The following is a 56711-nucleotide window of genomic DNA, read 5'->3' as shown; positions in this document are numbered from 1 at the left end:
GCTCGTCCTCGGCGCTCACGAGGCACCGCATCTGGACGGTGCGCCCACCGGGACCCATGAGGCTCAGCATGGAGTGCAGATCGTTGCCGGTCGCGTTGCGGAAGTAGGTGCGCGCCCAGGTGTCCTCGCCCTGGGCCAGCACACAGGTCTGCGCCTCGATGCCGACCGGGGAAGTGAGTTCGGGGCCACAACGGGCGGCGGTGGCCAGGCCCAGGCCGAGCGGGAGGGGGGAACGGCCGGGGTCGGCGGGGGAGGCCTTGGCGTCCTCGTTCCTGCGCCCATCCCCGTCCCTGTCGCGCCGGGCGGGAGGATGGTCGGCGGTGCGCTCGGCGGCGTCTTCCCCGGGGCCCTCAACCGTGGCCTCGGCGTCGGCATCGACTTCGGCCTCGGCGGCGTTTTCGGCAGTCTTCCGGTCGGCCTCCGCGCCCACCGGCCGCTCACCGACGACCGCGCGCCCTTCGTCGCCCACGGGTCCCGCCGACGCCACGGCCAGCGGCAGCGCCACCGCGCACGCCGCGATGCCCCCGAGGGCGAGCAGACGAAGGTTCATACAGCGGAAGATAACGAGCCAAACCGGGTGCCCCCTCCGCGCGCGCCCGACACCCCTACAACTCGGGTGCGCTCACACCCGTACGAGTGAGGGCATCGACCACGGCGTCCACCACGGCCTCCACGTCGGGCACCCAGGGGGAGGCGGAGCCGGGCAGCGGCGCGCGCTCCCAGCGGATCTCGCCGTGGCCCGTCTCGGAGGGCGGCAGCGCGACATAGCCGCCCTCGCCGTGGAAGCGCAGGGAGCCGGGCACGAAGTCCTTGGCGTAGAGCAACTCGCCCAACTGCTCCATGGAGTACGGCCGTACCAGCAGCGCCCAGCGCGTCGGCGAGGCGATCACCGGGCCGAGGCGCATGCCCTCGCGGTCGAGGGCGCCGAGGGCCCGGGAGGCCGCGAGGGCCGGCAGGCTGACCGCGCACGGCGCGGCGCCTCCGGTGGCGAGGATGATCGGCGCCGCGGGCCGGTTGGTCCACCACCAGCGGACCATGCGCGCGTCGGTGGTGGCCGCGAGGAGGCCGGGGTCGAAGGGGTGGGCACCGGGCACCGTGCACTCGGGGTCGGGACATCCGCAGCGGGCCCGGCCCTGCGGGTCCGGCGCCACGCCCGGGAGTACGGGCCACTGCCATTCCGTCGCGAAGTTCAGGGCCGCGCTGATCAACTCAGGCCTCCCGTCACTTTGCTGGGACAGGAGCCTGCGTCGCTTTCCGAGGATCTCGCGCATGAGCGCTCGTTCCTTTCCGTTGCACCGCTGGCAACACCGAGGGCCACATCACACCATGTGTCGATCACTTCACTGGGCGTACCTGTTGGCGCATCACACCCCTGTCCACGACAGGGGGATCCCCTATGGGCCGAGCACTGGCTTCGTCCGCGTCCATACCGCGTTCATCAAAAGCATGGGCGTGGCGCGGGGTGGCGAAGTCTGGCGTTTTGCCGAACCGCGTATTTCTCTCCGCCTCCGCCGCGGGAGGATGGGGCACGGTCGTCGGTGGCTAAGACGCCCGGGTCGGTCACCGGGTTCCGGGTGGCTCCCGACGACCCCTGGTCCTTACCGAGTACGTACCCAACACGACCGCTGTGACGCTCCGTGGAGCAAGGCCAGTCGACCGCAATCACCCGTTACCCGAGTCAGTTTTAAGCCAACTTTACCTTTCCGCAAGAGGTTCACGGGTCCCCAATAGAAAGCATCTCGAACCCCATGGACACCAGGAATCCCGGCAGGACAATGCTGGACATCCCCTCACGAGTGCGTGTACATGTGGAGACACTGCTAGCGGCGCAGAATCACATGGGGGTTTGCGATGCTTTTGAGCAATACGCACCGGCCAGAAAGCCGGAAGCCATGACCGTCCCTCACGCGCCGAAAGTGGCCGGAATCGATTCAACGGTTCCCCCGCCCGCACACACTGGCGCGCCCGCGCACGCAGTCCCAACCGCCCCTCAGGTCACCCCCGGCCCCGGAGCCCTCATCCAGGACCGCCTCGCCGGCTGGGTCTCCGACCTCACGACGCTGCACGAACTCACCGAGCGCCTGGCCCGTACGGGCCGACTGACCGACGCCCTCCAGGAACTGCTGCGCGCCGGTGCGACCCTCGTGGGCGCCCAGCGCGGTCTCGTCGTACTGGAACCGGCCGACGGACTGGGACCGGACCGCACCATCGGCCTCGGCCTCGCCAGAGCCGATCTCGGCCACATCGAGACCGTGCCGCGCAGCGCCATGTCCTACGGCCGGATCCTCGACGGGCTCCCGGGCGCAGAGGCCGGAATCGCGCAGCCCGACCTGTTCGGCGAGGACGGCCTCGACCCCCGCCACCGCGAGGTCGCCGCCCGCCTCGGCTACGCCGCGAGCTACACGCTCCCCCTGTCCACCGAGTCCGCCGGCCGCCTGGGCGCCGCCGTGTGGCTGTACGACGAGCCCGCCGAGCCGGACGAGCGCCGCCGCCACCTCGTCGGCCTGTACGCCCGCTACGCCGGGGAACACCTCGCCCGGCTCGTGGAGGTCGAGCGCACGCGCGCGTCCATGGCGACGATGGCCGAGGAGTTGCTCCCCTCCCGGCTGCCCCGGGTCGCCGGGGTCCAGCTCGCCGCCCGGCACCGCACCGGCCCGCGCGGCGGCGGCGACTGGTACGACGCGCTGCCCCTGCCCGACGCCGCGCTCGGCCTGACGGTCGGGTCGGTCACCGGGGCCGGGCCCAGCGCGGTCGCCGCGATGGGACGGCTGCGGGCGTCCCTGCGCGCGTACGCCGTGATGGAGGGCGAGGACCCGGTCGCCGTCCTGTCGGACCTGGAGCTGCTGCTCCGACTCACCGAGCCCGCCCGCTCCGCCACCGCCCTGTTCGCCTACTGCGAGCCCGCCCTGCGCAAGATCACCCTCGCCGGTGCCGGGCACAGCCCCCCGCTGGTGATCGGCGAGCGCCGTACGGAGTTCGTGGAGACCACCGTGTCCGCGCCCCTGGGGATGCTCGCGTGCTGGGAGGCACCGAGCGTGGAGTTCGAGGCGGAGGCCGGAGAGACGGTTCTGCTCTACACGGACGGGCTGCTGCACCGTACCGGCGACACCGTCGACCGCGCCTTCGCCCGGCTGCACGCGGCGGCCTCCGGCACGCCGAAGGCGCTGCGCCGCGACCCGGACGCCGTCGCCGACCACGTCCTGCGGACGGTGCTGCCGGACGGGCTGGACGCGACGGACGGCGCGGAGGACGTCGTGGTGCTGGCGGCGCGCTTCGAGTAACCGCACGCGGGCGTACCAGGTCATTCCGCCCTCGCTCCCCTTCCGTACGACCGTACGATGGGGGAGGTCCAGTGCCGTATCGAGGAGGATGACCGTGGCGGACGAGCTCACCCCGGAGACCCCGGACGAGATCGAAGAGCCGATCAAGCAGCGCAAGAACGGCTTGTACCCGGGCGTGTCCGACGAGCTCGCCGAGAACATGAAGTCCGGCTGGGCCGACACCGAGCTGCGCGACCTGGAGCCGATCGCCCAGGCCGCCGAGACCGCCGCCCGCCGTGCCGCGCTCTCCGCGCGCTTCCCGGGTGAGCGCCTGGTGATCCCCGCGGGCAACCTGAAGGTCCGCTCCAACGACACGGACTACCCCTTCCGTGCGTCCGTGGAGTACGCGTACCTCACCGGCAACCAGACTGAGGACGGGGTCCTGGTGCTGGAGCCGACCGCGGACGGTCACTCGGCGACGATCTACCTCCTGCCGCGCTCCAACCGCGAGAACGGCGAGTTCTGGCTCTCCGGCCAGGGCGAGCTGTGGGTCGGCCGCCGGCACTCCCTCACCGAGGCCGAGAAGCTGTACGGCATCCCCGCCTCCGACGTGCGCGAGCTGGCGGACCAGCTGCGCGAGGCGACGGGGCCGGTGCGGGTCGTGCGCGGTCACGACGCCGGTATCGAGGCGGCCCTGACCGACAAGGTCACAGCCGAGCGGGACGAGGAGCTGCGGGTCTTCCTGTCCGAGGCGCGGCTGGTCAAGGACGAGTTCGAGATCGGTGAGCTGCAGAAGGCCGTCGACTCGACCGTGCGGGGCTTCGAGGACGTGGTGAAGGTCCTCGACAAGGCCGAGGCGACCTCCGAGCGGTACATCGAGGGCACGTTCTTCCTCCGCGCGCGCGTGGAGGGCAACGACATCGGCTACGGCTCCATCTGCGCCGCCGGACCGCACGCCTGCACGCTGCACTGGGTGCGCAACGACGGGCCGGTGCGCTCGGGCGACCTGCTGCTGCTCGACGCGGGCGTCGAGACCCACACGTACTACACCGCCGACGTCACGCGCACGCTGCCGATCAACGGCCGCTTCAGCGAGATCCAGCGGAAGATCTACGACGCCGTGTACGACGCCCAGGAGGCCGGGATCGCGGCGGTGCAGCCGGGCGGGAAGTTCCGGGACTTCCACGACGCCGCGCAGCGGGTGCTGGCGGAGCGGCTCGTGGAGTGGGGACTGGTCGAGGGGCCGGTGGAGCGGGTGCTGGAGCTGGGGCTGCAGCGCCGGTGGACGCTGCACGGCACCGGGCACATGCTCGGGATGGACGTGCACGACTGTGCCGCGGCGCGGGTGGAGTCGTATGTGGACGGGACGTTGGAGCCCGGGATGGTGCTGACGGTGGAGCCGGGGTTGTACTTCCAGGCCGATGATCTGACGGTGCCGGAGGAGTACCGAGGGGTCGGGGTGCGGATCGAGGACGACATTCTCGTGACGGCGGACGGCAACCGGAATCTGTCGGCCGGGCTGCCTCGTCGGTCCGATGAGGTGGAGGCTTGGATGGCCTCGTTGAAGAGCTGAGGGGTGTGACGGACGGCCGGGTACCTGGGGAGGGTGCCCGGCCGTTTTCGTGGGCGGGTCGTGTGTGGCTGGTCGCGCAGGCGGGTCGTGTGTGGCTGGTCGCGCAGGCGGGTCGTGTGTGGCTGGTCGCGCAGTTCCCCGCGCCCCTGACGGCGCCGCAGTCAGCCCGCCTTCATCAGCACCGGCAGTGTGTCCAGGAACAACGCACCCGCCAGCAATCCCGCACTGCCCCTCGGACTCCAACCTCGCTCGCGGAGATCGATGTCCAAGGCTGTCAGTGCCGCCATTCCCTCCGGGGTCGCCGTGCCGCCTGCCTCCAGGACTCCCTGGGCGCCTGCCTGGACGTGCCGGAGGCCCATGGGGCCTGCGGTGTGGAGGAGTTCGGTGTCCTGGAGGGTGGACATGACGGTGAGGAGGGCGTCCAGGCGGGCCTGGGCCTCCGTCGCGCCGGCCGAGCGGGCTGCCGTGAGGGCGCCCAGTGCTCGGCGTACATGGGGGAATCCGGCGCGGGCCTCGCCGCGGGCGCCGGCGGCGCCGTACTTCGCCGACACCGTCGATCCACGGGACGGGCGGCGCGGGGCGGCGCGGTCGGGGTGGGCGGCGATGCGCTTGGCGGTCGCGGCGACGTCGCGGCCCGGCGCGCGGGGGTCGAGCGCGGCCGCCGCGACCAGCAGTCCGAGCGCCCACAGGGCACCCCGGTGACCGCCGCCGGCGAGGCCCACCGAGTGCTCGGTGGACCGTCCGATCGCGCCGAGCTCCGCCCGGAGCCGGGACGTGGGCTCGCCGGTCCGGCGGGCGGCCGCGGCCATCGCCGCGAGGCCGGGCGTGAGCTCCTTGGCCGACCAGCGCATGCCGCGGTGGTCCCGGCGGGTCGCGCGGGCGGTGAGGTCGCGCGGGTCGGGGAGCCCGGGCTTGGATGCCAGGGCCAGCTGTCCGGTCAGGGCGGCCACGGCGGCCCGGGCCAGCGCCTCGTCCTCACGGCTCGTCATCGCCGTACCGCTCAGGAGGACGACGAGGCCGACGGGGCGTCGCTGGGCGGGGCGCCCGTGGGCGCTCCGCTCCGGGCGCCGCCCGGGCCGCCGCTCGGGGGCATGCCGCCCCCACCGCCGCCTGCGCCCGTGTTCTCGGCGTGGGGGTCGACGCCTGGGGTCTTTCGTTTGGATCAGGCCGGATCAGGCACCGGACCCCGCGAGCCCGGCCTGATCCAAACGAGAGGCCCTAGGGTGAGGAAGCCCTTGTAGCCCTTCGACGGATCCTTCTTGTGGACGGGTTCAAGGGTGAGCAGACCGCTGGAGGTGCCGCCGCCGTCGTAGACCAGGTCGTCGGCGAGCTTGGTGTAGGTGCCGTCCTTGCTCTCGGCGGGCGCGGAGCCGCCGGGGTTGGCCGTGGTGTAGCCGGAGAAGTAGCCCCAGGCGTCGCAGTGCCAGATCTCCACGGCCGCGCCGGAAACGGGGGGCAGCCGTCGGTGGCGTCGATGGAGGTGTCCCTGTGGTTTCCCATCATGGACATGAACGTAGGAAGACCAGCCGTCAGGGAGGTTGGCGGACGCTGTGGGCGGGCTGTGAGCTGGCTGCACCCGAGAACTCCTGAGACGGCCACTCCTGAGACGGCTACACCGCCACCAGCGGGGCACCCTTCTTCCACTTGAGGATCTTGTCGAAGCTCACGACCGTGCCGTTGCGTCCCGGCTTGTTGCCGATGTGGACGTGGTCGGCGAGTTCGCGGATGAGGTAGAGGCCTCTGCCGTTCTCGGCCTCGTCGTGGGTGGGGCGGGGCGGCCTGTCGTCACCGGCGAAGCCCGGGCCCGAGTCCGCGACTTCGATACGACACTTCTCGCCGTCGAGGTAGGCGGTGACGCGGTACGCCTCCGAACAACCGTCGTGCCCGGTGTTCCCGCCGTGCTCGACGGCGTTCGCGCAGGCCTCGCTGAGGGCGACGGAGAGGTCGTAGGAGATGTCGGGATCAACGCCCGCGGTCTCCATCGTGCCGAGCAACAGACGTCGGGCGAGCGGAACGCTCGCAGCTTCGCGCCGCAGATGGAGTGACCACCAGATGCTCATGCTCCAGCCTCCTGGCTGCGGCTCGACATACCGATACGTATTGCCACCACTCCGCGTGTGTAAGCGTGAATGTTCAGTGATGCCGCCCATATGGGGGATGTACCGAGGGGCCGAATCGGTGTATGTAGGCGCTCACCTGCGACTGCGGCCGCAGAAGGTGATCTTCCGGGTCGTAAGGAATCTTGCGGACCGTACGCCCTCTTCTGGACCTGGCGTACGGCGCACCGGGGGCTGGTGCGATGATGAGCCCGCCATGTCTGTCCCCCACCAGCGCGCGGCGCGCTGCGGAGTCGATCTCCGGCTGCTGCGGGCCGCGGTGTTCGCCGCGGTCTGTGTCGTGCTGGCCGCCGCCGGGCACACGCTCGCCTCCTGCGCCACGGTTCCGCTGTGGACGCTGGGCGCGGGGTTCCTGGGGGTCTTCGCGGTCGTGGTGCCGTTCGCCGGGCGGGAGCGCTCGCTGCTGGGCATCGCTGCGCTGCTCGCGGCCGGACAGACCGTGCTGCACACGCTGTTCGGGCTGGGGCAGCACGCCGCTGTCTCCGCCGTGGCATCGGCGTCCTCGATGTCGCCCATGTCCTCAACGCCGTCGACGTATTCCATGACCGATGCCGAGATGGTCGCGCGGGCCGCGCGGCTCGTGTGCGGGTCCGCCGCCGCGGCGATCACCCCGGCGCGGGCGCACAAGCTCCTCGTCGACGCGCGGATCTACGACAGCATGGCTACGAGCTCCATGCACCACCCCGCGGACGCCCTGGGCACCACCGGCTCGCCGGAGTCTCTGCTGCCGTCCCTGCCGATGCTGCTCGCCCATCTCCTCGCGGCCCTCGCCGTCGGATGGCTGATGCGGCGCGGCGACACGGCCCTGCTGCGGCTGCTCGACCTGTCCGCGCAGGGGGTCGCGGAAGGTGTCGCGCAAGGAGCGCTCGTACGGTCCCTGCGCGGGGCGCTCGCTCTGGTGCGCGCCCTGCTCGCGGGGCTCCCGGCCGCGCCGGGGGCGGGACCGCGCGTTCCCCGCACCGCCCTGCTCGCGCCGTCGGCCCCGCCGACCGACGCGATCCAGCACACCGTCATCAGGCGCGGCCCTCCCGTCGCCGCCCGGGCTCTCGCCCTCGCTGCCTGACACGACACGACCACCGCTTCGCTCGAACTTCCTCGCGGAGGGGCCGGCCGCCGTCGTGCGGCACGCGCGTGGGCGCGTCGGCTGCGACCGACTGCCCCGCATACCCCTCTTCACGATCAGAACTCACCGGATTCAACCGGACCACACTCGAAGCGGAGTGCTGCTTTCCATGAAGGTCTCTCGTATCGCCGCCGTCGGTGCCCTCACGGGTTCGGCCGTTCTCGTCCTGTCCGCCCCCGCGTTCGCGCACGTCAGCGTGCAGCCGGAGGGCGTGGCCGCGAAGGGCGGCTACGCGGTCGTCGACTTCAAGGTCCCCAACGAGCGGGACGACGCCTCGACCACCAAGCTCGAGGTCACCCTCCCGACGGACCACCCGCTGGCCTCGGTGATGCCACAGCCGGTCGATGGCTGGGAGGTCAAGGTCACCCGGTCCAAGCTGGCCAAGCCGATCGAGTCGCACGGCGAGAAGATCTCCGAGGCCGTCACCAAGGTCACCTGGACCGCGACCGGCAAGGGCGGCATCAAGCCCGGCTTCTTCCAGAAGTTCCCGCTCTCCGTCGGCGCGCTGCCCGAGGACGCCGACGAACTGGTCTTCAAGGCGATCCAGACGTACGACAACAAGGAGGTCGTGCGCTGGATCGAGGTGCCGAAGGACGGCGAGGAGGAGCCGGAGAACCCGGCCCCGGTGCTCACGCTGGCCGCCGCCTCCGAGCACGGCCACCACGGCTCGGGGGCCGCCGAGGACACCGACGAGGATTCCAAGGCCGCCCCGGCCGCCGCGGAGTCCGCCGACTCCGGCGACAGCAGCGACACCACCGCCCGCGTCCTGGGCATCGTGGGGATCGTCGTCGGCGTGCTGGGCACGGCGTACGGCGTGGTCGCCGGCCGTCGCCGTACTTCCACCTCGGCCTGACGCACCGGTTCGCCGACGCCGGCCGCCGGTTGGCCGGCTCGTCCGCGGCGCACAGGGGCCCCCGCGACACCGCACACGACCCCTGTGCGCGCCCGAGTTCACACATCTGGGACATCTCTCCATGCGCAAGAAGACCTTCGCCGCAGCGGCCCTGCTCGCCGCGGCCACCCTCACCCTCTCCGCCTGCACCAGCGACGACAGCGGCAAGAGCCCTGTCGCGGCGGTCTCCGAGAACGGCTCGCAAGGGGCCGTGACCGTGCTCGACCAGCCGTTCAAGAAGCCGGACCTGGTCCTCACCGACACCCAGGGCAAGAAGTACGACCTCCGCAAGGAGACCGCGGGCAAGCCGACGCTGGTCTACTTCGGCTACACCAACTGCCCCGACGTCTGCCCACTGACGATGAACAACATCGCCGTCGCCAAGAAGCAGCTGCCCAAGTCCGAGCAGGACGAGCTGCGTGTCGTGTTCGTCACCACCGACCCGGAACGGGACACCCCGGCCGCGCTCGGCAAGTGGCTCAAGGGCATCGACCCGCAGGTGGTCGGCCTGACCGGCGACTTCGCCACCATCCAGGCCGGAGCCCGCACGCTCGGCATCTCCATCGAGCCGCCGCACAAGGACAAGAACGGCAAGACGGTCTCGACGCACGGCACCCAGGTCATCGCCTTCTCACCGAAGAACGACGGCGGCTACCTCCTCTACAACGAGGAGGCCACGGTCGAGGAGTACACCAAGGACCTGCCCAAGATCATCAAGGGTGAGAACCCGTGAAAGCCGTGAGGTACCTCACGGTGTCGGCCGCGGCCCTGCTGCTCGCGGGCTGCGGCTCCGACTCCGGCTCGGGCGGCTCGAAGGCCGAGCTGTCCGTCAGCTCCGCCTACATGCCGCAGCCGGTCTCCGACTCGATGGCCGCGGGCTTCCTGACGATAGCCAACGACGGCGGTACGAAGGACGAGTTGACCTCCGTCACCAGTGACGTCGCCGGCAGAGTGACCGTCCACGAGACCGTGGGGTCGTCGATGCAGGAGGTCACCTCACTCGCCGTACCCGCACACGGGCGGCTCGTCTTCAAGAGCGGCGGCAACCACCTGATGTTCGAGAAGCTGAAGCACAAGCCGAAACAGGGCGAGAAGGTGACCGTCGAACTGCACTTCGCCGACTCCGGCCCGATGACGGTCGAGATGCCGGTGAAGTCGGCCACGTACCACCCCGAGACCGGACACTGAGGGAGGGACCACCATGCCGCAGACCATCACCTCCCGCGTCCGGACGCTGGTGCTGCTGTTCCTGGCCGTCACCGGCGCGCTCCTCGTCGGCGCCGGGCCGGCCTCCGCGCACGCCGCGCTCACCGGCAGCGACCCCGCGCAGGGGGTGGTGGTCGACAAGGCGCCCACCCAGGTGTCGCTGACCTTCTCCGAGAAGGTCGCGACGAACGACGCCTCGCTGCGCGTTCTCGACCCCAAGGGCAAGCGCGTCGACACCGGCAAGCCGTCCAACGTGAGCGGCACGACGTATGCCGTGCAGCTGCACTCGGGGCTGCCCGACGGCACGTACACGGTGACCTACCAGGTGGTGTCCGAGGACAGCCACCCGGTCTCCGGCGCCTACACGTTCTCCGTCGGCGCCCCCTCGCAGACCAGCGTCTCGATCTCCCAGCGGGAGGCGGGCGGCGGAGTCGTCGGCGGGCTGTACGGGTTCGGGCGCTACCTGTCCTACGCCGGTTTCATCGTGCTGGTCGGCGGTGCCGCCTTCGTGCTCGCCTGCTGGCAGCGCGGCAGCGGCGTACGTGCCCTGCAGCGGCTCGTCGTCGGCGGCTGGCTCACGCTCACCGCGGCCACGCTGATGCTGCTGCTCCTGCGCGGCTCCTACACCGGCTCCGGCAAGGTCGGTGACATCTTCGACCTCGATCTGCTCGGACAGGTGCTCCAGACCAAGACGGGCGCGGCGCTGGTCTCCCGGCTGCTGCTGCTCGCCGCGGCCGCGCTGTTCATCGCGGTGCTCTTCGGGGCGTACGACAAACGCGAGGACGAGGAGAAGCGGGACCTGACCTTCGGGCTCGCCGTCGGCGGTGTCGTCGTGGCCGCCGGGCTCGCCGCGAGCTGGGCGATGGCCGAGCACGCCTCCGTCGGGCTCCAGGCAGGCATCGCCATGCCGGTCGACGTGATCCACCTGATGGCCGTCGCCGCGTGGCTCGGCGGCCTGGCGGCGCTCCTCGTCGCGTTGTACCGGGCGCCCGCCGACACCCCGCTGGAAGCCACTGCCGTACGGCGCTTCTCCGGCGTCGCCTTCGGCAGCGTCCTCGCGCTGGTCGCGACCGGGACATACCAGTCGTGGCGACAGGTCGGCTCCTTGTCGGCGCTCACCGGGACGCGCTACGGACAGCTGCTGTGCGTGAAGATCGGACTCGTGGTGCTGCTCGTCGGCATCGCGTGGATCTCGCGGCGGTGGACGGGGCGGTTGTCACAGACGGCGGCCACTGCGGATGTTGAGACGGAGCTTGCGGAGAAGGAGCAGGTCACCGCATCCGCCGGGAAGCCCGGGCGCGAGCACGCCACGGCTACCGCCGAAGACACCGAGCCCGAGCACGCCACAGCGCCCGCCGAAGACACCGAGCGCGCCGCGCAGCTCGCCCGGCAGCAGGTCGCCGTCGACACCGCCCGGCAGAAGAAGCTCCGGGACGCCGACCCCAACCGCTTCGGCCTGCGCCGCTCCATGCTGGCCGAGGCGGGCGTCGCCGTCGTACTGCTCGCGGTCACCACCGCGCTGACGTCCACCGAGCCGGGGCGTACGGAGGAGCAGGCCGCCAAGGCCACCTCGTCCTCCTCCTCGTCGGCGGACGCGTCCGCCGCGGGTGCCCTCACCCTGGACATGCCGTTCGACACGGGCGGCCCGGATGGCAAGGGCGTCGTCAGCATCGACCTCGACCCCGCGCGGGTCGGCGGCAACGAGATGCACGTCTACGTCCAGCGGCCCAACGGCCGGGCCTTCGACGTCCCCGAGGTGGAGGTCGCCTTCACCCTCGAAGCCAAGAAGATCGGGCCGCTGTCCGTCGCTCCAGACCACGTCACGACCGGCCACTGGGCTGCGACCGAAGTGCAGATCCCCATGGCCGGGGAATGGAAGGTCGCCGTGACCGTGCGAACCTCCGACATCGACCAGACCACCGTCTCGAAGAACGCGCAGATCGGCTGAACCGCACCATGCCTGACCAGTCCAGTCCGGAGGCCCGTACTCCCGAGCCCTCTGTGGAGGGATCCCCCGCGGGAGGTCTCTCCCGACGGAAACTGCTGAGCACCGCCGGTGCCACCGGGCTCGTGCTCGGTGCCGCCGGCGGGGCCGTGGGCTACGCCGCCGCGCCCTCCGAGGCAACGACACCGCTCTCCTCGGTCGGTGCCGACCGCGCGATGTTTCACGGGAAACATCAGCCCGGCATCACCGAGGGCCTCCAGGCGCGGGGCCACCTCGTCGCCTTCGACCTCGCCGCGGGCGCGGGCCGCAAAGAGGCGGCCGCGCTGCTGCGTCGCTGGTCGGAGACGGCCCGGCGGCTGATGGCGGGCGAGGTGGCGGGCCACGACGACACCGACGTGGCCCGGGACGCCGGCCCGTCCTCCCTGACGGTCACCTTCGGCTTCGGCCACAGCTTCTTCTCCCGCACCGGTCTGGAGAAGCAGCGCCCGGTCTCCCTGGACCCGCTGCCCGACTTCTCCTCCGACCACCTCGACAAGGCCCGCAGCAACGGCGACCTGTGGGTGCAGATCGGCGCGAACGACGCCCTGGTCGCCTTCCACGCCCTGCGCGCGATCCAGAAGGACGCGGGCGGCGCGGCCCGCATCCGCTGGCAGATGAACGGCTTCAACCGGTCGCCGGGCGCCACCTCCCACCCCATGACGGCCCGCAACCTGATGGGTCAGATGGACGGCACGCGCAATCCGAAGCCGAGCGAGGCCGACTTCGACAAGCGGATCTTCGTACCGGCGTCCGGTTCGAACGACCCGTCCTGGATGGCGGGCGGCTCCTACGCTGTCGTACGCCGTATCCGCATGCTCCTCGACGACTGGGAAAAGCTCTCGGTGAAGGCGCAGGAGCAGGTCATCGGGCGCCGGAAGTCCGACGGGGCGCCGCTGTCGGGGGGCACCGAGACGACCGAGATGGACCTGGAGAAAACCGACGCCCGGGGCGATCTGGTCGTCCCGATCAACGCGCACGCGCGGATCACCCGGCCCGACCAGAACGGCGGCGCGGCGATGCTGCGGCGCCCCTTCTCGTACCACGACGGCTTCGACGCGGACGGCGTGCCCGACGCGGGCCTGCTGTTCGTCTGCTGGCAGGCCGATCCCCTGCGCGGCTTCGTCACGGTGCAGCGCAAACTGGACCGCGGGGACGCCCTGTCGAAGTTCATCCGACACGAGTCGAGCGGTCTGTTCGCGGTGCCGGGCGGGGCGGCGGAGCGAGAGTACGTGGGGCAACGGCTGTTGGAGGGGTGAGGGTGCCGCCGATCGCGAGCTCCCCTCTTGTGAAACGCGGGCCGGGTTTCCTCGGGGCCCATTAGGGTGAGGACATGCCAGCGAGCTATGCGTATCTCGGTCCCGAAGGCACCTTCACCGAAGTCGCCCTGCGCACTCTCCCGGAGGCCGCGACCCGGGAGCTGATCCCGTACGTGTCCGTGCAGTCCGCGCTCGACGCGGTGCGCGCGGGCGAGGCCGAGGCCGCGTTCGTACCGATCGAGAACTCCGTCGAGGGCGGCATCACGACGACGCTCGACGAGCTGGTCGCGGGCGCGCCGCTGATGATCTACCGCGAGGTGCTGCTGTCGATCACCTTCGCGCTGCTGGTCCGGCCGGGCACGAAGCTGTCGGACGTCAAGACGGTCACCGCGCACCCGGCCGCCCAGCCGCAGGTCCGCAACTGGCTCAAGGCGAACCTCCCGGACGTCCACTGGGAGTCCGCCGCCTCCAACGCGGACGGCGCCCGCCTGGTCCAGGAGGGCCGCTACGACGCCGCGTTCGCCGGCGAGTTCGCGGCCGCCCGGTACGGCCTCGAGGCCCTGGAGACCGGGATCCACGACGCCGAGAACGCGCAGACGCGGTTCGTACTGGTGGGCCGACCCGCCCGGCCCGCGGCGCCGACCGGCGCGGACAAGACGTCGGTCGTGCTGTGGCAGCGCGACGACCACCCGGGTGGACTGCGCGATCTCCTGGGCGAGTTCGCCACCCGCGGCATCAACCTCATGCTGCTCCAGTCCCGGCCGACGGGCGAGGGCATCGGCAACTACTGCTTCTGCGTCGACGCGGAGGGCCACATCTCCGACCGCCGGGTGGCCGAGGCCCTGATGGGGCTCAAGCGGATCTGTCTGGAGGTGCGCTACCTCGGTTCGTACCCGCGTGCGGACGTGGGTCTGGAGGGCGTACGCGCGCTGCGGACCGGGACGTCGGACGACGAGTTCATGGCCGCGTCGGACTGGGTGGCGCGCTGCCAGGACGGCCGGTTCTGACCGGTCCCACAGCGGTCCTACCTGCTGATTTTTGTTATCCACAGGAGTTATCCACAGGTGGGCTTCTCGACCTGGGGACAAGTCGACAACGAAGCACCACTCAGTCGACAAATCGCCCTATGGCCCACCACTCCGTCCACAGCCACCCACATCACTCCTCGTCCACCCGTTTCCTTGGATCAATCCTTTGGAGCGACCCATTTCCACCCGAAAGTGGGTGTGAATCGGGTTTGGGTCGGGAATTCTTCGCCCCTGATGTCCGCTTGGGGGTGATCACTTTCCGTATCCACAGATCTTTCGCACACCCTGTGGATAACTTTTCCGGGCTGTGGATTCCTGTGGACGAAGGACGCCCAAGTCCCGCTCCCTACAAGGAAATCGAGTCAACACCCCACCTCGGGGCTGCCCCGTTCCAGGGAGTGAGACACCTTTTATTGACAGGTGTGGACACGCAGGGCAATTAGCCCATAGCGGACCGTAAGCCGTGTTCCGCAATAGTGAGTCGTGAGGCGTCAGCCCGCACCGGTAGCCTTGACCGCGTGATTGACCTTCGCCTGCTCCGTGAGGACCCCGACCGTGTGCGCGCGTCCCAGCGCGCCCGTGGAGAGGACGTCGCGCTCGTCGACTCCCTCCTGTCTGCCGACGAGCGGCGCAGGTCGTCCGGCGTCCGCTTCGACGAGCTGCGTGCCGAGCAGAAGTCGCTCGGCAGGCTCATCCCCAAGGCCTCCGCGGACGAGAAGGCCGAGCTGCTGAAGCGTGCCGAGCAGCTCAAGGCCGACGTCAAGGCCGCCGACGCCGAGCGCGACGCGGCCGACACCGAGACCCAGCAGCTCCTCCTCCAGCTCGGCAACCTCGTCCACCCCGACGTGCCCGTCGGCGGCGAGGAGGACTTCGTCACGCTGGAGACGCACGGCACGATCCGCGACTTCGGCGCCGAGGGCTTCGAGCCCAAGGACCACCTGGAACTAGGCCAGATCCTCGGCGCCATCGACGTCGAGCGCGGCGCCAAGGTCTCCGGCTCGCGCTTCTACTTCCTCACCGGCGTGGGCGCCCTGCTGGAACTGGCGCTGGTGAACGCGGCGATCGGGCAGGCCACGGCAGCCGGCTTCACGCCGATGCTCACCCCGGCGCTGGTGCGCCCCCAGTCGATGGCCGGTACCGGCTTCCTCGGCCAGGCGGCCCAGGACGTCTACCACCTCGACAAGGACGACCTCTACCTGGTCGGCACCTCCGAGGTCCCGCTGGCGGCCTACCACATGGACGAGATCATCGACGGCGACCGCCTCCCCCTGCGGTACGCGGGCTTCTCGCCCTGCTTCCGCCGCGAGGCCGGCTCGCACGGCAAGGACACGCGGGGCATCTTCCGCGTGCACCAGTTCGACAAGGTCGAGATGTTCTCCTACGTCGCTCCCGAGGACTCGCAGGCCGAGCACCAGCGCCTGCTGGCGTGGGAGAAGGAGTGGCTGAACTCGCTGGAGCTGCCGTACCGCGTCATCGACGTGGCCACCGGCGACCTCGGCGCCTCGGCCTCCCGCAAGTTCGACTGCGAGGCGTGGATCCCGACCCAGGGCAAGTACCGCGAGCTGACGTCGACCTCGGACTGCACCGAGTTCCAGTCCCGCCGGCTGTCGATCCGCGTCCGGGACGGCAAGCAGGTCAAGCCGCTGGCGACGCTCAACGGCACGCTGTGCGCCGTCCCGCGCACGATCGTGGCGATCCTGGAGAACCACCAGCAGGCCGACGGCTCCGTGTACGTGCCCGAGGTGCTGCGTCCGTACCTCGGCGGCCGGGAGGTCCTGGAGCCGGTGGCCAAGTGAGCCAGGCCGCTACCGGTTTCCCGTACCAGCTCATCGCGACCGACCTCGACGGAACGCTCCTGCGCGCCGACGAGTCGGTCTCGCAGCGCACTCGTGACGCGCTCGCCGCGGCCACCGCGGCGGGCGCGGCCCACATCGTCGTCACCGGCCGCGCCGTCCCGTGGACCCGGCACATCCTCGACGACCTCGGCTATGACGGCCTCGCGGTCTGCGGCCAGGGTGCGCAGGTCTACCACGCCGGCGAGCACCGGCTGCTCACCTCGGTGACCCTGGACCGCCAACTGGCCGGGGTTGCCCTGGCCAAGATCGAGGCGGAGGTCGGCCCGCTGTACCTCGCGGCGAGCCGCGACGGCCTCGACGGCGAGGTACTGGTCGGCCCCGGTTACGCGGTCACGGGCAGGCTCCCGGCGACCCCGTTCACGGACGCGTCCGACCTGTGGACCGCTCCGCTGAACAAGATCTACATACAGCACCCGAAGCTGTCCGACGACGAGCTCGCCGAGGCGGCCCGCCGGGCCGCGGGCGGTTTCGTCGGGGTCGCCATGGCCGGCGAGGGTATCGTCGAACTCCTCCCGCTCGGCCTGTCCAAGGCCACGGGCCTGTCCCTGGCGGCTCGCCGCCTGGGCCTGAAGGCGTCCAGCACGATCGCCTTCGGCGACATGCCCAACGACATCCCGATGTTCGCCTGGGCCGCCCGGGGCGTGGCGATGGCCAACGCCCACGGGGAGCTGAAAGCCGTGGCGGACGAGGAAACCCTGTCGAACGAGGCGGACGGCATCGCGGTGGTCCTGGAACGGTTGCTGGGCTGAGCTGTTCGGCGGGGTTCTGCTTTGGCGGGGGCCCTGCTTTGGTAGGGGTCCTGCTTTGGGCAGGGCCCGTCTCCGGCCGAGTCTCGACTTTGGCCAGGGCGTGCCTTTGGCCAGGCCTCGTCTCGGGCGGCCTCCTCTTTGGCGGGGCCTCGTCTTCGGCGAGTCCCCTTCCTTGGCCAGGCCCTTTTTTGGTGGGGGTTCAGCCTTCGGGGGCCCGTCTTCGGCAGGGGTTCACCTTTTTGGCAGGGGCTTGTCTCTGGCGGGGCCTCCTGTTTGGGGCCCTGCTTCGGCGGGGCTCACCTTGCAGGGCTCACCTTGGTCGGGTCCCATCTTCGGCAGGCCTATTCGGCGGAGGATGCACGGATCGAACGTGCGCGGGGTCGCCCCCGACCGCGGCTTAGCAAGCCGGTGCCTTACCACTCGGCCAATCCTCCGGAGGGGCGGCCTCACACGAGGTCGCCCTCGCGTGCTCGAAGCGGCCGCCCCGGGCAGCTCCCCCGGGCGGCCGGAGAGGTGACCCTCCGGAGTCCGCCGCGAACTGCCTGCCACCACTCTGCCTCCGCACCGGGGTCGGCCGCCACCGATTAACGAACGAGTGTGCGAGCCGGGGCAGCCCACCGCTCTACCGGCGGCGCCACCTGCGGCGGCGTGCCTTGCTGAAGAACCATCCGGCGGGTGGCTCGTCCGAGCGCCAGGGTTGCGGCTCGGGCTCCTCGGCCCGCCAGCGCGCGGCGAGCATGCGGGCCCGGGCGGACGGCTCGGACGACTCGGCGGACCGTATGAAGTCCTCGTCCAGGACGAGGTCGTCCCATGTGTCCCCGACCTGTCCGCGACCGTCGTACTGAGGCGTCTCCTCGGCCATCCCGTTCCTCCCGTCCCGCATGCCTTTGCACAGTGTTCCCGAGCCGTCGTGAAGTCCCCGTGAGTAAAGGGGCTGTACTCCTCGCCGCGCTGTTAGTCCTCGCCGGGCGGTTACTCCTCGCCCGCCAGCGTCAGCGACCGCAGCTTCTGCCCGGCGTACCAGGTCGCCAGCACGGTCACCGTGACCAGCAGCACCGTCGCCGTCGTCAGACCGACGTCCGAGGTGACCAGGTCCCCACCGGCGACCTTGTGGGCGACCGCCAGCGACCACTGCTGGACGCTCAGCGTGCGCGCCCCGGGCACCAGGGAGCCGAACAGGGCCTCCCAGACCAGCGCGTAGACGAGCCCGAAGACGACCGCGTGCCGGGATACCGTGCCGAGCAGCAGGAAGAGGGCGGCGTAGGCGATGGAGGAGACCAGCGCGGCGACCGTGTAGGCGACGGCGACCTGCTGGCCGTTGCCGTTGAGGATGAACCCGGCGATCAGCGTCGGCAGCGCCGAGAAGACCATCGTCACCGCGATCGCAACGATCAGCTTGGTGAAGATGATCGTCGGCCGCTTCACCGGCTTGGACAGCAGGTACACCACGGAGCCGTCGTCGATCTCCGGTCCGATCGCACCGGTGCCCGCGATGACACCGATGATCGGCACCATGGTGGCGAGCGCGAAGCCGCCCAGCAGGTCCGAAGCCGTCTGGTCGTCGGCCCCGGTGAGGGCGCGCACGACGACGGAGATGGCGATCAGCAGCAGCGGCAGGGCGCCCAGGATGAGGGCCCTGCGGCGGCCGAGCAGGGCTCGATAGGTGAGCCGGGCGACTGTGGGGTCGTACATCTTTGGCCTCCTACGCCGCGACCAGGTACGAGAAGACGGACTCGAGGGACTCGTCGGACGGCGAGACCGTGAGCAGCCTGATGCCGTTGTCCCTGGCCACGCGTGGCAGCAGGGTGGTGAAGCGACCGAAGTCGACGGCCTGGATGCGCAGCGCGCCCTCCGCCAGGTCGACCTCGATGCCGGACGTGGACGGGTCGGCGATCAGCGCGGCCGCGAGGGCGCGGTCGTCACTGGAACGCACCAGGTAGCGGTGCGGGCGGTCGGTCATCAGACGCCGGATCCTGCGGAAGTCACCGCTGGCCGCGTGCCTGCCCGCGACGACGACCTCGATGTGCCAGGCGAGTTGCTCGACCTCTTCGAGGATGTGGGACGAGAACAGCACGGTGCGACCCTCGTCGCCCATGCGCCGCAGCAGGTCCATCAGCTGCATGCGCTGGCGCGGGTCCATGCCGTTGAAGGGCTCGTCGAGCAGGAGCAGGGACGGCTCGTGGACCAGCGCGGAGGCCATCTTCACGCGCTGACGCATGCCCTTGGAGTACGTGGCGATCTTCCGGTCCTGCGCGTACTCCATCTCGACGGTGGCGAGCGCCTTCTGGGCCGCCTTGGCGCCCAGACCGTGCAGCTCGGCGTTGGCGACGACGAACTCCCGGCCGGTGAGGAAGTCGTACATCGCCTCGCGCTCGGGGACGATGCCGATGTGCTGGTAGATCGCCTCGTTGCGCCAGACGGGCTGCCCGTCGAGGGTGACGGTGCCGGTGGAGGGGGCCAGGAAGCCGCCCATCATGTTGATGAGGGTGGACTTTCCGGCGCCGTTGGGGCCGAGCAGGCCGGTGACGCCGGGGCCGACGGTCATGGTGATGTCGTTGACGGCGACCACGTTGCCGAACCAGCGGGAGACATGGTCGATGGAGAGCGTGGTCACAGTCCCACCTTCCGGTAGCGGCGCATCAGGAGGCCGTAGCTGGCGGCGATGAGCCCCAGGACGGCGAGGAGGTAGACGACGCCCTCGCCGTTCGACGGGCCGATCCCGCCGGGGAACGCCGAGCTCGCGCCCAGGAAGGCGGACTGCACCCCGTCGATGAGCGTGATGGGGGAGAAGAGACCGATCCAGGGGACGGCGTCGGAGCTGTTCTGCACGTCGGCGATGGCCTGGAGCGTGGAGACCGCGCCGTAGGAGATGGTCAGAACGGCGATGACGGCCGCGATGCCGAAGCCGCGGCGCGGGGTCACCGAGGCGATGACCAGGCCGATGCCGGCGAAGAGCAGCGAGAGCAGTGACACCGAGACGAGCCCCTGTGCGAATCCCTTGGTCTGATCGGCGAAGTCCAGCTTCGCCAGCAACGCGCCCACGTAGAGCACGAGCAGCGGTGCGGCGGTGAGGACGAACAGCGCCGAGGCCAGCGCCGCGAACTTCGCCAGGACGTAGTCGGCGGTCTCGATCGGCCGGGAGAAGTACAGCGGCACGGTCTTGAAGCGCAGGTCGCGCGAGACGGACTGGGGCGCCTGCGAGGCAACGTACAGGCTGATGACGGCCTGCATGACGATGGCGTAGCGCGTGTAGTCGAGGGGGAGGTCCTTGGCCTTCGTGGCGACGGCGACGGCCACCATGATGGCGGCCGGCACGCACATCACCACGAACAGCAGCATCGGCAGCACCTTGGACTTGACCGAGCGGCCGAGGCCGTAGGCGCCGCGCAGGGACTGCGAGTACAGGGAGCGGCGGGCGTAGGCGCGGCCGAGGCGGGGGCCGTCGTAGCTGCGGTAGCCGATGTTGTGGATGCGGGTCTGGTCGCCCGAGGGGGCGGTGACCGGGTGCTCAACTGCCATGGCCGACGGCCTCCTTCCGCTGCGCGTCGCCGTCCTTGAAGACTTCCGAGATGTGGTGTCGGCGCTGTTCCATGCGGACCAGGCCGAGGCCGAGGTCGGCGACGACGTCACGCACCAGGTCGTACGTCTCCTCGCCCTGCGCGGTGAGCAGCAGGATGTGGCCGGCGCCCGGTAGGCCGCCCGCGCCGTCGTGGATGTCCACCCCGCGCGCATGGAGTGCGTCGCGCACCGCGCGGGTGCCGTCGGGGTGTTCGTCGGTGTCGGTGACCTCGATCGCGAGGGTGGTCGTGGTCTGGGTGAAGTCGGTGGTGGAGCTGGAGCGCAGAAGCTTGCCGCCGTCGATGACGACGACGTGGTCACACGTGCGCTCGAGTTCGCCCAGCAGGTGCGAGGTGACCAGGACGGAGATGCCGAAGTCCGTGTGGATGCGGCGGATCAGGCCGAGCATCTCGTCGCGGCCGACCGGGTCGAGACCGTTGGTCGGCTCGTCGAGGAAGACCAGGTGCGGGTCGTGCACCAGCGCTTGGGCGAGCTTCACGCGCTGCTTCATGCCGGTCGAGTAGCCGCCGATGGGGCGGTAGCGCTCCTCGTACAGGCCGACGTGGCGCAGGGTGTCCGCGGTGCGCTCACGCGCCGCAGTGGGCGGTAGGCCCGACATGCGGGCCATGTGCACGACGAACTCGGTGGCCGAGACGTCGGGCGGCAGACAGTCGTGTTCCGGCATGTAGCCGACCCGCTCACGGATGTCGGCGCCCTTCGTCGCGACGTCGAGCCCGAGCACTTCGGCGCGGCCCTCGGAGGCAGGGGACAGACCCAACAGGATCTTGATCAGTGTTGACTTGCCGGCTCCGTTGGCTCCGACGAGTCCGGTCACCCCGGGCCCGACGTCGACGGAGAGCCGGTCAAGCGCGGTCACCCGGGGGAACCGCTTGCTCAGGCTTTCGGTCGCGATCACAGTCACGTCATAGAAGGTAGTGACGCGGGCCACTCAAGTCGTCAGCCCCGAGAGCCGTCTTCAGGTCAGCCTGGAGTCGTACGGGCCCGTAGGGGATCCCCTGCCTGAGAGCTACGCCGCCTCTCCACCCTTCTCCACCTGGGCCCGCGCTATTGACGCTGTCTCTAACAACTGCCAGATTCGGCGGGGTCACATTACGGGCACGTAGCGCGTTCGGGACGGGAACGGCTCGTCGGAGCGAGACGGCGCTGGGCGGAGGAGAAGTGACGGTGCTGGAGGGTGCGCGGGAGCGCTGGGTGCGGACCGGTGGCGTCGAGCTGTGCGTGGCGGAGCTGGGGGACCCCTCGCGGCCGACGGTCGTCCTGGTGCACGGCTATCCGGACAGCAAGGAGGTGTGGTCCGAGGTCGCGGCACGGCTGGCCGACCGCTTCCACGTCGTCCTGTACGACGTCCGGGGTCATGGCCGCTCCACGGCACCGCGGCCGCTGCGCGGCGGGTTCACCCTGGAGAAGCTGACGGACGATTTCCTGGCCGTCGCGGACGCCGTCAGCCCGGACCGGCCGGTGCATCTGGTGGGGCACGACTGGGGCTCGGTGCAGGCCTGGGAGTTCGTGACCGTCGAGCGCACCAAGGGCCGGATCGCGTCCTTCACGTCGATGTCCGGTCCGTCTCTCGACCACTTCGGCCACTGGATCGCCCAGCGCGTCAGGCGGCCCACCCCGCGCCGGATCGCGCAGCTCCTCGGGCAGGGCGCGAAGTCCTGGTACGTGTACCTGCTGCACACGCCCGCGTTCCCCGAGGCCGCCTGGCGCGGTCCGCTCGGCAAGCGCTGGCCGCGGATCCTTGAGCGCCTGGAGAACATGCCCGCGGGCGCCTACCCGACGTCCTCCCTGCCCTCGGACGCGGCGCACGGCGCATGGCTGTACCGGGACAACGTGCGGTCCCGGCTGCGCAGGCCCCGCACGGACGCCCACGCGCACGCGCCCGTGCAGCTCATCACGCCCCTCGGGGACGCGTTCCTGTCGGAGCGGCTGTACGACGAACTGGAGCAATGGGTTCCGCAGCTCACCCGGCGCACTCTCCCCGCGGGGCACTGGATCCCGCGCACGCGCCCGGACCGGCTGGCGGCCTGGATCACGGAGTTCGTCACGTCGGTCGAGGACGGCAGACCGGAGCGGGTGGCCACGGACGGCCGGTACGCCGAGCGCTTCGGCGGGCAGCTCGTGCTGGTCACCGGGGCTGCCAGCGGTATCGGGCGGGCCACGGCGCTGGCGTTCGCCGAGGCGGGCGCGCGCGTGATCGCGGTCGATCGGGACGCGGAGGGCGCCGCCCGCACCGCCGAGACGTCCCGCCTGATGGGCGCCCCGGAGGCATGGGCGGAGGCGGTGGACGTCTCCGACGAGCAGGCCATGGAGAAGCTCGCCGCGCGGGTCGCCGCCGAGTACGGCGTGCTGGACGTGCTGGTGAACAACGCCGGTATCGGGTTGTCAGGCTCCTTCCTCGACACGACGTCCGACGACTGGCGTCGGGTGCTTGACGTCAACCTGTGGGGTGTCATCCACGGCTGCCGTCTCTTCGGGCGGCAGATGGTCGAGCGCGGCCAGGGCGGCCACATCGTCAACACGGCGTCGGCGGCCGCGTTCCAGCCGTCCAGGGTCCTGCCCGCCTACAGCACCTCCAAGGCGGCGGTACTGATGCTGAGCGAATGCCTGCGCGCGGAGCTGGCGGGACAGGGCATCGGCGTGACCGCGATCTGCCCCGGCATCGTCAACACCAACATCACCTCGACGGCACGTTTCACCGGCGTCGACGCGGAGGAGGAGCGCCGCCGACAGAAGCGCGCGGCCCGTCTCTACGGCCTGCGCAACTATCCGCCGGAGAAGGTGGCCGACGCGATCCTGCGCGCGGTCGTCCGCAACGAGGCGGTGGTGCCGGTGACTCCGGAGGCACGGGGAGCGCGGTTCATGGCCCGGTGGGTGCCGGGGGTGCTGCGGACGCTGGCGCGGGCCGAGCCGCCCTGGTGAGCCGCTCTACGACCAACTCCCCGACGGTCAAGCAAAATTGACGAAACCCCCTGGGCCGCACGTCAGTTGTCCACAGAACAGCCAATCCGCCTGTGGATAACCGCAGTTACTTGTGGATCAAACCTCGGCGGCAAAACAAAATGCGTGATCCGCGTCTCTCGCGTCATGCTGAGGGGATGGACGAAAGACGTACCGTGAAGGTGTCGAAGTACCTCTCCAAACACCTGCGGCACCAACCCGAGCGCATCGGCCTGGCCCCCGACGACGCCGGATGGGTCGAGATCGGCACGCTCATCTCGGCGGCCGCGGCCCACGGGTTCCCCTTCACCCGGGACGAGCTGGACCATGTGGTCGCCGCCAACGACAAGAAGCGCTTCGCGGTCGAGGGCACACGGATCCGCGCCAGCCAGGGCCACAGCATCGAGGTCGACCTCGGACTGCCCCCGGCGACCCCACCGCCGTACCTCTATCACGGCACTGTCGCCCGCAACCTGGACGGCATCCGCGCCGAGGGCCTGCGGCCCATGAACCGGCACGACGTCCACCTCTCCGCCGACCGTGAGACCGCGACCCGCGTCGGCGCCCGCCGCGGCCGCCCGGTCGTCCTCTCGGTGGACGCGGCGGCCATGCATCGCGACGGCCATGTCTTCCACGTCAGCGCGAACGGGGTGTGGCTCACCCAGGCCGTACCACCGCTGTACCTGCGGTTTCCCGGGCCGCACTGACCTCAGTTCCGGCATGATCAACCGTGTGGACCTTGTTTCACGTGAAACATGACCTGTTTCACGGAAAGCTCCACCGGTTCACGCGAAGCACGATCGGCCGCATACGCTCGGAGTATGAGTCTGCGTCTGAGCACCGTGATCCTTCCGTACCGCCGTTGGAACGAGGACGGCCGTTCGGCATGGACGCGTGCCGAGCAGCTCGGCTTCCACACCGCGTACACCTACGACCACCTGTCCTGGCGCACCTTCCGCGACGGCCCCTGGTTCGGGGCTGTCCCGACGCTGACCGCCGCCGCGTGCGTCACCGAGCGGCTGCGTCTGGGCACGCTGGTGACCTCGCCGAATTTCCGACACCCGGTGACCCTCGCCAAGGAGCTGATCTCCCTGGACGACATCTCGGGCGGCCGGGTCACCCTGGGCATCGGCGCGGGCGGCACCGGCTTCGACGCCACCGCGCTCGGCCAGGAGCCGTGGAGCCCCCGTGAGCGCGCCGACCGGTTCGGAGAGTTCGTCCCCCTGCTCGACCGGCTGCTGACCGAGGACTCGGTGTCGTACGAGGGCGACTATTACTCGGCGCACGAGGCACGCAACATCCCCGGCTGCGTCCAGCGGCCCCGGCTGCCCTTCGCGATCGCCGCGACCGGGCCGCGCGGGCTGCGGCTCGCCGCACGGTACGGGCAGGCATGGGTGACCACCGGCGACCCCAAGCTGTACGCGAACGGCACCCCGGAACAGTCGGTTCAGGCCATTCGCGGGCAGGCGGAGAAGCTGGCCGACGCCTGCGCCGCGATCGGACGGGACGTGAACGGCCTCGACAAGGTCCTCCTCACCGGTTTCACCCCGGACCGGGCCCGCCCCCTCGAGTCCCTGGACGCCTTCGTCGACTTCGCCGGCCGCCACCAGGAGCTGGGATTCACGGAGCTCGTGATCCACTGGCCCATCCCCGACTCGGACTTCGCCGCGGACCAGAAGGTCTTCGAGCGGATCGCCATGGAGGCCCCGGCGCAGCTGCGCTGACCTCGACAACCAGTCCTCCGGGTCTCATCCGTGAGGGCTCTCGCACGGCCGTGCGGATGATCTGAGCGAGAATGGCCGGGTGACCTCAGCGACTCGACAGCCCGAGACCCCGACCGCCGCCCCCGTTCCGCCGCGGCTGATCGCCACCGATCTCGACGGCACCCTGCTGCGCGACGACAAGTCGGTCTCCCCCCGCACCGTCGCCGCGCTCGCCGCCGCCGAGGAGGCGGGCATCGCGGTGTTCTTCGTCACCGGCCGCCCGGCCCGCTGGATGGATGTCGTCAGCGACCACGTCCACGGTCACGGTCTGGCGATCTGCGGCAACGGCGCCGCCGTGGTCGACCTGCACGGCGGCCCCGGCACCCACCGGTTCGTGAAGGTGCGGGAGCTCGCGAGGGAGAACGCGCTGGACGCCGTACGGCTATTGCGGGAGGCCGCGCCGGGCACGGTGTACGCGGTGGAGCAGACGTACGGCTTCTACCAGGAGCCGGACTATCCCAAGCTGCACATGGAGATACCCGACGAGCTGGCGCCCGCCGAGGATCTGCTGGCCCCCGACGGTCCCGGCTCGGCCGAGCCCGTGCTCAAGATCCTCGCCTACCACCCCACCCTCGACCCCGACGCGTTCCTCACCCTGGCCCGCCTCGCCATCGGCGAGCGCGCGACCGTCACCCGGTCCAGCCCCAGCGCCCTGTTGGAGATCAGCGGTCCCGGCGTCTCCAAGGCCAGCACGCTGGCCCTGTGCTGTGCCGAGCGCGGCATCTCCCACGAGGAGGTCGTCGCCTTCGGTGACATGCCCAACGACGTCGAGATGCTCACCTGGGCAGGGCAGGGGTACGCCATGGGCAACGCCCACCCCGACGTGATCGCCGCCGCCTCGGGGCGGACGGTCGCCAACAACGAGGACGGCGTGGCGGTCGTGATCGAGCGGATGCTGGCGGAGCGGCTGTAGCAAAGACCGGAGGTGGTGCCGATGACGCGGGATTCCAAGGCGGGTTGCGAACGTCCCGTCGTCCGCACGAAGGGCAGGCGGGACGTTCGCAACCCGCCCTAGCCCAGGGACACTCCGCGTTCCGCCAGCCACGGCACCGGATCCAGCGAGGACCCCAGTTGCGGTGTGACCCGCACCTCGAAGTGCAGGTGCGGGCCGGTCGAGTTGCCGGTCGTGCCTGACTGCCCGATCCACTGCCCGGTGGCCACGCGGTCGCCCTGGTCAACGGTGACGGCCGCGAGATGCGCGTACTGCGTGTAGTAGCCGCCGTCGTGTTCGAGCACGATCTCGATGCCGAACGCGCCCCCGCACGACACCCTCACCACACGCCCCGCCCCGACCGCCCGCACCGGAGTCCCGATGGGGACCGCGAAGTCCTGCCCGGTGTGCCGATGCGCCCAGCGCGCACCGCCGCTGCCGAAGCCGGCCGAGAGTTCATACCCCTCGACCGGCGCCACCCACGCGCTCGTGAACTGCGTCTGCGGCTGGTCGAGACGGACGGCACCGCGACACGATCCGGCGGCGACCGAGGCGTCCGCCTGCCCCTGCAACTGCCACCGCGCCTCTTCGAGCCTCTCCTCGATGCCCTTCTTGATGCCGTCGAGTTCGGTCCTGCGCCGCTCCAGCGCCTGCAACGCCGTCGCGGCCCTCGCCTCGTCGGCGGTGAGCCGGGCCTCGGCGCGACGGCTCTTGCCGATCGCGTTGGCGACGGCCACGTTCTGCCGCGAGAACACCTGCTGACCGCGCATCAGCTCGTCCGGGCTCCCCGCGAGGACGATCTGCGCGGCGAGGGGGAGCCCACCGCTGTCACGGTACTGAGCGCGTGCGATGCGTCCCAGTTCCTCGTGGTGCACGGCGATTTCCCGACGCTCCCGGTCGAGGAGTTGCTCCAGCCGCCTGACCTCCGCCGCCTGCACGTCCGCCGCGCGCCGCCCCTCCTCGTACGCCTGCGTCGCCACGGCCGCGTCCGCGTACAGCCGCGCCACCTGAACGCTGAAGCCGGCGTCGGGGCCGTCCCCCAAGTCGTCGTCGGAGGTCGTGGGCCGCGCCGCGAGCACCGCCACCGCACACACCAGTACCGCAACCAGCCGCGGATGGCGGCGAAATGAATGCATGTCAGCGATCGTGACCCAGCTCCGCCGACTCCCGCCCGTTCAAGTCGTACGCCTGGGGGAATCACCCGCCCGGATGGCTCAGTACCACGGCTCACTCAGACGCACAGCTCACCGTCGCTACCGCGCCCCCACCAACAGCTCCGACTCCGCCTCCCGTTCGAGCATCCGCCGCAGCGGCCCGTCCTCGGCGGCCAGTTCGGCGTGGGAGCCGCGCTGCACGACCCGTCCCCCGTCCAGCACGATCACCTCGTCCACGGCCTCCAGACCGGCCAGCCGATGGGTGATGAGCAGGGTCGTACGGCCCTCGGTCGCGGCCAGCAGATCGGTGGTGAGTGCGTCGGCGGTCGGCAGGTCCAGGTGCTCGGCGGGCTCGTCCAGCACGAGGACGGGGAAGTCGGCGAGCAACGCCCTGGCCAGCGCCAGGCGTTGGCGCTGCCCGCCCGACAACCGCGCCCCGTGCTCGCCGATCAGCGTGTCGAGCCCGTCGGGCAGGCTGTCGGCCCACTCCAGCAGCCGGGCCCGCGCGAGCGCGCCGCGCAGATCGTCCTCGGTGGCGTCCTTCTTCGCCAGAAGCAGGTTCTCACGCACCGAACTGTCGAAGAGGTGCGCGTCCTGCGCACACAGCCCCACGAGCCGCCGTACGTCGTCCCCGTCCAGCGCGTACGCGTCGACGCCGCCCAGCGTGTACGCACCGGCCTCCGCGTCCAGGAACCGCAGCAGCACCTGTGCGAGCGTCGTCTTGCCGGACCCGGACGGCCCGACCACAGCGGTCCGCCGCCCGGCCTCGAGGGTCAGGTCGAGCCCGGCGAGGGCGTCCCGGCCCTGCCCGGAGTGCCGGGCGGCCAGGTCCTTGACGACGAGCGGGAACGGCGAGGTGGGCGCCTGCCGGGGCCGCTCAGGTTCACGCACGGGCTCGGGGGAGTCAAGGACCTCGTAGACGCGCTCCGCGCTCCTGCGCACCCGCTGCCGGTGCTGCACGGCGAGCGGCAGCCCGAGGACGGCCTCGAACGCTGCCAGCGGCGTAAGGACGACGACAGCCATCGCCACTCCGCCCAGCCGCCCGCCGGCCACCGCCTGCGCGCCCACGAGCGCCGCGGCCGCGACAGTCAGGCCGGAGACGAGCGCGGTCAGTCCGTCGCCGAGCGCGGTGGCCGTGGCGCCCCGCGAGGCGATCCGGGTGAGCGCGGCATCCGCCTGACGCACCTGCTCCGTACGACCGGGCAGGGCACCGGCGACGGTCAGCTCCGCGGTGCCGGTGAGCAGATCGGCGGCGCGGGTCGCGAGCACCCCGCGGGCGGGGGCGAGCCGGTGTTCGGCGCGCCGCGCAACAGCGCCGGTGACCAGCGGGACGCCGACACCGGCCGCCAGGAGCCCCGCCGCGAGTACGGCGCCCGCCTCGGGCAGCAGCCACGCCGTGAAGGCCACGGACCCGGCGGAGACCACAACAGCGGCCCCGGCGGGCAGCAGCCAGCGCAGCCAGTAGTCCTGCAGCGCGTCCACATCGGCGACGAGCCGCGAGAGCAGGTCGCCGCGCCGGGCTCTGCTCAGTCCCGCGGGCGCCAGCCGCTCCAGCCGCCGGTACACGGCGACCCGGGTATCGGCCAGCATCCGCAGAACGGCGTCGTGCGACACCAGCCGCTCCGCGTACCGGAAGACGGCCCTGCCGATGCCGAACGCCCGCGTCGCCGTCACGGCCACCATCAGATAGAGCACGGGCGGCTGCTGCGAGGCCCGCGAGATGAGCCACCCGGACGTGGCCATGAGCCCGACGGCACTGCCCAGCGCCAGGCTCGCCAGCAGCAGCGCGAGAGCGAGCCGCCCACGCCGGGCCCCGGACATGGCACGAACCCGGGCGAGGATGCTTCCCGCGGTGGCGCGCTCCCGGGTGTGGCTGTCCTCAGCGGCCGTAGAGACGCCGCCTGTGGTCGCCGGAATCCCCGTGTCGGCCGTGTCGGCCGCCGCGACGGCGGACGCGACGGCCACCGACTCGCGCCCCACGGGACCGGCCTCGACCGTAGGCACCTCGGAATTCCCGCCCTCGACATCAGCGTGCCTGGCGTCCCCACCCCCGGCATCGACACGGGCGCCCGTCTCGGCCTCCGCAAGCCGCACCACCCGGTCCGCCACGCCCAGCAGCGCCGGCCGGTGCACCACCAGCAGCACCGTCCGCCCCGCCGCCAGCCGCCGCACCGCGGCCACGACCTCGGCCTCGGTCTCCCCGTCCAGCGCGGCCGTCGGCTCGTCCAGCAGCAGCACAGGCCGGTCCGCGAGGAACGCGCGCGCCAGCGCGAGCCGCTGCCGCTGCCCGGCGGACAGCCCGGCCCCGTCCTCCCCGAGCACGGTTTCCGCGCCGCCGGGCAGGGCCTCCACGAACTCCAGCGCACCGGCGTCCGCCAGCGCCCTGCGGACGGCGGCATCGTCCGCGTCGGGACGTGTCAGCCGTACGTTCTCGGCGATCGTCCCGGCGTACAGGTGCGGCCGCTGCGGTACCCACGCGATCCGCGACCGCCACTGCTCCAGGTCGGCCTCGGCGAGATCGACTCCCCCAGCCCGCACCCGCCCCTCAGTCGGCCGCACGAAGCCCAGCAGCACGTTCAGCAGCGTGGACTTGCCCACCCCGCTCGGCCCGACGAGCGCCACCGTCTCCCCGGGGCCGACGTCGAAGGACACGTCCGACACGGCGTCCACGGACCGCCCCGGATACCGGACCGTCACGCCCTCGAAGGCCAGCCCGCCCTCCGGTACAGCGCTCGTGCCCGAGTCCGGCAGGGGAGTCTCCAGCACGGCGAAGATCTCCTCGGCCGCCGCGAGCCCCTCCGCCGCCGCGTGGTACTGCGCGCCGACCTGGCGCAGCGGCAGATACGCCTCGGGGGCGAGCACGAGGATGACCAGCCCGATGTACAGGTCCATCTCTCCGTGGACGAGCCGCATACCGATCGTCACGGCGACCAGGGCCACCGAGAGCGTGGAGAGCAGCTCCAGTGCGAAGGAGGAGAGGAAGGCGATCCGCAGCGTCCGCAGGGTCGCCTGCCGGTACTCGCCGGTGATGCGCCGGATCGAGTCGGCCTGCGCCTTGGCCCGCCCGAAGACCTTCAGGGTCGGCAGTCCCGCGACCACGTCCAGGAAGTGCCCGGAGAGCCGGGAGAGCAGCCGCCACTGACGGTCCATCCGGGACTGAGTGGCCCAGCCGATCAGCATCATGAAGACCGGGATCAGCGGCAGCGTGCCGACAATGATCGCGGCGGAGACCCAGTCCTCGGTCACGATCCGCGCCAGCACCGCCACCGGCACGACCACTGCGAGCCCCAACTGGGGCAGATACCGCGAGAAGTAGTCGTCGAGGGCGTCGACTCCCCGAGTGGCGAGAGCCACCAGGGATCCGGTCCGCTGGCCGCTCAGCCACCCCGGGCCGAGTGCGGCGGCCCGCTCCAGCAGCCGCCCTCGCAGCTCCGATTTCACCGCTGCGCTGGCGCGATGGGCGGCGAGTTCGGTGAGCCAGGAGACCAGCGCACGACCGACCGCCACGGCCACCAACAGCAGCAGGGGAGTGCGGAGTTCGGCGACCGACATACCGTGCTGGAACGCGCCGACCACCGTCTCGGCGATGAGCATCGCCTGTGCGACGACCAGCCCCGCGCCCAGGGCGCCCAGGCCGACGACCGCCACCAGGAAGCGACGGGTGGCCCGGGCGTACCGGAGGAGACGTGGATCGATTGGTTTCACGTGAAACACACCTCAGTGAGTGGCTTCGGCGAGGTGCTGGGTGCCGATCCGCTTGCGGAACACCCAGTAGGTCCAGCCCTGGTACAGCATCACGATCGGTGTGGCGATCGCCGCACACCAGGTCATGATCTTCAGGGTGTACGGGCTCGACGAGGCGTTGGTGACCGTGAGGTTCCAGTCCGCGTTGAGCGAGGACGGCATGACGTTCGGGAAGAGGGTCAGGAACAGCATCGCCACGGCGGCCACGATGGTGACGCCGGACAGGGCGAACGACCAGCCCTCACGCCCCGCCTGGTTCGCCACGAGCGCCGCGACCAGGGCCGCAACCGCCACGACCAGCGCGACCAGGCTCTTGCCGTCACCGCTCTCGACCTGCGTCCACAGCAGGAAGACCAGCGCGAGCGCGGCGGTGACCAAGCCGACCTTGAGGGCCAGCTTCCGAGCACGCTCCCGGATGTCACCGACGGTCTTGAGCGCGGTGAACACCGCTCCGTGGAAGGTGAACAGCGTGAGCGTCACCAGTCCGCCGAGGAGCGCGTACGGGTTGAGGAGGTCCCCGACGTTGCCGACGTACTCGAAGTTCTGGTCGATCTTCACGCCCCGCACGATGTTGCCGAAGGCAACGCCCCACATGAATGCGGGGATCAGCGAGGTCCAGAAGATCGCGGTCTCCCAGTTGCGCTGCCAGTTCTCCTCGGGCCGCTTCACCCGGTACTCGAAGGCGACACCCCGCACGATCAGGCAGACCAGGATCAGCAGCAGGGGCAGGTAGAAGCCGGAGAAGAGCGTGGCGTACCACTCGGGGAACGCGGCGAAGGTCGCCCCGCCGGCCGTCAGCAGCCACACCTCGTTGCCGTCCCACACGGGGCCGATGGTGTTGATCAGCACCCGCTTCTCGGGCCGGTCACGGGCCAGCAGCTTGGTGAGGACGCCGACCCCGAAGTCGAACCCCTCCAGGAAGAAGTAGCCGATCCACAGGACGGCGATGAGGACGAACCAGACGTCGTGCAGTTCCATGACTGTGCAGCTCCCTCGGCCTAGTAGGAGAAGGCCATCGGCTTGTCGGCGTCACGGGAGTCGCCGCCGATCTTCGTGGGCGGGTTGAGGTCGGCCTCGGTGAGCTCGGGCGGCCCGCCCTTGACGTACTTCACCAGCAGCTTGACCTCGACGACGGCGAGGATGGCGTACAGCGCGGTGAAGACGATCATCGAGGTGAGGACCTCACCCTGGGAGACACCGGGGGAGACCGCGTCACGGGTCTGGAACACGCCGTAGACGACCCACGGCTGGCGGCCCATCTCGGTGAAGATCCAACCCCAGGAGTTGGCGATCAGCGGGAAGCCCAGGGTGAGGATCGCGATGCGCCAGTACCACTTGGTGAGCGTCGGGCTGAGGGCCTTCCCGGGCAGCAGCGCCAGGTGCGGCACCTCGTCGTCGCCCACCCTCAGGTGCTGCGGCAGCAGGAACTTCTTGCGGGTCAGCCACAGCCCGGCCAGGCCGATCGCGAAGGACGTCATGCCGAAGCCGATCATCCAGCGGAAGCCCCAGTAGGCGACCGGGATGTTGGGCCGGTAGTCGCCGGGCCCGAACTTCTCCTGCTCTGCCTTGTTGACGTCGTTGATGCCGGGGACGTACGAGCTGAAGTCGTCCTTGGCCAGGAAGGACAGCAGGCCCGGTATCTCGATGGCGACCTTGTTGTGCCCCTTGTCGACGTCGCCGACGGCGAAGACCGAGAAGGGCGCCGGCGCCTCGCCGTCCCACAGGGCCTCGGCCGCGGCCATCTTCATCGGCTGCTGCTCGAACATGACCTTGCCGAGGGCGTCTCCGCTGATCGCGGTGAGCATGCCGCCGATGACCACGGTGACCAGCCCGAGCCGCAGCGAGGTCTTCATCTCCCGCACGTGCTTCTTGCGGGAGAGGTGGAAGGCCGCGATGCCGACCATGAAGGCGCCACCCGTCAGGAAGGCCGCGGAGAGGGTGTGGAACGCCTGGCTGAGCGCGGTGTTCTGGGTGAGGACGGCCCAGAAGTCGGTGAGCTCGGCCCTGCCCTTCTCCTTGTTGATCCGGTAGCCGACCGGGTGCTGCATCCACGAGTTGGCCGCGAGGATGAAGTAGGCCGACAGGATCGTGCCGAGGGAGACCATCCATATGCAGGCCAGGTGGATCCTCTGGGGGAGCTTGTCCCAGCCGAAGATCCACAGCCCGATGAAGGTGGACTCGAAGAAGAAGGCGATGAGAGCCTCGAAGGCGAGCGGGGCACCGAAGATGTCACCTACGAAGCGGGAGTAGTCCGACCAGTTCATACCGAACTGGAACTCCTGCACGATGCCGGTGACGACACCCATCGCGATGTTGATCAGGAAGAGCTTGCCCCAGAACTTCGTCGCCCTGAGGTACTTCTCCTTCTGTGTCCGCACCCAGGCGGTCTGGAGTCCCGCGGTCAGCGCTGCCAGGGAGATCGTCAGGGGGACGAACAGGAAGTGGTAGACGGTCGTGATGCCGAACTGCCAGCGCGCCAGGGTCTCCGGCGCCAAAGCCAGGTCCACGTCGCCGCTCCTTACTTCACACGCTTGTGAATGCGTTCACATTCACAAGCCATTATGCAGCATCGGTCTTCGGCACCCACAAGGGGGGTCCCCTGTTTCACGTGAAACAGGGGACCCGGGACCGGTTCGCTGAGCAGAGCCCGACAGCTCGGTAAGTGAGGCAGCCTTCAAAGGCGCTACAGATCCTTACGGAACCCTTCCGCCGCCTTCAGGAAGATGTCGTTCCCCTCGGTCTCCCCGACCGTCACCCGCACACCCTCACCAGGGAACGGCCTGATCACGACACCCGCCTGCTCGCACGCCGCCGCAAAATCGGCGGTGCGCTCCCCCAGCCGCAGCCACACGAAGTTGGCCTGGGTCTCGGGGACCGCCCAGCCCTGGGCGCGCAGCGTCTCGACCACGCGTGTGCGCTCGCACACCAGGGAGCCGACCCGCCCGAGCAGCTCGTCCTCCGCGCGCAGCGAGGCGATCGCCGCGTCCTGTGCGAGTTGACTCACACCGAACGGCACCGCCGTCTTGCGCAGCGCCGCCGCGACCGGCTCATGGGCGATCGCGAAGCCCACCCGCAGCCCGGCCAGGCCGTACGCCTTGGAGAACGTCCGCAGGACGCAGACGTTGGGCCGCTCCCGGTACAGCTCGACGCCGTCGGGCACCTCAGGGTCGCGGATGAACTCCCGGTACGCCTCGTCGAGGACGACCAGAACATCTCCGGGCACCCGATCCAGGAACCGCTCCAGCTCGGCCCGCTTCACGACCGTGCCCGTGGGGTTGTTGGGGTTGCAGACGAAGATCAGCCGGGTCCGGTCGGTGATCGCGGCGGCCATCGCATCCAGGTCGTGCACGTCACCCGGTGTCAGCGGCACGCGTACCGACGTCGCGCCGCTGATCTGCGTGATGATCGGGTACGCCTCGAAGGACCGCCAGGCGTAGATCACCTCGTCACCGGGGCCGGAGGTGGCCTGGATCAGTTGCTGGGCCACACCGACCGAGCCGGTGCCGGTGGACAGGTGGGAGAGCGGGACGGCGAAGCGTTCGGACAGCTCGTTCATCAGGCCCGTGCACGCCATGTCGGGGTAGCGGTTGAAGTTGGAGGCCGCCGCCGTCACGGTCTCCATCACGCCGGGCAACGGCGGATAGGGGTTCTCGTTGGAGGACAGCTTGTACGCGACCTGGCCGCCGGCCGCGGCGGGCTTGCCCGGCTTGTAGGTGGGGATCCCGTCCAGCTCGGCGCGCAACTTGGGGCTCGTCTCGCTCACCGCAGTCCTCCTCATGACCACCGGCTTCCAATACTGCTCACCCTATGAGGATTGGGCACCGCTGCGTACTGGTGAACGACAATCGCCATCGCTCCCTCGGCATCCGGGGCATCACCGTACGAAGGCGTACCAATCAGGGGGCGCGTCATACATATATCTACGCGCCGGTGGCTCACTCCGTGGCGCGCATCCCTCGTCAAGGTGAGTTGAGACCTCTTCGAAACATCGGAGAGTTGGCAGGCTCATGCGTGCCACCACGTCACGTATTGCGCTTGAAACGTTCAACTGCCTTCATTTCCAAGGCAGTTGATGGTTAACAGCCATGCAGAAACGTGCCTGTCAACGCGTGCATATGCGTCCGCCCTACCCCACCGCATGAGCCCTACTATCGGCTCGCCATGACAGCAGCAGGGAAGCACCAGGTGAGCCGCGCGGAAACCTCACGCCGAGGCAGCCGGCCGGGCCGGGCGGGCATCAGGGACGTGGCCGCCGCCGCCGGAGTCTCCATCACGACCGTCTCCGACGCCCTCAACGGCAAGGGCCGGCTCCCGGACGCCACCCGACGCCATGTCCGCGAGGTCGCCGACCGGCTGGGCTATCGCCCGTCGGCCGCGGCCAGAACCCTCCGAACCGGCAAGTCGGGCCTCATCGGCCTGACGGTGACGACGTACGGGGATGAACCTTTCACCTTCACCGAGTTCGCGTACTTCGCCGAGATGGCCCGCGCCGCGACCTCGGCCGCGCTCGCCCGGGGCTACGCGCTGGTCATCCTGCCGGCGACCTCCCGCCACGACGTGTGGTCGAACGTCGCCCTGGACGGCACGGTCGTCATCGACCCCTCCGACCAGGATCCGGTCGTCAGCGAACTGGTCCGCCAGGGCTTACCGGTCGTCTCCGACGGCCGCCCGGCCGGCGCGCTCCCGGTCACAGCGTGGGTCGACAACGACCACGAGGCCGCCGTCCTGGGCATCCTCGACCACCTGGCCGCCGCCGGCGCCCGCCGCATCGGTCTGCTCACGGGGACGAGTACGGACACGTACACCCACCTGTCGACGACCGCCTACCTGCGCTGGTGCGAGCGCGTGGGCCAGGATCCGGTGTACGAGGCCTACCCGGCGCACGATCCGTGCGCGGGCGCCGTCGCCGCCGACCGACTGCTCGCCCGGCCCGACCGCCCCGACGCCGTCTACGGACTGTTCGACCCCAACGGCACCGACCTGCTCGCCGCCGCCCGCCGCTACGGGCTGCGCGTCCCGGACGACCTGCTGCTGATCTGCTGCAGCGAGTCCACCGTGTACGCCAACACCGAGCCGCCCATCACCACGCTCTCCCTCAAGCCGCGCCGCATCGGCACGGCGGTGGTCCAGCTCCTCATCGACGCCATCGAGGGGGCCGAGTCGGACCAACCCGTCGAGCAGGTGATACCGACCGAGCTGATCGTGCGTACCTCTTCCCAGCGTCGTCCGCCGCGGACGACGGTCAGCCCACCCCGGGCACCCGAGGAGGAGTAGCGCGAGGGTGTGGGCCACAACGTGGGCATGCTGTGCCCGGGGGTGGACGAAGCCCACCCCAATCGGGGCGAAAGCCGCGATGAACGGGAGCCCCGCTCCGATTCACCACCCCTGGGTCATCACACGGCGCGATCCGCATTCCTATGATGGGCCCACGACACCGCGGGCCGCTGCGACCAGGCAGTCCGATGCGGTGCAGATGCGGCGCGATGGTGGAGGGGTCTGATGACTCAGGGGGCCGGTCAGGGACCCGAGGTGGAGCGCACGGCGACGTTGCGCGACTTCCGGGTGCCCGCTTACGTCCACGAGACCGGTCCGTACGACCACAGCGCGCAACCGGGGGACGCCGTGCGCCCGGTCGAGGAGCCGTTGGAGCACCCGGAGGGTTACACCCCGACACAGCGCGATCTGCCGGTCATCAACCGGGGTGACACGCTCCAGGTGACGGTTGACCCGGCGGCGGCCGCGGCCCCGCAGGCCGCCGCCACCGGCCAGGGCCCGCTCTACGTCGTCGGTGACGTGCACGGCTACCTCGACGAACTCATGGCCGCCCTCCAGGAGAAGGGCCTGGTCGACGCCGCAGGGCAGTGGAGCGCGGGCACCGCCCGGCTGTGGTTCCTCGGCGACTTCACCGACCGCGGCCCCGACGGCATCGGCGTCATCGACCTGGTGATGCGGCTGTCCGCCGAGGCCGCCGCGGCAGGCGGCTACTGCAAGGCCCTCATGGGCAACCACGAGCTGCTGCTGCTCGGCGCCAAGCGGTTCGGCGACACCCCCGTCAACTCCGGCGCGGGCACCGCCACCTTCCAAGCGGCCTGGCTGCTCAACGGCGGCCAGAAGTCCGACATGGACCGTCTCCAGGACCACCACCTGCAGTGGATGGCCCGTCTCGACGCCGTCGAGGAGGTCGACGGCCATCTGCTCGTGCACTCCGACACGACCGCCTACCTCGACTACGGCGACTCGATCGAGGCGGTCAACGACACCATCCGCGAGACGCTCACCCGCAACGACGCGGACGAGGTGTGGGACCTGTTCCGCAAGTTCACCAAGCGGTTCTCCTTCCGCGACGAGGGCGGTGCCGACGCCGTACGCTCCCTGCTCGACATGTACGGCGGCACCCGCATCGTTCACGGCCACAGCCCCATCCCGTACCTGCTCGGCGAGGTCGGCGCCGAGGAGGGCGAGGACCCGGCCGGTCCGGTGGTCGAGGGACCGCACGTCTACGCCGACGGGCTGGCCATCGCGATGGACGGCGGGGTGACCATGGCCGGAAAGCTGCTGGTCCAGCAACTTCCCCTGGATAACTGAACATTCACCGGGCAGGCGTCCCCCGACGTTGGCACGACGGGCGACGGCGCAGGCCAGGGGCCAATTTCGGCAAACCCCCTGTCAACGTGTGCCGTCACCGCTCTACCATCGCCTTATCCGTAGCAGGCTCCCCTCCGTTTCTGCCCGACGGCTCGTTGGCATGCGAGCCCCAAGCCCTACGGAGCATCGGGGGATGCACATGAACAGCGTTCCGCAGCACCTGCACAGCGAGGACCGCCAAGAGTACGAGCGGATCCTCGATGAGGCGCTGCGCTCCGCCCCACACCGCCCGGAACTGGCCGCTGTGGGACAGCGGCTCAATCCCGAACAGCTGCGCACCATGGCGCTCAACGCCACCGCGTTCATCACGGCGGCCGCGGCGACCGAGTACCAGCACTATGTGAAGGTCCGCGAGGAACTGCGCCATCCGGCGCCGTCCACCCCGTCGTCGGCCCGCGACTCCGGCTCCTCGGAGCCGGACGCGAGCACGCCGGGGCTCGCCGCCACCATGGGTGAGGTCGCCGAGACCGCCGGCGCGGGCGCCGTCGCCATCGTCGCGGTCCTGGCCCCCGTCCTCGCCGGAACCGCTGCGGCGATCTTCCTGCTGGTGGGCTACATCCTGAAGATGCTCGACCCCGAGCCGGCGTTCGCCCAGACCCTGCTGACCGCCGGATGGGTGTTCGGCGCCATGACCGCGGCCGCGATCCTCGTCGCCACCGTCGGGCTGCTGCTCACCGCGCTGCGCAACCGCCCCTCGCCGACGGCCGGTCCGTACGGCGAACTGGAAGAGGAGGTGACGCGGGCCAGGGAAGCCTGGCACGACGCCCTCCTGGAGCGCGGCATCCTGCCGTTCCTGCGAGACGCCCTCGCCGCCGCTCCCGACACCACGGCCGCACTGCACCCCACGGCCCCGCCGGCCCCGACCGGCCGCATCCCGCACCTCGGATACGGCCGCCCCGGCTTCACCAGCCCCGCCGACGACGGAGACCGCGGCCCGCGCCCGAGTTTCTCCAGCCCGGACTACACCAGCCCGGACTTCGGGGGCCCGGAGCACCAGCCGGAGTAACCCCGGCTTGCGCCCCCGCCCAGGGGGGCGCAAGCCACACCGGGGTCACGCCGGGTCGGTGGACGCGGGTCAGTCGGCCATCGGCAGGTACACGCGGTTGCCCGCGGCCGCGAACTCCTTCGACTTCTGGGCCATGCCCTCCTCGACCTCCGTTCGGGTACCGCCGTGTTCGCGGCGGATGTCCTGGGAGATCTTCATCGAGCAGAACTTCGGCCCGCACATCGAGCAGAAGTGAGCCGTCTTGGCGGGCTCGGCCGGCAGTGTCTCGTCGTGGAACTCCCGTGCCGTGTCCGGGTCGAGGGCCAGGTTGAACTGGTCCTCCCACCGGAACTCGAAGCGGGCGTCGGACAGCGCGTCGTCCCACTCCTGCGCACCGGGGTGCCCCTTGGCGAGGTCGGCCGCGTGAGCGGCGATCTTGTAGGTGATGACGCCGGTCTTGACGTCGTCACGGTTGGGAAGGCCCAAGTGCTCCTTGGGCGTGACATAGCAGAGCATGGCCGTGCCCCACCAGGCGATCATCGCGGCACCTATGCCGGAGGTGATGTGGTCGTACGCGGGCGCGACGTCCGTCGTCAGCGGGCCGAGCGTATAGAACGGAGCTTCATCGCAGATCTCCTGCTGAAGGTCGATGTTCTCCTTGATCTTGTGCATCGGGACGTGGCCCGGGCCTTCGATCATGGTCTGTACGTGGAAACGCTTGGCGATCGTGTTGAGTTCCCCGAGCGTGCGCAACTCCGCGAACTGCGCCTCGTCGTTGGCGTCCGCGATCGACCCCGGCCGCAGACCGTCGCCCAGCGAGTAGGTGACGTCGTAGGCGGCGAGGATCTCGCAGAGTTCCTCGAAGTGCTCGTACAGGAACGACTCCTTGTGGTGCGCCAGGCACCAGGCCGCCATGATCGAGCCGCCGCGCGAGACGATGCCCGTCTTGCGGTTGGCGGTGAGCGGGACGTACGGCAGACGGACACCCGCGTGGACTGTCATGTAGTCCACGCCCTGCTCGGCCTGTTCGATGACCGTGTCCTTGTAGATCTCCCAGGTGAGCTCCTCGGCCTTGCCGTCGACCTTCTCGAGGGCCTGGTAGAGCGGGACCGTGCCGATCGGGACGGGGGAGTTGCGCAGTACCCACTCGCGGGTGGTGTGGATGTTGCGGCCGGTGGACAGGTCCATAACCGTGTCGGCGCCCCAGCGGGTCGCCCAGGTCATCTTCTCGACCTCCTCCTCGATGGAGGAGGTCACCGCGGAGTTACCGATGTTCGCGTTGACCTTCACCAGGAACCGCTTGCCGATGATCATCGGCTCGATCTCCGGGTGGTTCACATTGGCCGGCAGCACCGCGCGACCCGCCGCGATCTCCTCGCGCACCACCTCGGGCGAAACGTTCTCCCTGATGGCCACGTACTCCATCTCGGGCGTGACCTCGCCCCGGCGCGCGTACGCGAGTTGGGTGACCGCCTTGCCGTCACGGCTGCGGCGCGGCTGGCGGGGCCGTCCCGGGAAGACCGCGTCGAGGTTGCGGAGTCCGCCACGGGGCGAGGTGTGCTTGATCCCGTCGTCCTCGGGACGGATGGGACGGCCCGCGTACTCCTCGGTGTCGCCGCGGGCGGTGATCCAGTTCTCCCGCAGCGGAGAAAGCCCCCTGCGGACGTCGGTGTCGGCCAGCGGATCGGTGTACGGGCCTGAGGTGTCGTAGAGCGTGACCGTCTGCCCGTTGGTGAGGTGCACCTGACGGACCGGCACCCGCAGGTCGGGGCGTGAGCCCTCGACGTACGCCTTGTGCCAGCCGATGGACTTCCCGGCCTCCTCGCTGGTGGAGGTCTGCGTGGAGGCAGGCGTGCGCGCGTCCTTGTTGGTCATGAGACCTACTCCCTACGCCGGCATTACCCGGTAACAGGTTCGGCGGTCGACGCAGCGGCTTCCGTCGGTCGGCGTTTCATGGGAAACATCACGCTGTTCCACGTGAAACATCGCAAAGACGGAGGTCAGCGCCCTCTCAGCCCGGTGCTCCGAGCTCCCGCGTGTGCAAAGGTGCCTCCACGCTAGCGTCCTTTGTGGCGCGGTGAACAGTGGGCCTCGTTCGTTCTTGCGATGATCGGGCGGTGACCACAGGACAGCAGTACCCGTTTCCGCCCCACGAGCCGCCCCGCCGACCTGGCGGCGGAAACGGCAACGACCGTGGGGACGCGCCTGGTTACGGCGGCGGGCACGATCAGCGAGCCGCGTTCGGTGACGGGCACGCCCGGGGGTCCGGCCCCGGCATCGGTCAGGACTACGACTTCGCCGGGGGCCACGAGCATGGTCCGAGAGACGGCGGTCGGCGGCATGACCCTCGAGGCGGGCAGGGGTTCGGTCCCGGCGGCGGCCAAGAGTTTGGTTCTGGTGGCGGTGACGCGCATGAGCATGGTCCCGGCTTCGAAGGCGGCCGCCGCGGGCAGGGTACCGGTGGTGGGGACGGCCACGACTCCGGTGGCGGGCACGGGGGCGGGCACGGGGCCGGGCACGGGGGCGGGCACGGGGGCGGGCACGGGGGCGGCAGCAACGGTCATGGCCACTCACACAGTCACAACCACGGTCCCGCCGCACCTGTCTCCAAGCATCTGCGCAAGGTCATCGCGGCGATCCTGATCCCGTTCGCTGCGGCGGTCGTGGTCGGGCTGGCCGTACTGTGGCCCGGCGGCGCCCCCTCGCACGAGCGCACCGGCGTCGGTTTCGACCGGCAGACCCAGCAGGCCACGGTCACCAAGGTCGAGAGCGTGAGCTGCAAGTCGGTGAACGCCTCGGGGGACACGCCGACCGGCGACACGTCGACCGCCGAGGGGTCCTCCGCGCAGCAGGAGGCGAACGGCACCTGCAAGAAGGCCACGATCCGCGTCGACACCGGCGATGACAAGGGCCGTACGTTCACGGAGATCGTCCAGCCGGACCAGTCACGGCAGTTGCACGAGGGCCAGGAGGTAGTGGTCGCCTACGAGCCCTCGGCACCGAAGGACCTGCAGTACTCGGTCACCGACGTCAACCGCCGCCTCCCGATGACGGTGCTCGCCGGTATCTTCGCCCTCGCCGTCGTCGTCGTGGGACGGCTGCGCGGTGTCATGGCGCTGGTCGCGCTGGCCATCAGCTTCATGGTGCTGAACTTCTTCATCCTGCCCGCGATCCTGCAAGGTTCGAACCCGCTGGTCGTCGCCGTGGTGGGGTCGAGCGCCATCATGCTGGTCGCCCTCTACCTGTGCCACGGACTGTCGGCCCGAACGTCCGTGGCGGTCCTGGGCACTCTGATCTCGCTGCTGCTTATCGGCATCCTCGGTTCGGTGTTCATCGACTGGGCCGCGCTCACCGGGAACACCGACGACAACACCGGTCTGATCCACGGTCTGTACCCCGAGATCGACATGAGTGGTCTGCTGCTGGCCGGCGTGATCATCGGCTCGCTCGGTGTCCTGGACGACGTGACGGTCACCCAGACCTCGGCGGTCTGGGAGCTGCACGAAGCCAACCCGACCATGGGCTGGCGAGGGCTGTACCGCGCTGGTATACGCATTGGCCGCGACCACATCGCATCGGTCGTCAACACGCTCGTCCTCGCCTACGCGGGCGCCGCGCTGCCCCTGTTGCTGCTCTTCTCCATCGCGCAGAGCAGCGTCGGTACGGTCGCCAACAGCGAGCTGGTCGCTGAGGAGATCGTGCGCACGCTGGTGGGCTCGATCGGATTGGTCGCGTCAGTGCCGGTCACCACGGCCCTGGCGGCCCTGGTCGTCTCGGCCGACCGCCAGGGCGAGGCGGCACCGGCGTCGGCGGTACCGCCCACCGCGGACACGGGGCCGATTCCGGTACCCGGCACGCGCGGACGGCGGCGCAAGCGCTGAGGCGGGCGGGCGCCGGGCGCACCCGGCGCTCCAACACGCCTCCTCCGAAAGCACCGCAACGGGCGTCCCCCGAAAGAAGCCGCCACGCGCCACTCGCGAAAGAAGAAGCGTTCCTGCACATCCCCCGCCCCTAGCTGAAGCGTTCCGCCTCCGCCGCTGCCGCAAGCCTTCAGCCTGCGCTCTGCTCCTCCGCCAGGATGCGGTCCAGGGCCTCGTCGAGGTGGGCGTCGAAGTCGCCGAGCGCCCCCTCCTGGCCCAGCGGCACCAACTTGTCGGTGCGGTCCAGGAACGCCACGAGCGGCGCCGTGGACGAGCGGAACAGCGCATGGTCACAGCCGACCTGAAGCCGGATCAGGACCTCGCCCAGCGAGTCCTGTTCCACGGGCGAGACCCGCACATCACCTTCGCCGCACGGCCGCCCCACCCCGTCGATCAGCAGCTCGCGCCCGAAGGCCCAGGTCACCGGGGCATCACCGGGCAGGTGAAAGGTAAGCCGTACGGCATAGGGATCGCAGGCCTCGTATCGCAGTTCCACCGGGATACGGAAAGAGAGCTCCTCGGAGACGAGAAAGCTCATCATGACCTCTGCCTGTACGGACTCGCGCATCGCCTGTCCCGTCATCTGCCGTCACCTGGCCGGGAATGAACCCCTGACACTTGGTGGCATCTTGCTGAACGTACACGGGAGATCACAAGGAGTGAGTTTTCAGATACTGATAGAGAGTGCGAGCGACCCCAGGAGCTGTCCCATCTCGTCCTGGAGACGGTGCACCACGGGGAGCAGCCGGTCGGCCTGGTGGGAGGGCAGGGAGATGGCCACCGTGGCCGCAGTGTTGCCCAGCGTGATCGGGATCGCGGCACACACCGTCCCCAGGGCGTACTCCTGTCGCTCGACCACGGGTTCCATCCGTCGTGTGCGCTCCAAGCGGCGCAACAGGGCGTGGCCGTCACGCACCGTGTACGGAGTGAGGGAGGTCACCGGGTAGCGGTCGAGGTGGTCACGGCGGGCGTCCTCGTCGAGTTGGGAGAGGAGGCACTGCCCGACGGCGTGCGCATGACCGGTTTCGCGGAAGTCGGCCCACTCCTCCACCGCCGGATTGGCCGTGGTGTCGGAGACGCACATGACCTCGATCTCGCCCTGGCGGTACACCGCGTAGTACACGGGCACACCGAGCGAATCACGCCAGCGCGCGAGCGCGTCGGTGACCGTGCTGCGACGTTTCTGCGCCGCCCCGCTGCTGCTCAACCGCTCGGCCGCCTCGCCGAGGAAGAACAGCCCCTTCTCACGACGCAGATAGCCCTCGTGCACAAGGGTGCGCAGCAGGTGGTAGGCCGTCGGGAGCGCGAGACCGGTCTCGCGCGCCAGTTGTTTGGCGGGAGCTCCGTGCTGGTGCCCCGCGACGGACTCCAGGAGCCGCATCGCCCGCTGGACGGATCCGATCAGGGTGGCCGCGGAGTGGGTCGGCTCGCCGGGTGCCGTGGCGGTCCGGCGCTGCACCGGGGGCGCGGAGGAGCGCGGTTGCCCGTGAGGTGGGTGGAGTTGTGAGGGTGCGGTGTCTACCGTGGCCAAGGGTCACTCCCGAAGCGCGAGGGGGCAGCAGCCCGTACGAAGAGCACGGGTGGTGCGTGTACGCCGCCCGCGGGGTCGTCCCCGCGTCGAGTTCCGGACTCTAACCCTCCGCCACCGCGTGCAGACGGGCTGTCCGGAAAACTTCCCTCGCCCGAGGGAACCAATGATTCCCGTTACCGGTCACCGGTTTCCCGTACGCCTCACCAGTCGCTGCGTGACGACGAGCTCGACGTGAACTTCCGCACCACGTAGATCAGTCCGCCGACCAGGGCCACGAAGACCAGCACCTTGAAGAGCAGGCCGATCACGAAGCCGACGACGCTGGCTATCAGCCCGCCGAACACGACCAGGGCGATGACCGGCACCGCGATCCACTTCACCCACCACGGCAGTCCCGCGAAGATCTCTCGCATCGCCCTCGTCCTCATCTCTGTGGCGCCCGGCACGTTCGGTGCCGGATGTTCCGATGTCCTGCGACCGATGCTAGGTCCGCGAGGGGTGTCGGCGGGGGCCCGGCACCCCTTGTCCTCCCCTGACCGACCCCCTAGGGAACCCCGAGACGCGGGGTCAGGCCTCAGGCGGAGAGAACACCACCATGACCCGCAGGTCCTCGCTGATGTGATGGAACTTGTGGGCGACGCCTGCCGGTACGTACACCACGCTGCCGCGTGCCACCTGCGTGGTCTCCAGACCCACGGTGATCGCGGCCCGGCCGCTCACGACGAAGTACACCTCGTCCTGGTTGTGCGGGGTCTGGGGATCGTGCTCGCCGGCGTTGAGCGCATAGAGCCCGACCGACATGTTGCGTTCCCGCAGGAACTGAAGGTAGGCGCCGTCATTGGCGGCTCTCTCCGCCTCCAGTTCATCCAACCGGAATGCTTTCATCACACTCGCCCACACTCGTAGCCGATCTCTTCTGCCACGATCAGACACATGAAGAATTTCGTAGTCAAGACGATCGCCAACGCAGGTGCCCTGGCGGTCGCGGTGTGGCTGCTGGACAAGATCACCCTGACCGGTGACAGCACGGGCAAGAAGGTCGGCACCCTGATAGTCGTCGCCCTGCTCTTCGGCCTGGTGAACTTCCTCGTCAAGCCGATCGTGAAGGTGCTGACCTTCCCGTTGTTCATCCTGACGCTCGGACTGATCACCCTGGTGGTCAACGCGCTGATGCTGATGCTCACCTCGTGGCTGGCCGACAAGCTGGACCTGAGCTTCCACGTCGAGGGCTTCTGGACGGCGGTCGTGGGCGGTCTGATCATCTCCATCGTCTCCTGGGCGCTGCACGTCGTCCTGCCCGACGAGGACTGACCGCACGATGTCCTACCGCGTCTGCTTCGTCTGCACCGGCAACATCTGCCGCTCGCCGATTGCCGAGTCCGTCTTCCGCGCGCGCGTGGCGGAGGCCGGTCTCGACGGTCTGGTCGAGGTCGACAGCGCCGGCACGGGCGGCTGGCACGAGGGCGACGGAGCCGACCCGCGCACCGTTACGGTCCTCGAGGACAACGGCTACGGCAGCGAGCACACCGCCCGGCAGTTCCGGTCGGCCTGGTTCGCCCGCCTCGACCTCGTGATCGCCCTCGACTCCGGCCATCTCAAGGCACTGCGGCGCCTGGCCCCCACCGAGGAGGACGCGCGCAAGGTGCGGCTGCTGCGCTCGTACGACCTCGGCGTGGGTGACGACCTCGACGTTCCCGACCCCTACTACGGGGGCATGGACGGCTTCGAGGAGTGCCTTGAGATGGTGGAAGTGGCGAGCACCGGGCTGCTCGCCGCGGTACGCGAGCACGTGGAGGGACGGGCTGCATGAACGATTCGGCTGCGGACGGGCGGGGCGACGCCGTGGGCACCGGCTCGGCCGGTACCGGATCCGGCTCGGTCGGCGTCGGCTCGGCGGGCACGGGTGAGGGCACACGTGCGGTGCGTGCCGGGCTGCCCGAAGCGGTCAAGTACGAGCCGACCCTGCCCGGCCCGGTGTTCGCCGCCCACTTCCACCTGCCGGGCGAGCCGACCGGCGGGTACGCCTACGGTCGTGACGAGAACCCGACCTGGACCCATCTGGAGCGGGCCGTCGGCGAACTGGAGGCGCCGGGGCAGGACGGCGTCGAGACGCTCGTGTTCGCCTCCGGCATGGCCGCCATCTCGTCGGTGCTCTTCTCTCAGCTGCGCGCCGGGGAAGCGGTCGTCCTGCCCAGCGACGGCTACCAGGTGTTTCCCCTGGTCCGCGCTCAGCTGGAGGCGTACGGCATCGAGGTGCGTACCGCGCCGACCGGCGGCGACGCCCAGCTCGACGTCCTCGACGGCGCCCGGCTGCTGTGGATCGAGTCGCCGTCCAACCCCGGGCTCGACGTGTGCGACATCCGGCGACTCGTCGGGGCCGCGCACGCGCGTGGCGCTCTGGTGGCGGTCGACAACACCCTGGCGACGCCGCTCGGGCAGCGCCCGCTGGAGCTCGGCGCCGACTTCTCGGTGGCCAGCGGCACCAAGCAGCTCACCGGGCACGGCGACGTCCTCCTGGGCTACGTCACCGGCCGCGGCGGCGAGACCATGGCCGCCGTACGGCGCTGGCGAAAGATCGTCGGGGCGATTCCGGGGCCGATGGAGGCATGGCTGGCGCACCGGTCCATCGCCACGCTCCAGCTGCGGGTCGACCGGCAGAACGCCACCGCCCTCGCGCTCGCCGAAGCACTGCGAGAGCGGCCCGAGGTGACCGAACTGCGCTACCCGGGGCTGTCCGACGACCCCTCGCACAAGATCGCCTCACAGCAGATGCGGCGCTACGGCTGTGTCGTCTCCTTCACGCTGCCCACGCGCGTGCGTGCCGAGCGTTTTCTGGAGGCGCTGCGGCTCGTGGACGACGCGACGAGCTTCGGCGGGGTGCGCTCCACTGCTGAGCGGCGCCGTCGCTGGGGCGGGGACGCGGTGCCGGAGGGGTTCATCCGCTTCTCGGTCGGGGCCGAGGATCCCGAGGATCTCGTGGCGGATGTACTGCGCGCGCTGGAGGAGTCGGCCCGGTGACCGGAATACGGCCACCCGGTCGGTGTCCCGTTACGTACAACGGACGGTCCGAGCCTCCCCCCTCGTGGCTCGGACCGTCCTCGGTTCTGCGCGCGAAGAACCGCGCGAACTAGGCTAGTTGACTCTGTGTCAGTGTCCAATCACAGTAGCGACAGAGACCTATCGACTTATTTATAGTTGGGCGCGGCCGGGGGCCGGAGATGGGCCGCTAGAGGGGAGGCGTACATGGACCTCGCCTTGCTGCGCACCTTCGTCACGGTGCACCGGGCCGGCTCCTTCACCCGTGCTGCCGCCCTGCTGGGCCTGTCCCAGCCGGCCGTCACCTCGCAGATCCGCACCCTGGAGCGGCAACTGGGCCGTCCCCTGTTCCTCAGGCAGGCCCGCGGAGTGACACCGACGACGATCGGGGACGAGCTCGCCCACAAGGCCGCGCCCCATCTCGACGCCCTGGTGGAAATCGCCGAGACCGGCCTCGACGACGAGTCCTCCCTACGCACCCTGCATCTGGCGGGCCCTCCCGAGTTCACCGCCGAACGGGCGTTGCCTGCCCTGACGGAGCTCGCCGGCGAGGACGGACAGGGATTCGCCCTGCGCGCCTCGTTCGGAACCGCCGAGGAGGCCCTGGAGGGGCTGGCCGCCGGTCACCACGACCTGGCCATCAGCACCGCCCGGCCGCGCGGTGCGCTGCTCACGGCGACCGCGCTGTGCGACGAGGAGCATGTGCTGGTGGCCGCCCCGCTCTGGAACGAACGGATCCGTGCCGAAAAGCCGCGCCGCGAGAACGTGCCTACGTTGGAGAATCTCCCCGTCGTCGAGGTTCACGAGTCCCTGCCCTTCGTCTCCCGCTACTGGGCCTCTGTCTTCGACTGCCACCCGGCCGCCTCGGGCACTGTTGTGGTTCCCGACCTGCGGGCCGTGCTCGCCTGCGCGAGCGCGGGCGCCGGTCTCGCGGTGCTGCCCCGCTATCTGTGTGCGGACGCTCTCGAACGCGGGGACGTGGTCGCGCTGCACGATCCGGCGGTGCCGCCGCTGCGGACGTACTTCCTGGTGGTGCGCACCGGGACGTTGGCGATGCCGCACATCGCGCGGGCCCATGAATGGCTGCTGCGGGCTGCAGGCGACTGGTGCTGAGCGCCGTCCTCGGCTTGTGGGGTGCCTCGCGCTTCGGGAGTCACGCGGTGAGCTCTCATGGTGACGTTTCGCGATGTTTCACGTGGAACCAGCCGGGCCACATTTCTCCCATGACCGTCCGACCCGTGGTCAAGCGCACCGCCCGTGCCGTCCTCCTGGACGGCGATGACCTGATCTTGATCAAGCGCACCAAGCCTGGTGTGGATCCCTACTGGCTCACGCCCGGCGGTGGGGTCGAGCCGGGGGACACGACCGTCGTCGACGCCCTGCACCGCGAGGTGTACGAGGAGCTCGGCGCCAAGATCACCGATGTCGTGCCCTGCTTCGTCGATACTGTCGAGCACATCGGCGAGGACGGCGGCGCGACCGGCGTGAAGGTACAGCACTTCTTCGTCTGCCGTCTTGAGTCCATGGACCCGGCACTGCGGCACGGCCCGGAGGTGGACGAGCCGATCGGAGAGTACGAGATCGTCAGGGTGCCGTTCACCCGGGTGGGCATCGCCACCGTCCACCTCGTGCCCCTGTCGCTGCGGCACTACCTGGACGGCAACATCGAGGGCGTACGGGCCATGCACGCTCCCGACCTGGGCTGACGCACTGCTCAGTCAAGGGTGACGACGAGTTCCTCCACCGAATCGTGCCGTATGCGCTCCGGCGGTATCCCGCTGTCCCGCAGCGCGTCCACCCCGCTGCGGATCATGCCGGGCGGACCGGAGACATAGGCGTCGTACTCGGTCCAGGGGCCGTGGGTGCGTATGGCGTCGGGGAGCTGGAGCAGGCCGTGCCGGTCGACCACCGGGCGGACCTCGAGCCAGGGGTGGGACTGCTTGAGCCTGAGCATCGTGTCGATGTCGTAGAGGTCGTGGTCGCTGCGGGCACCGTAGAAGACCTCGACCGATCGCCGCTCGCCGTGCTCGGCGACGTCTTCGACGAGGGCCTTGATGGGGGCTATCCCGGTGCCGCCGCCCAGACAGAGGAGGCCGTTGTCGGTGGTGTGGTCCACGGTCATCGAACCGGCCGGGGGGCCGAGACGGATGACGTCGCCGGGCCGGGCCCGGTGAACGAGGGCGTTGGAGACCCAGCCGGCCGGGATCGCCTTCACGTGGAACGTGAGCAGTCCGTCGGAGCGGGGCGCCGAGGCGAAGGAGTAGTGCCGCCAGACCCGCGGCCACCAGGGCGTCTCCAGGCTCGCGTACTGACCCGCGAGGAAGGGGTAGGGCTGGTCGGGGCGGACCGTGACCACCGCGACGTCGGAGGTCCTGAGGTCGTGCGAGACGACCTCCGCCTGCCACCAGGCCGGTGCGCGCAGTTCGTCGGCGGCCGCAGCGTCGATCATGACCTGCGAGATCGTCGTGTACGTCCGGACCCAGGCGGCCTCGGTCTCGGCGTCCCACACGGACCCCGCGTACTTGCTGAGGGCGCCGATGAGGCACTCGCCGACGGCCGGGTAGTGCGCGGGGCGGGTGCCGTACTTGCGGTGGCCCCGGCCGAGGTTCTGCAGATAGTCGACGAGGACGGGGGTGTTGTCGATGTACTCGGCGGCGGTGAGCAGGGCCTTGAGCAGCCGGTCCCGCTGGGCGTCCATCGCAGCCGGGAAGAGTGGGCGCAGATCGGGGTGGCGTACGAAGAGCAGCGCATAGAAGTACGACGTGACCTTGTCGGCCACAGAGGCGACCTCGGCCATGGTGCGGCGGACGAGGATGGCGTCCGGGGAGGCCTGCTGGGCGGGAGCGGGCCGCTGCGTGGGCACGCGGTGATCGCCTGGGGAGGCCTGAGTGTCGGTCGGCGCGAGGGTCGCGGTTCGGGCTGACGTTGTAGTTGGCTCCGGTTCCGTCCCGCCTGTGCCCGGGGCGGGCGGTATGCCGCCGGCGCGCGTGACGGGCGGTGCGGGGACGTCGCTCGGGGCCGGGGCCTCCGTGTCGTCCGCATAGGCGGACGGTTCGGTGTCTGCCGTCGTCACCGGCTCCGCGGAGGCGTCGGTCGGCGGGTCGTCGCCCGCTGTGGCCCTGCCCATCGGGCGCATCGCGGCCAGACGGCCGCCCTCGGCGGTTTCGGGCCCGGAGCCGGGGGTCGGCTGCTTGTGCGGCGTGAACCAACCGCCTCCGCCGCCGGACGTGCCGTTGTCGGCCGACCTGGTGGTCGGAGCGTCCATGGTGTGCCTCGCCTCGAACATCTTTCGGTCGGTCTGCGCACTTCCACGTTCGGAAGCGCCTGCCTTCCCCCCGTAGACGGCTTGCTTTCCCGTTCGGTGTCGCGGCCGATACGGCCACATTGAACCCGTATTCCCGCTCCGTACGGACAAGTAAGGCGAGAGTGTGACAAGGGCCGCAGTGCTCACCGCAGCATCCCACCGCGTGGGGGGCGCTCCGGCCGCATACCCGAAAACGCGGGTCTTCGATCACTCCGTCCCGTTAGACTGCATTGCCTTGCTCCCGGCTCGCAGTGGGCGCATCGCGCTCCGGACACGAACCGGACTCGACCCTACCGGTCAGGGCTCCGCACACAAGTCCCCCCTGCCCTCGCCACGTTTTGATCGAGAGGCGAACCACCAAGCCCCTCAATTACCCGTCGTGACGCACCAATTCATAGGCATCCCACAGATCTTTGCCCATGTAGGAGTATGTCGCGAGCCCGGTCAGGCGACTGTCCGCATTCACCGCGACGGAAACCGGCACCGCACCGAAGAGATCCAGGTCCGACAGCGAGTCGCCGTAGGCGACACAGTCGGCCCGCGTCACCCCGAACTCCCGGCACAGCTCATCGGCGATGCGCACCTTGGCCACGGCGCTGAGCACACCGGCCGGGTCCATGGGCTCGGTGAACGGCACGGCAGGAAAGCGTGAACCGTGGGCCGCATGAGCTCCCCAGGCCGTGAGGCGTTCCACGAAGAAGGAAGGAGAGAGCGACACGACCGCGCAGTAGTCCCCCGCCCGTCTGATCTCCGCCCAGACCTCCTGGATACGGGCCAGCCAAGGAGCCGCTTCGAATGCCGCCACCACGTGCGCCTCGGTGAGCTTTGCCCACAGGGAATACACCTGCGCCGCATACTGCGGCGGATCGATCAGCCCGGCCGAGATCGCTTGGTCCAATGCCACCGTTTCCGCTTCCAGACCCAGTTGCCGCGAGATCTCCACGGGCGCTGACGTGCCGTGCAGCAGGGTGCCATCCATGTCGAAGAGATGAAGTCTCGTCATGAACACTGAGGCTAAAGGCACTTACTGTCAGCACCTCGATGAGGTCTGGCGTTCGCCCATGTTTCACGTGAAACACCGAGCCCCTCTCCTCAGCCTGTGCGGTTGACCACGACATGGCCAAAAGCGCGTACATCGGCCCGCAAACAGGTGGACGCCGAGGCCGGCCATCAGACAGCCTGACCCGCGTGCCGACTCCTTCCCTCCCCGCTCTCCCCATTCGCCGTCTGACGCTCCGCGATCTCACCGCCTGCGCCGACTTGTCCGAGAACCGGGGGTGGCCTCGCGAAGAGCACAAGTGGGGCTTCCTCCTCACAGCCGGGAAGGGTTACGGCGTCGACGACCCCGATGGCGGCCTCGTCAGCGCCTGCGTCGTCACCGAGTACGGCCCACCGGACCGTCCCGATCTGGGCGCCATCGGCATGGTGCTGGTCGCCGAACGGCATGCCCGCCAAGGCATCGGACGCCGGTTGATGCGCCAGGTGGTCTCGGTGCTGGGCACCACACCTCTGACGTTGCACGCGACGCCGTACGGCCGCCCCCTCTACGAGGAGCTCGGCTTCAAGGTGACCGGCCGGGCGGAGATGCTGCTCGGGCACTTCACATCCGGCGGGATGGACTCGCAGGTGGCCACGCGTGCCGCCACGGCCGAGGATCTCAGCGCGATCCTCCGGCTCGACGGGGAAGTGTTCGGCGCGGATCGCACGCACATCATCACGCGGCTGCCCGCCTTCACCGACCAGCTGCGCGTGGCCGAGGAGAACGGCCGTCTCATCGGGTACGCGGGCGCCTGGCCCAACATGGACACGCAGGTCGTGGGCCCCCTGATCGCCCGGGACACGGAGACCGCAAAGGCCCTCATCGCCTCCCTCGCCGCCCACACCGATCGCCCGCTGCGCACCGACATCGACGTACGGCACGAGGAACTGCTGGCATGGGCGAAGGAGCACGGGCTGGCGTCGGTCGCCTTCAATGCGGTCATGACCTACGGGATCACGGAGCTGCCCGGCGACTGGACCCGACGGTTCGCTCCACTGACGGTGGCGGCGGGCTGAGGCCCAGTACGGAGAACACCGGGCCCCTTTCGAGGACCGATGTTTCCGACCGGTGTTTCCTTGCTGCGGAGAGGCGCCGAGCGGGTGGGCTCAGTGGTGGACGGCCGCCCGCTGCTCGGCGGGGGCCGCTCCCGCGACCACGGCGCTGTGTGTGCGTTCACGGCGCTCCAGGGCCGCCGAGAGGACGGCGAGGACCAAGGCGGCCGCCGCGAGGACCGTGCCGACCCAGTTCGGTGCCGTGTAGCCGAGGCCGGCCGCGATGACGAGGCCGCCCAGCCAGGCAGCGAGGGCGTTGCCCAGGTTGAAGGCACCGATGTTCACGGCGGAGGCCAGCGTGGGGGCGCCGTGCGCCTGATCGAGGACGCGCTTCTGCAGCGGCGGGACGGTGGCGAAGCCCAGAGCGCCGATCAGGGCGATCGTGACGGCCGCGAGGACCTTGTTGTGGGCGGTGAGGGTGAAGAGCGCCAGCACGATTGCCAGGGCGCTCAGCGAGACGTACAGCATGGGCATCAGGGCGCGGTCGGCGAACCTGCCGCCGAGAAGGTTGCCGCCGACCATGCCGAGTCCGAACAGAACCAACAGCCAGGTGACGGAGCCGTCTGCGAAGCCGGCGACATGGGTCATCATCGGCGTGATGTAGGTGATGGCCGCGAAGACACCGCCGAAGCCGAGCACGGTCATCGCCATGGCGAGCAGGACCTGGACGTTCTTGAGGGCGGCCAGTTCGTGGCGCAGGCGCACGCCCTCCGGCTTGGCTATGTCGGGGACCAGCCTGGCGACACCGGCCAGGCCGATGACGCCGAGGGCGGCGACGATGCCGAAGGTCACGCGCCAGCCCACATGCTGTCCGACGAGGGTGCCCAGCGGTACGCCGACCACATTGGCGACGGTCAGGCCGGTGAACATCATCGAGATGGCACCGGCCTTCCTGTCCGGTGCGACCAGTTCGGCCGCGACGACGGAGCCGATGCCGAAGAAGGCGCCGTGGGCGAGTGAGGCGACCACGCGGCCGATCAGCATGACGGCGAAGGCGGGAGCGACGGCGGACAGCAAGTTGCCGACGATGAACAGGCCCATCAGCAGCATCAGCATCCGCTTGCGGGAGACCTTGGTGCCGAGCACGGTCATCAGCGGCGCGCCGAACATGACGCCGAGCGCGTAGCCCGTCACGAAGAAGCCGGCCGTGGGGATGGAGACCCCGAAGTCGCCCGCGACCTCGGGCAGCAAGCCCATGATCACGAACTCGGTCGTTCCGATCCCGAAGGCCCCGATCGCCAGGGCCAGAAGCGCGAGAGGCATGAGGGTGTACCTTCCAAAGCAATTGCAGGTGCGCCATGTGTGCGCCCACAATAATTGCAGACGCTGACTACTTGCAAAGGCTGACTGTCGCGGCGCTGCTCTATCCTTGGTTCAGCTGCTCCGGGACGGAGGAAACGCCAATGACAGCGACGGACCCCGCGCTCACCGCCCTCGCCCAGGGCTGGTGCGCCCTCTCTCTCCTGCACGGGAGGATCGAGGCGCACATCGAGCGCGCCCTGCAGGCCGGGCACGACCTGAGCGTGCGCGAGTACTCCTTGCTCGACGTACTCAGCCGGCAGCACGACGGCGACGGGGGCCATCTGCAGATGAAGCAGGTCGCCGACGCGGTCGTCCTCAGCCAGAGCGCCACCACCCGGCTGGTCACCCGGCTCGAGGACCGCGGCCTGCTCGAGCGTTACCTCTGCCCCACCGACCGGCGCGGCATCTACACGAACGTCACCGAGGCCGGTCTCAAGCTGCTGGCCGAGGCCAGGCCCACGAACGATGCCGCCCTGCGCGAAGCGCTCGACGCGGCGGCCAAGGTCCCGGATCTGGTCCCACTCGTCCGGGTCGTGGAGTCGCTGAACGTGCCCGCATAGGCTGCGGCCATGGGAGATCTTGACATACGCGCCGCCACGCCCGACGACATCCCGGCGATCGTCGCCATGCTCGCGGACGACCCGCTGGGCGCACAGCGGGAGTCACCCGACGACCTCACTCCGTACCTGACCGCGCTCGAGCGACTCCATGCCGACCCGAACCAGCACCTGGTCGTGGCGGTCCGCGAGAGCCGCGTCGTGGGCACACTTCAGCTCACGGTCATCCCCGGGCTGTCCCGCCGCGGCGCTACCAGGTCGATCATCGAAGGTGTACGCATTCACGCAGACGAGCGCGGCAGCGGTCTGGGCACGCAGCTCATCGAGTGGGCGGTCGACGAATCCCGGCGGCAGAACTGCCAGTTGATCCAGCTGACCTCCGACAACACGCGCACCGACGCCCACCGTTTCTACGAGCGGCTCGGTTTCACGGCCTCGCACGTGGGCTTCAAGCTCCAACTCTGAGGGGTGCCGACCTCGCTACAGCGGTCACACCAAGAAGCGCCCTGTTTCACGTGAAACAGGGCGCTTCTTGGTTCTTGGCTAGCCGATCCCCCGCCAGCCCTCGGGGTCGACTCCACCCGGCACAGGAGCCCCCTCCTCGTACGGCTGACGCGTGAAGACGAAGGACCCGAGGTCGAGATGGCTCAGGGAGCCGTCGGGGCGCCGTACGGGCCGCAGAAGCTCTCCGGCGTAGTAGCCCTCCAACCCCGTCCAGGTACCGTCACCGTTCGACCGGAACCGCGAACGCCGACCGTTGCCCGACAGCGGCTCCAAAGAGGCCAATCCGTCGGCTGTCAGCCGCAGTCCGAAGCCGGACGTCCCCCAGTACCACTGCCCCGCCAACTCCAGCACGGCCGGTTCGACTTCACGCAGCGGCCGCCAGGGCGCCGGGATCCGCGGCTCAGCCTCGGCGACGATGCGAACGAGGTCGGCGCCCACGGCGGACAGCAGCGGACCGGACGTGCAGTTGGCGAGCACGACCGCCGCCAGGTCGTCCGCCACGCTGATCGTGAGGTTCGCCAGGAAGCCCGGCAATGATCCCGTGTGACCGACAAGAGTCCGCCCCTCCTGGTGGCGGATCTCCAGCCCCAGGCAGTACGCGTAACCGGCTGCCACATCCGCGACCCCGGGCGGCGCGGCCGGCGTGCGCATCTCGGCCAGCGACTCGGCACTCAGCACGCGGTCGTTCCCCTTGACCAGGAACGCCGCGAAGCGTGCCAAGTCAGCAGTAGTCGACCAGAGTTGACCGGCCGGCGCCATCCGCCCCAGGTCCTGTACCGGCTCCGGCAGCAGTGCGTCGGCCCAGGGGTGCACCGCCCAACCACCGGCGTGGGGCGCCCGAGGTCGCGCACTGGTTCGATCCAGCCCCAGAGGTTCGAGCACTTCTCGCCTAAGGACGTCTTCCCAGGGAGCACCCCTCAACTGCTCGACCAGAGCACCGAGAATCGTGTAGCCGGGGTTCGAGTAGTGGAACCGTCGGCCGACCGGGTGCCGGAAGGGCTGCTCGCCTAGTACGTCGGCCAGTTCGGGTCGCAGCGACCCGGGGGTGCGCTCCCACCACGGCTCGGGTGACTCGGCCGCCAGGCCGGCCGTGTGCGCGAGCAGCTCGGCAATGGTGGCTTCCCCCGCGCCGGTGCCCGGCAGATGCTTCTCGATCGGGTCACCGAGGTCGAGCACGCCCTCGTCGCGCAGCCGCAGCACCAGGACGGCGGTGAAGGTCTTGGTGATCGAGCCGATGCGGTACTGCACGTTCTCGTCCGGGCCGTGCCCGTCCACCGAGGTCCGCGCGCCGTGCCACACGGCCCGCCCGTCCCGTACGACCGCCGCGACCAGCGACGGTGCTCGCCCTTCGGCCTGGGCCACGGCGATCTGGTGCAGCAGAGCCCGCCGCGTGCCGGGGAGCAGCTCTTCCTGAGGTGTCGTCATGGGCCCAGTCCACCCGGCCTCGCGGCCCGCGTCGAGCCGATTTCGCCTGATCTCAAAACCCAGCCGCACTGCTCCGATAGCATGTTCGATCCCAAGACGATCACCCTCATCGCCCGCCCTTCACCACAAAACAATGCCATCTAGCACGACGAGCAACCTATTTAACCAGTACCTATCAAATCGGCCGAATTAATTGATATCCATAGCATCGCGGGTGTTTTCGCGAATAAAATACACAATTGCATCCTCCGCATGGCGT

General features: G+C 70.0%; 53 protein-coding genes and 1 tRNA gene (2 of these 54 cut by a window edge). 28 read left to right on the top strand and 26 right to left on the bottom strand.

Going from position 1 to position 56711, the window contains the following annotated elements; genetic code table 11:
* Nucleotides 1–550, bottom strand: the 5' portion of a protein-coding gene (locus tag AC067M_RS22260; protein ID WP_478698741.1) for a hypothetical protein. Its footprint begins 152 nt before the window's first position; the window shows 550 of its 702 coding nt (coding positions 1–550); its start codon is at nucleotides 548–550; its stop codon lies beyond the left edge, outside the window.
* 55 nt (nucleotides 551–605) lie between these two features.
* Nucleotides 606–1271 carry a bifunctional DNA primase/polymerase gene (locus AC067M_RS22255; protein ID WP_478698740.1) on the bottom strand — a complete coding sequence of 222 codons (666 nt, stop codon included), beginning with the start codon at nucleotides 1269–1271 and terminating at the stop codon, nucleotides 606–608.
* 504 nt (nucleotides 1272–1775) lie between these two features.
* Here AC067M_RS22255 and AC067M_RS22250 point away from each other — a divergent pair.
* Together AC067M_RS22250 and AC067M_RS22245 are read left to right on the top strand one after the other, a co-directional pair.
* Nucleotides 1776–3281 carry a PP2C family protein-serine/threonine phosphatase gene (locus AC067M_RS22250; RefSeq protein WP_478698758.1) on the top strand — a complete coding sequence of 502 codons (1506 nt, stop codon included), beginning with the start codon at nucleotides 1776–1778 and terminating at the stop codon, nucleotides 3279–3281.
* A gap of 94 nt (nucleotides 3282–3375) precedes the next feature.
* Nucleotides 3376–4833: an aminopeptidase P family protein gene (locus AC067M_RS22245; RefSeq protein WP_478698739.1), complete on the top strand. Its 1458-nt coding sequence runs from the start codon at nucleotides 3376–3378 to the stop codon at nucleotides 4831–4833.
* Nucleotides 4834–4994: 161 nt separating this feature from the next.
* On the opposite strand, the gene AC067M_RS22240 is transcribed toward AC067M_RS22245, so the two are convergent.
* The 3 genes from AC067M_RS22240 to AC067M_RS22230 form a co-directional block, all read right to left on the bottom strand.
* Nucleotides 4995–5822 (bottom strand): triphosphoribosyl-dephospho-CoA synthase, encoded by an 828-nt coding sequence (locus AC067M_RS22240; protein ID WP_478698738.1) that lies wholly within the window; start codon nucleotides 5820–5822, stop codon nucleotides 4995–4997.
* Between the two features lie 173 nt (nucleotides 5823–5995).
* Nucleotides 5996–6268: a hypothetical protein gene (locus tag AC067M_RS22235; RefSeq protein ID WP_478698737.1), complete on the bottom strand. Its 273-nt coding sequence runs from the start codon at nucleotides 6266–6268 to the stop codon at nucleotides 5996–5998.
* A 175-nt stretch (nucleotides 6269–6443) separates the two neighbouring features.
* Nucleotides 6444–6893, bottom strand: coding sequence for an ATP-binding protein (locus AC067M_RS22230; protein WP_478698736.1), 450 nt, complete (start codon nucleotides 6891–6893; stop codon nucleotides 6444–6446).
* A 253-nt stretch (nucleotides 6894–7146) separates the two neighbouring features.
* Here AC067M_RS22230 and AC067M_RS22225 point away from each other — a divergent pair, with 253 nt between their 5' ends.
* The 9 genes from AC067M_RS22225 (at nucleotide 7147) to AC067M_RS22185 (ending at nucleotide 17044) form a co-directional block, all read left to right on the top strand.
* On the top strand, nucleotides 7147–8013 hold the full coding sequence (locus AC067M_RS22225; protein ID WP_478698735.1) for a hypothetical protein: 867 nt from the start codon (nucleotides 7147–7149) through the stop codon (nucleotides 8011–8013).
* A 169-nt stretch (nucleotides 8014–8182) separates the two neighbouring features.
* The gene (locus AC067M_RS22220; protein ID WP_478698734.1) at nucleotides 8183–8926 is read left to right on the top strand and encodes a YcnI family copper-binding membrane protein; all 744 of its coding nucleotides are present in this window, start codon (nucleotides 8183–8185) and stop codon (nucleotides 8924–8926) included.
* 121 nt (nucleotides 8927–9047) lie between these two features.
* On the top strand, nucleotides 9048–9698 hold the full coding sequence (locus AC067M_RS22215; RefSeq protein ID WP_478698733.1) for an SCO family protein: 651 nt from the start codon (nucleotides 9048–9050) through the stop codon (nucleotides 9696–9698).
* Nucleotides 9695–10153, top strand: coding sequence for a copper chaperone PCu(A)C (locus AC067M_RS22210; protein WP_478698732.1), 459 nt, complete (start codon nucleotides 9695–9697; stop codon nucleotides 10151–10153). The genes AC067M_RS22215 and AC067M_RS22210 overlap by 4 nt, the downstream gene beginning before the upstream one ends.
* A gap of 13 nt (nucleotides 10154–10166) precedes the next feature.
* A complete protein-coding gene (locus AC067M_RS22205; protein ID WP_478698731.1) occupies nucleotides 10167–12119 on the top strand; it encodes a copper resistance CopC/CopD family protein in 1953 nt (650 codons plus the stop codon).
* A gap of 8 nt (nucleotides 12120–12127) precedes the next feature.
* The gene (gene efeB, locus AC067M_RS22200) at nucleotides 12128–13411 is read left to right on the top strand and encodes an iron uptake transporter deferrochelatase/peroxidase subunit (protein ID WP_478698730.1); all 1284 of its coding nucleotides are present in this window, start codon (nucleotides 12128–12130) and stop codon (nucleotides 13409–13411) included.
* A gap of 74 nt (nucleotides 13412–13485) precedes the next feature.
* Nucleotides 13486–14418: a prephenate dehydratase gene (pheA, locus tag AC067M_RS22195; protein ID WP_478698729.1), complete on the top strand. Its 933-nt coding sequence runs from the start codon at nucleotides 13486–13488 to the stop codon at nucleotides 14416–14418.
* A gap of 539 nt (nucleotides 14419–14957) precedes the next feature.
* Nucleotides 14958–16235, top strand: a complete 1278-nt coding sequence (serS, locus tag AC067M_RS22190; protein WP_478698728.1) for a serine--tRNA ligase — start codon at nucleotides 14958–14960, stop codon at nucleotides 16233–16235.
* A complete protein-coding gene (locus AC067M_RS22185) occupies nucleotides 16232–17044 on the top strand; it encodes an HAD family hydrolase (RefSeq protein WP_478698727.1) in 813 nt (270 codons plus the stop codon). Before serS ends, AC067M_RS22185 begins: the two co-directional genes overlap by 4 nt.
* Before the next feature lie 349 nt (nucleotides 17045–17393).
* Here the strand turns inward: AC067M_RS22185 and AC067M_RS22180 are convergent.
* The 6 genes from AC067M_RS22180 to AC067M_RS22155 form a co-directional block, all read right to left on the bottom strand.
* A tRNA-Ser gene (locus tag AC067M_RS22180) sits at nucleotides 17394–17478 on the bottom strand.
* A 188-nt stretch (nucleotides 17479–17666) separates the two neighbouring features.
* A complete protein-coding gene (locus AC067M_RS22175; protein ID WP_478698726.1) occupies nucleotides 17667–17906 on the bottom strand; it encodes an SGM_3592 family protein in 240 nt (79 codons plus the stop codon).
* Nucleotides 17907–18016: 110 nt separating this feature from the next.
* Nucleotides 18017–18736 (bottom strand): ABC transporter permease subunit, encoded by a 720-nt coding sequence (locus tag AC067M_RS22170; RefSeq protein WP_478698725.1) that lies wholly within the window; start codon nucleotides 18734–18736, stop codon nucleotides 18017–18019.
* Between the two features lie 10 nt (nucleotides 18737–18746).
* Nucleotides 18747–19658: an ABC transporter ATP-binding protein gene (locus AC067M_RS22165; RefSeq protein ID WP_478698724.1), complete on the bottom strand. Its 912-nt coding sequence runs from the start codon at nucleotides 19656–19658 to the stop codon at nucleotides 18747–18749.
* Nucleotides 19655–20563, bottom strand: a complete 909-nt coding sequence (locus tag AC067M_RS22160) for an ABC transporter permease (protein ID WP_478698723.1) — start codon at nucleotides 20561–20563, stop codon at nucleotides 19655–19657. The genes AC067M_RS22165 and AC067M_RS22160 overlap by 4 nt, the downstream gene beginning before the upstream one ends.
* Nucleotides 20553–21518, bottom strand: a complete 966-nt coding sequence (locus AC067M_RS22155; RefSeq protein WP_478698757.1) for an ABC transporter ATP-binding protein — start codon at nucleotides 21516–21518, stop codon at nucleotides 20553–20555. Before AC067M_RS22155 ends, AC067M_RS22160 begins: the two co-directional genes overlap by 11 nt.
* Nucleotides 21519–21781: 263 nt before the next feature.
* Here AC067M_RS22155 and AC067M_RS22150 point away from each other — a divergent pair, with 263 nt between their 5' ends.
* The 4 genes from AC067M_RS22150 (at nucleotide 21782) to AC067M_RS22135 (ending at nucleotide 26236) form a co-directional block, all read left to right on the top strand.
* Entirely contained in the window at nucleotides 21782–23542 is a 1761-nt protein-coding gene (locus AC067M_RS22150; protein WP_478698722.1) for an SDR family oxidoreductase, read from the top strand.
* Between the two features lie 176 nt (nucleotides 23543–23718).
* Entirely contained in the window at nucleotides 23719–24267 is a 549-nt protein-coding gene (locus AC067M_RS22145) for an RNA 2'-phosphotransferase (RefSeq protein WP_478698721.1), read from the top strand.
* Between the two features lie 114 nt (nucleotides 24268–24381).
* Entirely contained in the window at nucleotides 24382–25284 is a 903-nt protein-coding gene (locus AC067M_RS22140) for an LLM class flavin-dependent oxidoreductase (RefSeq protein ID WP_478698720.1), read from the top strand.
* Between the two features lie 79 nt (nucleotides 25285–25363).
* Nucleotides 25364–26236: an HAD hydrolase family protein gene (locus tag AC067M_RS22135; RefSeq protein ID WP_478698719.1), complete on the top strand. Its 873-nt coding sequence runs from the start codon at nucleotides 25364–25366 to the stop codon at nucleotides 26234–26236.
* Between the two features lie 98 nt (nucleotides 26237–26334).
* On the opposite strand, the gene AC067M_RS22130 is transcribed toward AC067M_RS22135, so the two are convergent.
* The 5 genes from AC067M_RS22130 to hisC form a co-directional block, all read right to left on the bottom strand.
* Nucleotides 26335–27390: a M23 family metallopeptidase gene (locus tag AC067M_RS22130; RefSeq protein WP_478698718.1), complete on the bottom strand. Its 1056-nt coding sequence runs from the start codon at nucleotides 27388–27390 to the stop codon at nucleotides 26335–26337.
* 117 nt (nucleotides 27391–27507) lie between these two features.
* The gene (gene cydD, locus AC067M_RS22125) at nucleotides 27508–31113 is read right to left on the bottom strand and encodes a thiol reductant ABC exporter subunit CydD (RefSeq protein WP_478698717.1); all 3606 of its coding nucleotides are present in this window, start codon (nucleotides 31111–31113) and stop codon (nucleotides 27508–27510) included.
* A gap of 12 nt (nucleotides 31114–31125) precedes the next feature.
* A complete protein-coding gene (cydB, locus tag AC067M_RS22120) occupies nucleotides 31126–32130 on the bottom strand; it encodes a cytochrome d ubiquinol oxidase subunit II (RefSeq protein WP_478698716.1) in 1005 nt (334 codons plus the stop codon).
* 20 nt (nucleotides 32131–32150) lie between these two features.
* Nucleotides 32151–33659: a cytochrome ubiquinol oxidase subunit I gene (locus tag AC067M_RS22115; RefSeq protein ID WP_478698715.1), complete on the bottom strand. Its 1509-nt coding sequence runs from the start codon at nucleotides 33657–33659 to the stop codon at nucleotides 32151–32153.
* A gap of 176 nt (nucleotides 33660–33835) precedes the next feature.
* Nucleotides 33836–34915: a histidinol-phosphate transaminase gene (gene hisC / locus AC067M_RS22110; protein ID WP_478698714.1), complete on the bottom strand. Its 1080-nt coding sequence runs from the start codon at nucleotides 34913–34915 to the stop codon at nucleotides 33836–33838.
* 398 nt (nucleotides 34916–35313) lie between these two features.
* Between hisC and AC067M_RS22105 the strand changes: the two genes are divergently transcribed.
* The 3 genes from AC067M_RS22105 (at nucleotide 35314) to AC067M_RS22095 (ending at nucleotide 38803) form a co-directional block, all read left to right on the top strand.
* A complete protein-coding gene (locus tag AC067M_RS22105; protein ID WP_478698713.1) occupies nucleotides 35314–36426 on the top strand; it encodes a LacI family DNA-binding transcriptional regulator in 1113 nt (370 codons plus the stop codon).
* A gap of 225 nt (nucleotides 36427–36651) precedes the next feature.
* A complete protein-coding gene (locus tag AC067M_RS22100) occupies nucleotides 36652–37737 on the top strand; it encodes a metallophosphoesterase (RefSeq protein ID WP_478698712.1) in 1086 nt (361 codons plus the stop codon).
* A gap of 193 nt (nucleotides 37738–37930) precedes the next feature.
* Nucleotides 37931–38803: a hypothetical protein gene (locus AC067M_RS22095; RefSeq protein WP_478698711.1), complete on the top strand. Its 873-nt coding sequence runs from the start codon at nucleotides 37931–37933 to the stop codon at nucleotides 38801–38803.
* 69 nt (nucleotides 38804–38872) lie between these two features.
* Here AC067M_RS22095 and thiC read toward each other — a convergent pair whose 3' ends face one another.
* Nucleotides 38873–40657 carry a phosphomethylpyrimidine synthase ThiC gene (gene thiC, locus AC067M_RS22090; protein WP_478698710.1) on the bottom strand — a complete coding sequence of 595 codons (1785 nt, stop codon included), beginning with the start codon at nucleotides 40655–40657 and terminating at the stop codon, nucleotides 38873–38875.
* A 182-nt stretch (nucleotides 40658–40839) separates the two neighbouring features.
* Nucleotides 40840–41346, bottom strand: a complete 507-nt coding sequence (locus tag AC067M_RS22085) for a hypothetical protein (RefSeq protein WP_478698709.1) — start codon at nucleotides 41344–41346, stop codon at nucleotides 40840–40842.
* Between the two features lie 99 nt (nucleotides 41347–41445).
* Here AC067M_RS22085 and AC067M_RS22080 point away from each other — a divergent pair, with 99 nt between their 5' ends.
* Entirely contained in the window at nucleotides 41446–42663 is a 1218-nt protein-coding gene (locus AC067M_RS22080; protein WP_478698708.1) for a YibE/F family protein, read from the top strand.
* Nucleotides 42664–42832: 169 nt separating this feature from the next.
* On the opposite strand, the gene AC067M_RS22075 is transcribed toward AC067M_RS22080, so the two are convergent.
* The 4 genes from AC067M_RS22075 to AC067M_RS22060 form a co-directional block, all read right to left on the bottom strand.
* Nucleotides 42833–43270, bottom strand: a complete 438-nt coding sequence (locus tag AC067M_RS22075) for an SsgA family sporulation/cell division regulator (protein ID WP_037674817.1) — start codon at nucleotides 43268–43270, stop codon at nucleotides 42833–42835.
* 99 nt (nucleotides 43271–43369) lie between these two features.
* Nucleotides 43370–44107, bottom strand: coding sequence for an IclR family transcriptional regulator (locus AC067M_RS22070; RefSeq protein WP_478698756.1), 738 nt, complete (start codon nucleotides 44105–44107; stop codon nucleotides 43370–43372).
* Nucleotides 44108–44433: 326 nt separating this feature from the next.
* Entirely contained in the window at nucleotides 44434–44646 is a 213-nt protein-coding gene (locus AC067M_RS22065) for a DUF5326 family protein (protein WP_030048440.1), read from the bottom strand.
* A 154-nt stretch (nucleotides 44647–44800) separates the two neighbouring features.
* Entirely contained in the window at nucleotides 44801–45118 is a 318-nt protein-coding gene (locus AC067M_RS22060) for a cupin domain-containing protein (RefSeq protein ID WP_478698707.1), read from the bottom strand.
* Nucleotides 45119–45166: 48 nt separating this feature from the next.
* Between AC067M_RS22060 and AC067M_RS22055 the strand changes: the two genes are divergently transcribed.
* The 5 genes from AC067M_RS22055 to AC067M_RS22035 all read left to right on the top strand — a co-directional run bounded on the left by AC067M_RS22055 (nucleotide 45167) and on the right by AC067M_RS22035 (nucleotide 48975).
* Nucleotides 45167–45544, top strand: coding sequence for a phage holin family protein (locus AC067M_RS22055; RefSeq protein ID WP_478698706.1), 378 nt, complete (start codon nucleotides 45167–45169; stop codon nucleotides 45542–45544).
* Between the two features lie 7 nt (nucleotides 45545–45551).
* The gene (locus AC067M_RS22050) at nucleotides 45552–46043 is read left to right on the top strand and encodes a low molecular weight protein-tyrosine-phosphatase (RefSeq protein WP_478698705.1); all 492 of its coding nucleotides are present in this window, start codon (nucleotides 45552–45554) and stop codon (nucleotides 46041–46043) included.
* Nucleotides 46040–47251, top strand: a complete 1212-nt coding sequence (locus tag AC067M_RS22045; RefSeq protein ID WP_478698704.1) for a cystathionine gamma-lyase — start codon at nucleotides 46040–46042, stop codon at nucleotides 47249–47251. Before AC067M_RS22050 ends, AC067M_RS22045 begins: the two co-directional genes overlap by 4 nt.
* Before the next feature lie 225 nt (nucleotides 47252–47476).
* On the top strand, nucleotides 47477–48382 hold the full coding sequence (locus AC067M_RS22040; RefSeq protein ID WP_478698703.1) for a LysR family transcriptional regulator: 906 nt from the start codon (nucleotides 47477–47479) through the stop codon (nucleotides 48380–48382).
* 110 nt (nucleotides 48383–48492) lie between these two features.
* Entirely contained in the window at nucleotides 48493–48975 is a 483-nt protein-coding gene (locus tag AC067M_RS22035; RefSeq protein ID WP_478698702.1) for an NUDIX domain-containing protein, read from the top strand.
* 8 nt (nucleotides 48976–48983) lie between these two features.
* On the opposite strand, the gene AC067M_RS22030 is transcribed toward AC067M_RS22035, so the two are convergent.
* On the bottom strand, nucleotides 48984–50534 hold the full coding sequence (locus AC067M_RS22030; protein ID WP_478698701.1) for a globin domain-containing protein: 1551 nt from the start codon (nucleotides 50532–50534) through the stop codon (nucleotides 48984–48986).
* A 409-nt stretch (nucleotides 50535–50943) separates the two neighbouring features.
* The gene (locus tag AC067M_RS22025; protein WP_478698700.1) at nucleotides 50944–51576 is read right to left on the bottom strand and encodes an HAD family hydrolase; all 633 of its coding nucleotides are present in this window, start codon (nucleotides 51574–51576) and stop codon (nucleotides 50944–50946) included.
* A 185-nt stretch (nucleotides 51577–51761) separates the two neighbouring features.
* Between AC067M_RS22025 and AC067M_RS22020 the strand changes: the two genes are divergently transcribed.
* Nucleotides 51762–52628 (top strand): GNAT family N-acetyltransferase, encoded by an 867-nt coding sequence (locus AC067M_RS22020; protein WP_478698699.1) that lies wholly within the window; start codon nucleotides 51762–51764, stop codon nucleotides 52626–52628.
* Between the two features lie 90 nt (nucleotides 52629–52718).
* Here the strand turns inward: AC067M_RS22020 and AC067M_RS22015 are convergent, their stop codons facing one another.
* Nucleotides 52719–53927 (bottom strand): MFS transporter, encoded by a 1209-nt coding sequence (locus tag AC067M_RS22015; protein WP_478698698.1) that lies wholly within the window; start codon nucleotides 53925–53927, stop codon nucleotides 52719–52721.
* Between the two features lie 140 nt (nucleotides 53928–54067).
* Between AC067M_RS22015 and AC067M_RS22010 the strand changes: the two genes are divergently transcribed.
* Complete coding sequence (locus tag AC067M_RS22010; protein WP_478698697.1) at nucleotides 54068–54526, top strand: MarR family winged helix-turn-helix transcriptional regulator; 459 nt, start codon at nucleotides 54068–54070, stop codon at nucleotides 54524–54526.
* A 9-nt stretch (nucleotides 54527–54535) separates the two neighbouring features.
* Nucleotides 54536–54988 carry an N-acetyltransferase family protein gene (locus tag AC067M_RS22005; protein WP_478698696.1) on the top strand — a complete coding sequence of 151 codons (453 nt, stop codon included), beginning with the start codon at nucleotides 54536–54538 and terminating at the stop codon, nucleotides 54986–54988.
* A gap of 78 nt (nucleotides 54989–55066) precedes the next feature.
* Here the strand turns inward: AC067M_RS22005 and AC067M_RS22000 are convergent, their stop codons facing one another.
* Nucleotides 55067–56452: a serine hydrolase domain-containing protein gene (locus AC067M_RS22000; RefSeq protein ID WP_478698695.1), complete on the bottom strand. Its 1386-nt coding sequence runs from the start codon at nucleotides 56450–56452 to the stop codon at nucleotides 55067–55069.
* A gap of 214 nt (nucleotides 56453–56666) precedes the next feature.
* On the opposite strand from AC067M_RS22000, the gene AC067M_RS21995 reads away from it, so the two are divergent.
* Nucleotides 56667–56711, top strand: partial view of a phosphatase PAP2 family protein gene (locus tag AC067M_RS21995; RefSeq protein WP_478698694.1) — the start only. The gene runs 1299 nt beyond the window's last position; the window shows 45 of its 1344 coding nt (coding positions 1–45); the start codon lies at nucleotides 56667–56669; the stop codon falls past the right edge of the window.

The sequence above is a fragment of the Streptomyces sp. NPDC043427 genome, from assembly GCF_056436655.1.
This window is presented reverse-complemented; position numbering and strand designations above follow the sequence as displayed.

Coding starts and splice junctions, on each gene's coding strand:
- AC067M_RS22005 (WP_478698696.1), top strand. CDS start 54,536: ATGGGAGATCTTGACATACGCGCCGCCACGCCCGACGACATCCCGGCG.
- AC067M_RS22140 (WP_478698720.1), top strand. CDS start 24,382: ATGAGTCTGCGTCTGAGCACCGTGATCCTTCCGTACCGCCGTTGGAAC.
- AC067M_RS22015 (WP_478698698.1), bottom strand. CDS start 53,927: ATGCCTCTCGCGCTTCTGGCCCTGGCGATCGGGGCCTTCGGGATCGGA.
- AC067M_RS22255 (WP_478698740.1), bottom strand. CDS start 1,271: ATGCGCGAGATCCTCGGAAAGCGACGCAGGCTCCTGTCCCAGCAAAGT.
- AC067M_RS22225 (WP_478698735.1), top strand. CDS start 7,147: ATGTCTGTCCCCCACCAGCGCGCGGCGCGCTGCGGAGTCGATCTCCGG.
- AC067M_RS22215 (WP_478698733.1), top strand. CDS start 9,048: ATGCGCAAGAAGACCTTCGCCGCAGCGGCCCTGCTCGCCGCGGCCACC.
- AC067M_RS22040 (WP_478698703.1), top strand. CDS start 47,477: ATGGACCTCGCCTTGCTGCGCACCTTCGTCACGGTGCACCGGGCCGGC.
- AC067M_RS22010 (WP_478698697.1), top strand. CDS start 54,068: ATGACAGCGACGGACCCCGCGCTCACCGCCCTCGCCCAGGGCTGGTGC.
- pheA (WP_478698729.1), top strand. CDS start 13,486: ATGCCAGCGAGCTATGCGTATCTCGGTCCCGAAGGCACCTTCACCGAA.
- AC067M_RS22000 (WP_478698695.1), bottom strand. CDS start 56,452: ATGACGACACCTCAGGAAGAGCTGCTCCCCGGCACGCGGCGGGCTCTG.
- cydB (WP_478698716.1), bottom strand. CDS start 32,130: ATGGAACTGCACGACGTCTGGTTCGTCCTCATCGCCGTCCTGTGGATC.
- AC067M_RS22100 (WP_478698712.1), top strand. CDS start 36,652: ATGACTCAGGGGGCCGGTCAGGGACCCGAGGTGGAGCGCACGGCGACG.
- AC067M_RS22230 (WP_478698736.1), bottom strand. CDS start 6,893: ATGAGCATCTGGTGGTCACTCCATCTGCGGCGCGAAGCTGCGAGCGTT.
- AC067M_RS22050 (WP_478698705.1), top strand. CDS start 45,552: ATGTCCTACCGCGTCTGCTTCGTCTGCACCGGCAACATCTGCCGCTCG.
- thiC (WP_478698710.1), bottom strand. CDS start 40,657: ATGACCAACAAGGACGCGCGCACGCCTGCCTCCACGCAGACCTCCACC.
- AC067M_RS22250 (WP_478698758.1), top strand. CDS start 1,776: ATGCTGGACATCCCCTCACGAGTGCGTGTACATGTGGAGACACTGCTA.
- AC067M_RS22085 (WP_478698709.1), bottom strand. CDS start 41,346: ATGACCGTTGCTGCCGCCCCCGTGCCCGCCCCCGTGCCCGCCCCCGTG.
- AC067M_RS22030 (WP_478698701.1), bottom strand. CDS start 50,534: ATGGACGCTCCGACCACCAGGTCGGCCGACAACGGCACGTCCGGCGGC.
- AC067M_RS22060 (WP_478698707.1), bottom strand. CDS start 45,118: ATGAAAGCATTCCGGTTGGATGAACTGGAGGCGGAGAGAGCCGCCAAT.
- AC067M_RS22095 (WP_478698711.1), top strand. CDS start 37,931: ATGCACATGAACAGCGTTCCGCAGCACCTGCACAGCGAGGACCGCCAA.
- AC067M_RS22075 (WP_037674817.1), bottom strand. CDS start 43,270: ATGCGCGAGTCCGTACAGGCAGAGGTCATGATGAGCTTTCTCGTCTCC.
- AC067M_RS22045 (WP_478698704.1), top strand. CDS start 46,040: ATGAACGATTCGGCTGCGGACGGGCGGGGCGACGCCGTGGGCACCGGC.
- AC067M_RS22055 (WP_478698706.1), top strand. CDS start 45,167: ATGAAGAATTTCGTAGTCAAGACGATCGCCAACGCAGGTGCCCTGGCG.
- AC067M_RS22240 (WP_478698738.1), bottom strand. CDS start 5,822: ATGACGAGCCGTGAGGACGAGGCGCTGGCCCGGGCCGCCGTGGCCGCC.
- efeB (WP_478698730.1), top strand. CDS start 12,128: ATGCCTGACCAGTCCAGTCCGGAGGCCCGTACTCCCGAGCCCTCTGTG.
- AC067M_RS22105 (WP_478698713.1), top strand. CDS start 35,314: ATGACAGCAGCAGGGAAGCACCAGGTGAGCCGCGCGGAAACCTCACGC.
- AC067M_RS22145 (WP_478698721.1), top strand. CDS start 23,719: ATGGACGAAAGACGTACCGTGAAGGTGTCGAAGTACCTCTCCAAACAC.
- AC067M_RS22035 (WP_478698702.1), top strand. CDS start 48,493: ATGACCGTCCGACCCGTGGTCAAGCGCACCGCCCGTGCCGTCCTCCTG.
- AC067M_RS22220 (WP_478698734.1), top strand. CDS start 8,183: ATGAAGGTCTCTCGTATCGCCGCCGTCGGTGCCCTCACGGGTTCGGCC.
- AC067M_RS22205 (WP_478698731.1), top strand. CDS start 10,167: ATGCCGCAGACCATCACCTCCCGCGTCCGGACGCTGGTGCTGCTGTTC.
- AC067M_RS22160 (WP_478698723.1), bottom strand. CDS start 20,563: ATGGCAGTTGAGCACCCGGTCACCGCCCCCTCGGGCGACCAGACCCGC.
- AC067M_RS22175 (WP_478698726.1), bottom strand. CDS start 17,906: ATGGCCGAGGAGACGCCTCAGTACGACGGTCGCGGACAGGTCGGGGAC.
- AC067M_RS22065 (WP_030048440.1), bottom strand. CDS start 44,646: ATGCGAGAGATCTTCGCGGGACTGCCGTGGTGGGTGAAGTGGATCGCG.
- AC067M_RS22025 (WP_478698700.1), bottom strand. CDS start 51,576: ATGACGAGACTTCATCTCTTCGACATGGATGGCACCCTGCTGCACGGC.
- AC067M_RS22130 (WP_478698718.1), bottom strand. CDS start 27,390: ATGCATTCATTTCGCCGCCATCCGCGGCTGGTTGCGGTACTGGTGTGT.
- AC067M_RS22170 (WP_478698725.1), bottom strand. CDS start 18,736: ATGTACGACCCCACAGTCGCCCGGCTCACCTATCGAGCCCTGCTCGGC.